General features: G+C 68.2%; 51 protein-coding genes and 1 pseudogene (2 of these 52 running past the window's edge). 40 read left to right on the top strand and 12 right to left on the bottom strand.

Annotated features, from left to right (window positions below; all coding sequences use genetic code 11):
• A protein-coding gene (locus IJ15_RS0113200; protein ID WP_031938814.1) for an MFS transporter crosses the window boundary here: on the bottom strand, nt 1–1,323 show its 5' portion. 144 nt of this gene lie to the left of the window's left edge; only the first 1,323 of its 1,467 coding nucleotides appear in the window; the start codon lies at nt 1,321–1,323; its stop codon lies beyond the left edge, outside the window.
• A complete protein-coding gene (locus IJ15_RS0113195) occupies nt 1,320–2,453 on the bottom strand; it encodes a Rieske 2Fe-2S domain-containing protein (protein ID WP_031938813.1) in 1,134 nt (377 codons plus the stop codon). The genes IJ15_RS0113200 and IJ15_RS0113195 overlap by 4 nt, the downstream gene beginning before the upstream one ends.
• Before the next feature lie 242 nt (nt 2,454–2,695).
• Here IJ15_RS0113195 and IJ15_RS0113190 point away from each other — a divergent pair, with 242 nt between their 5' ends.
• The 6 genes from IJ15_RS0113190 to IJ15_RS0113165 all read left to right on the top strand — a co-directional run bounded on the left by IJ15_RS0113190 (nt 2,696) and on the right by IJ15_RS0113165 (nt 12,151).
• Nucleotides 2,696–5,032: a sulfatase-like hydrolase/transferase gene (locus IJ15_RS0113190; RefSeq protein WP_031938812.1), complete on the top strand. Its 2,337-nt coding sequence runs from the start codon at nt 2,696–2,698 to the stop codon at nt 5,030–5,032.
• A gap of 40 nt (nt 5,033–5,072) precedes the next feature.
• Nucleotides 5,073–6,638: an ABC transporter substrate-binding protein gene (locus tag IJ15_RS0113185; RefSeq protein WP_031938811.1), complete on the top strand. Its 1,566-nt coding sequence runs from the start codon at nt 5,073–5,075 to the stop codon at nt 6,636–6,638.
• Nucleotides 6,639–6,655: 17 nt separating this feature from the next.
• A complete protein-coding gene (locus IJ15_RS0113180; protein WP_081880721.1) occupies nt 6,656–9,013 on the top strand; it encodes an arylsulfatase in 2,358 nt (785 codons plus the stop codon).
• Nucleotides 9,014–9,100: 87 nt separating this feature from the next.
• Nucleotides 9,101–9,937, top strand: a complete 837-nt coding sequence (locus IJ15_RS0113175; protein ID WP_031938809.1) for an aldo/keto reductase — start codon at nt 9,101–9,103, stop codon at nt 9,935–9,937.
• Between the two features lie 112 nt (nt 9,938–10,049).
• Nucleotides 10,050–10,658: a PadR family transcriptional regulator gene (locus IJ15_RS0113170; RefSeq protein ID WP_031938808.1), complete on the top strand. Its 609-nt coding sequence runs from the start codon at nt 10,050–10,052 to the stop codon at nt 10,656–10,658.
• On the top strand, nt 10,655–12,151 hold the full coding sequence (locus tag IJ15_RS0113165; protein ID WP_031938807.1) for a DHA2 family efflux MFS transporter permease subunit: 1,497 nt from the start codon (nt 10,655–10,657) through the stop codon (nt 12,149–12,151). Before IJ15_RS0113170 ends, IJ15_RS0113165 begins: the two co-directional genes overlap by 4 nt.
• Here IJ15_RS0113165 and zapE read toward each other — a convergent pair.
• On the bottom strand, nt 12,138–13,229 hold the full coding sequence (gene zapE / locus IJ15_RS0113160; RefSeq protein WP_081880720.1) for a cell division protein ZapE: 1,092 nt from the start codon (nt 13,227–13,229) through the stop codon (nt 12,138–12,140). The genes IJ15_RS0113165 and zapE overlap by 14 nt on opposite strands.
• A 40-nt stretch (nt 13,230–13,269) precedes the next feature.
• Between zapE and IJ15_RS0113155 the strand changes: the two genes are divergently transcribed.
• Nucleotides 13,270–13,860 (top strand): TetR/AcrR family transcriptional regulator, encoded by a 591-nt coding sequence (locus IJ15_RS0113155; RefSeq protein ID WP_031938805.1) that lies wholly within the window; start codon nt 13,270–13,272, stop codon nt 13,858–13,860.
• A gap of 61 nt (nt 13,861–13,921) precedes the next feature.
• Nucleotides 13,922–14,341: an SMI1/KNR4 family protein gene (locus IJ15_RS0113150; protein WP_031938804.1), complete on the top strand. Its 420-nt coding sequence runs from the start codon at nt 13,922–13,924 to the stop codon at nt 14,339–14,341.
• A gap of 28 nt (nt 14,342–14,369) precedes the next feature.
• Here IJ15_RS0113150 and IJ15_RS0113145 read toward each other — a convergent pair whose 3' ends face one another.
• Nucleotides 14,370–14,849 carry a cupin domain-containing protein gene (locus IJ15_RS0113145; protein ID WP_031938803.1) on the bottom strand — a complete coding sequence of 160 codons (480 nt, stop codon included), beginning with the start codon at nt 14,847–14,849 and terminating at the stop codon, nt 14,370–14,372.
• Nucleotides 14,850–14,916: 67 nt separating this feature from the next.
• Here IJ15_RS0113145 and IJ15_RS0113140 point away from each other — a divergent pair, with 67 nt between their 5' ends.
• Entirely contained in the window at nt 14,917–16,275 is a 1,359-nt protein-coding gene (locus tag IJ15_RS0113140; RefSeq protein ID WP_031938802.1) for a DUF1254 domain-containing protein, read from the top strand.
• 1 nt (nt 16,276) lies between these two features.
• On the opposite strand, the gene IJ15_RS0113135 is transcribed toward IJ15_RS0113140, so the two are convergent.
• A complete protein-coding gene (locus tag IJ15_RS0113135) occupies nt 16,277–17,347 on the bottom strand; it encodes an NAD(P)-binding domain-containing protein (RefSeq protein WP_031938801.1) in 1,071 nt (356 codons plus the stop codon).
• A gap of 147 nt (nt 17,348–17,494) precedes the next feature.
• Here IJ15_RS0113135 and IJ15_RS0113130 point away from each other — a divergent pair, with 147 nt between their 5' ends.
• The 22 genes and pseudogenes from IJ15_RS0113130 to IJ15_RS0113025 all read left to right on the top strand — a co-directional run bounded on the left by IJ15_RS0113130 (nt 17,495) and on the right by IJ15_RS0113025 (nt 40,753).
• On the top strand, nt 17,495–18,226 hold the full coding sequence (locus IJ15_RS0113130; protein ID WP_031938800.1) for an enoyl-CoA hydratase: 732 nt from the start codon (nt 17,495–17,497) through the stop codon (nt 18,224–18,226).
• Between the two features lie 32 nt (nt 18,227–18,258).
• The gene (locus tag IJ15_RS0113125; protein ID WP_031938799.1) at nt 18,259–19,356 is read left to right on the top strand and encodes an MBL fold metallo-hydrolase; all 1,098 of its coding nucleotides are present in this window, start codon (nt 18,259–18,261) and stop codon (nt 19,354–19,356) included.
• Nucleotides 19,357–19,434: 78 nt separating this feature from the next.
• On the top strand, nt 19,435–21,906 hold the full coding sequence (locus IJ15_RS0113120) for an HAD-IC family P-type ATPase (protein WP_031938798.1): 2,472 nt from the start codon (nt 19,435–19,437) through the stop codon (nt 21,904–21,906).
• A 126-nt stretch (nt 21,907–22,032) separates the two neighbouring features.
• Nucleotides 22,033–23,193, top strand: a complete 1,161-nt coding sequence (locus IJ15_RS0113115; RefSeq protein WP_051918840.1) for a globin domain-containing protein — start codon at nt 22,033–22,035, stop codon at nt 23,191–23,193.
• Nucleotides 23,194–23,314: 121 nt separating this feature from the next.
• Entirely contained in the window at nt 23,315–23,722 is a 408-nt protein-coding gene (locus tag IJ15_RS0113110; protein WP_156112094.1) for a hypothetical protein, read from the top strand.
• The gene (locus IJ15_RS0113105; protein ID WP_031938795.1) at nt 23,722–24,921 is read left to right on the top strand and encodes a globin domain-containing protein; all 1,200 of its coding nucleotides are present in this window, start codon (nt 23,722–23,724) and stop codon (nt 24,919–24,921) included. The genes IJ15_RS0113110 and IJ15_RS0113105 overlap by 1 nt, the downstream gene beginning before the upstream one ends.
• A 127-nt stretch (nt 24,922–25,048) precedes the next feature.
• A complete protein-coding gene (locus IJ15_RS0113100) occupies nt 25,049–25,735 on the top strand; it encodes a PaaI family thioesterase (RefSeq protein WP_031938794.1) in 687 nt (228 codons plus the stop codon).
• A 79-nt stretch (nt 25,736–25,814) separates the two neighbouring features.
• The gene (locus tag IJ15_RS26045; RefSeq protein ID WP_156112093.1) at nt 25,815–26,144 is read left to right on the top strand and encodes a DUF6412 domain-containing protein; all 330 of its coding nucleotides are present in this window, start codon (nt 25,815–25,817) and stop codon (nt 26,142–26,144) included.
• A 62-nt stretch (nt 26,145–26,206) separates the two neighbouring features.
• Nucleotides 26,207–26,860, top strand: a complete 654-nt coding sequence (locus tag IJ15_RS0113090) for an ABC transporter ATP-binding protein (protein ID WP_031938792.1) — start codon at nt 26,207–26,209, stop codon at nt 26,858–26,860.
• Nucleotides 26,861–26,904: 44 nt separating this feature from the next.
• Complete coding sequence (locus IJ15_RS0113085; protein WP_156112092.1) at nt 26,905–28,227, top strand: DUF6297 family protein; 1,323 nt, start codon at nt 26,905–26,907, stop codon at nt 28,225–28,227.
• A 145-nt stretch (nt 28,228–28,372) separates the two neighbouring features.
• On the top strand, nt 28,373–28,564 hold the full coding sequence (locus IJ15_RS0113080) for an antitoxin (RefSeq protein ID WP_031938790.1): 192 nt from the start codon (nt 28,373–28,375) through the stop codon (nt 28,562–28,564).
• Nucleotides 28,565–28,637: 73 nt separating this feature from the next.
• Nucleotides 28,638–30,275, top strand: coding sequence for a Na+/H+ antiporter (locus tag IJ15_RS0113075; RefSeq protein WP_031938789.1), 1,638 nt, complete (start codon nt 28,638–28,640; stop codon nt 30,273–30,275).
• A gap of 16 nt (nt 30,276–30,291) precedes the next feature.
• On the top strand, nt 30,292–31,488 hold the full coding sequence (locus tag IJ15_RS0113070) for a lipase family protein (protein WP_031938788.1): 1,197 nt from the start codon (nt 30,292–30,294) through the stop codon (nt 31,486–31,488).
• 59 nt (nt 31,489–31,547) lie between these two features.
• Complete coding sequence (locus IJ15_RS0113065; protein WP_231569525.1) at nt 31,548–32,693, top strand: sensor histidine kinase; 1,146 nt, start codon at nt 31,548–31,550, stop codon at nt 32,691–32,693.
• 63 nt (nt 32,694–32,756) lie between these two features.
• Nucleotides 32,757–33,554, top strand: a complete 798-nt coding sequence (locus IJ15_RS0113060; protein WP_031938786.1) for a LytR/AlgR family response regulator transcription factor — start codon at nt 32,757–32,759, stop codon at nt 33,552–33,554.
• Nucleotides 33,551–33,921, top strand: a pseudogene (locus tag IJ15_RS0113055) (hypothetical protein). The gene IJ15_RS0113060 and the pseudogene IJ15_RS0113055 overlap by 4 nt, the downstream one beginning before the upstream one ends.
• Before the next feature lie 12 nt (nt 33,922–33,933).
• Nucleotides 33,934–35,688 carry a sodium/solute symporter gene (locus IJ15_RS0113050; RefSeq protein WP_031938784.1) on the top strand — a complete coding sequence of 585 codons (1,755 nt, stop codon included), beginning with the start codon at nt 33,934–33,936 and terminating at the stop codon, nt 35,686–35,688.
• A 109-nt stretch (nt 35,689–35,797) separates the two neighbouring features.
• The gene (locus IJ15_RS0113045) at nt 35,798–36,160 is read left to right on the top strand and encodes a Rieske 2Fe-2S domain-containing protein (RefSeq protein ID WP_031938783.1); all 363 of its coding nucleotides are present in this window, start codon (nt 35,798–35,800) and stop codon (nt 36,158–36,160) included.
• Nucleotides 36,161–36,467: 307 nt separating this feature from the next.
• Complete coding sequence (locus tag IJ15_RS0113040; RefSeq protein ID WP_031938782.1) at nt 36,468–36,830, top strand: DUF485 domain-containing protein; 363 nt, start codon at nt 36,468–36,470, stop codon at nt 36,828–36,830.
• On the top strand, nt 36,827–38,467 hold the full coding sequence (locus tag IJ15_RS0113035; RefSeq protein ID WP_031938781.1) for a solute symporter family protein: 1,641 nt from the start codon (nt 36,827–36,829) through the stop codon (nt 38,465–38,467). Before IJ15_RS0113040 ends, IJ15_RS0113035 begins: the two co-directional genes overlap by 4 nt.
• 158 nt (nt 38,468–38,625) lie before the next feature.
• Complete coding sequence (locus tag IJ15_RS0113030) at nt 38,626–39,057, top strand: type II toxin-antitoxin system Rv0910 family toxin (RefSeq protein ID WP_031938780.1); 432 nt, start codon at nt 38,626–38,628, stop codon at nt 39,055–39,057.
• 67 nt (nt 39,058–39,124) lie between these two features.
• Nucleotides 39,125–40,753 carry a substrate-binding domain-containing protein gene (locus tag IJ15_RS0113025; RefSeq protein ID WP_031938779.1) on the top strand — a complete coding sequence of 543 codons (1,629 nt, stop codon included), beginning with the start codon at nt 39,125–39,127 and terminating at the stop codon, nt 40,751–40,753.
• A gap of 41 nt (nt 40,754–40,794) precedes the next feature.
• Here the strand turns inward: IJ15_RS0113025 and IJ15_RS0113020 are convergent, their stop codons facing one another.
• From IJ15_RS0113020 to IJ15_RS0113000, 5 genes are all read right to left on the bottom strand, one after another.
• Nucleotides 40,795–41,442 carry a CoA transferase subunit B gene (locus IJ15_RS0113020; protein WP_031938778.1) on the bottom strand — a complete coding sequence of 216 codons (648 nt, stop codon included), beginning with the start codon at nt 41,440–41,442 and terminating at the stop codon, nt 40,795–40,797.
• A complete protein-coding gene (locus IJ15_RS0113015) occupies nt 41,439–42,203 on the bottom strand; it encodes a CoA transferase subunit A (RefSeq protein ID WP_031938777.1) in 765 nt (254 codons plus the stop codon). Before IJ15_RS0113015 ends, IJ15_RS0113020 begins: the two co-directional genes overlap by 4 nt.
• A gap of 42 nt (nt 42,204–42,245) precedes the next feature.
• Nucleotides 42,246–43,604, bottom strand: a complete 1,359-nt coding sequence (locus IJ15_RS0113010) for an MFS transporter (protein ID WP_031938776.1) — start codon at nt 43,602–43,604, stop codon at nt 42,246–42,248.
• A 50-nt stretch (nt 43,605–43,654) separates the two neighbouring features.
• Nucleotides 43,655–44,044 carry a carboxymuconolactone decarboxylase family protein gene (locus IJ15_RS0113005; RefSeq protein WP_031938775.1) on the bottom strand — a complete coding sequence of 130 codons (390 nt, stop codon included), beginning with the start codon at nt 44,042–44,044 and terminating at the stop codon, nt 43,655–43,657.
• 143 nt (nt 44,045–44,187) lie between these two features.
• Entirely contained in the window at nt 44,188–45,216 is a 1,029-nt protein-coding gene (locus IJ15_RS0113000; protein ID WP_031938774.1) for an AraC family transcriptional regulator, read from the bottom strand.
• Between the two features lie 341 nt (nt 45,217–45,557).
• Between IJ15_RS0113000 and IJ15_RS0112995 the strand changes: the two genes are divergently transcribed.
• The 6 genes from IJ15_RS0112995 to IJ15_RS0112970 all read left to right on the top strand — a co-directional run bounded on the left by IJ15_RS0112995 (nt 45,558) and on the right by IJ15_RS0112970 (nt 52,474).
• Nucleotides 45,558–46,535 carry a quinone oxidoreductase family protein gene (locus IJ15_RS0112995; RefSeq protein ID WP_031938773.1) on the top strand — a complete coding sequence of 326 codons (978 nt, stop codon included), beginning with the start codon at nt 45,558–45,560 and terminating at the stop codon, nt 46,533–46,535.
• 151 nt (nt 46,536–46,686) lie between these two features.
• Nucleotides 46,687–47,535, top strand: a complete 849-nt coding sequence (locus IJ15_RS0112990; RefSeq protein ID WP_231569524.1) for a TauD/TfdA dioxygenase family protein — start codon at nt 46,687–46,689, stop codon at nt 47,533–47,535.
• Nucleotides 47,536–47,577: 42 nt separating this feature from the next.
• Nucleotides 47,578–48,633 (top strand): BKACE family enzyme, encoded by a 1,056-nt coding sequence (locus IJ15_RS0112985; RefSeq protein ID WP_031938771.1) that lies wholly within the window; start codon nt 47,578–47,580, stop codon nt 48,631–48,633.
• A 91-nt stretch (nt 48,634–48,724) separates the two neighbouring features.
• On the top strand, nt 48,725–49,318 hold the full coding sequence (locus IJ15_RS0112980) for an RBBP9/YdeN family alpha/beta hydrolase (protein WP_031938770.1): 594 nt from the start codon (nt 48,725–48,727) through the stop codon (nt 49,316–49,318).
• Between the two features lie 35 nt (nt 49,319–49,353).
• Nucleotides 49,354–50,895 (top strand): long-chain-fatty-acid--CoA ligase, encoded by a 1,542-nt coding sequence (locus IJ15_RS0112975; RefSeq protein WP_031938769.1) that lies wholly within the window; start codon nt 49,354–49,356, stop codon nt 50,893–50,895.
• A gap of 118 nt (nt 50,896–51,013) precedes the next feature.
• Entirely contained in the window at nt 51,014–52,474 is a 1,461-nt protein-coding gene (locus IJ15_RS0112970) for a glycoside hydrolase family 5 protein (RefSeq protein ID WP_031938768.1), read from the top strand.
• Nucleotides 52,475–52,528: 54 nt separating this feature from the next.
• On the opposite strand, the gene IJ15_RS0112965 is transcribed toward IJ15_RS0112970, so the two are convergent.
• Nucleotides 52,529–53,140, bottom strand: a complete 612-nt coding sequence (locus tag IJ15_RS0112965; protein ID WP_031938767.1) for a TetR/AcrR family transcriptional regulator — start codon at nt 53,138–53,140, stop codon at nt 52,529–52,531.
• Between the two features lie 126 nt (nt 53,141–53,266).
• Here IJ15_RS0112965 and IJ15_RS0112960 point away from each other — a divergent pair, with 126 nt between their 5' ends.
• Complete coding sequence (locus IJ15_RS0112960) at nt 53,267–54,412, top strand: acyl-CoA dehydrogenase family protein (RefSeq protein ID WP_031938766.1); 1,146 nt, start codon at nt 53,267–53,269, stop codon at nt 54,410–54,412.
• Here IJ15_RS0112960 and IJ15_RS0112955 read toward each other — a convergent pair.
• Entirely contained in the window at nt 54,387–55,373 is a 987-nt protein-coding gene (locus tag IJ15_RS0112955; RefSeq protein ID WP_081880719.1) for a LysR family transcriptional regulator, read from the bottom strand. The genes IJ15_RS0112960 and IJ15_RS0112955 overlap by 26 nt on opposite strands.
• Nucleotides 55,374–55,472: 99 nt before the next feature.
• Between IJ15_RS0112955 and IJ15_RS0112950 the strand changes: the two genes are divergently transcribed.
• Nucleotides 55,473–56,525, top strand: coding sequence for a YeiH family protein (locus tag IJ15_RS0112950; protein WP_031938764.1), 1,053 nt, complete (start codon nt 55,473–55,475; stop codon nt 56,523–56,525).
• A gap of 123 nt (nt 56,526–56,648) precedes the next feature.
• A protein-coding gene (locus tag IJ15_RS0112945) for an ATP-dependent DNA ligase (RefSeq protein ID WP_031938763.1) crosses the window boundary here: on the top strand, nt 56,649–57,671 show its start. It continues 1,212 nt past the right edge of the window; only the first 1,023 of its 2,235 coding nucleotides appear in the window; it begins with the start codon at nt 56,649–56,651; its stop codon lies beyond the right edge, outside the window.

The raw sequence follows: 57,671 nt of genomic DNA, 5'->3' as shown, positions 1-57,671 counted from the left end.
GATCGTGACGTTCTTCGCCTCGATCACCGTGGCGACGTGCGCGGCAAGAATGGCACCGCTGACTGCCGCCGCGAGCGCACTGAAGATCATGTCGAGCGTGTACTTCATGGAGGCGCTGATGCCCTGCTGGCTCGCCGGTACCGCCTCGATGATCATGTTCGCCGACGAGGCGATGTAGAAGCCCTGACCGACACCGAGCAGCATGCCGATCACGACGGCGTGGATCTCCGACTCCACCCAGTCCATCGCCACGATCGCCATGCCGCCCGTCCAGCCGAACGCCGAGATCAGCATTCCCAGACGAGGACCGAACCGTCGTGCGAACCACCCGGCGAGGAAGCCGCACACTGCCGCCGTCACGCCCATCGGCAGACCCATGTAGAGCGCGAACTCCCAAGCAGTGAGCCCCATTCCGTCCACCACTCCGGGAACGGTCGGGGTGCGGAGCATCTGCGGCATCAGCACGGCGTTGGCGCCGAGGATGAAGCTGATCAATGCGGAGACGAGCAGGCTCGCCGACAGCTTCGGGCTCGCCAGCAGAGACACCGAGATCAGCGGCTCCGCGGTGCGTTTCTGTGCCCACACGAACAGGGCGAGCAGCGCGATGCCGGCGATGACGGCGGGAATCCGGACACTCGCGACCGAGCTGGCGAGTACGAGCGCGCCGGCGCCGGCACCGAGCAGGGCGGCTCCCCGAATGTCGAGCGCCTGACGAGTCCGGTTCGGGCTCTCCGGCACGACGAACGCGACGAGTGCACCCATGACGATCACGTAGGCGAGCAGGAACCAGAACACGCTGCGGAAACCGTGGTTGTCGATCAGCCAGCCGCCGATCATCGGACCACTGACCGCCGAGGCGCCGAAGCCGACACCCAGGCCGCCGATCGCGATCGGGACCAGCCGTGGCGGGAAGAGGTCACGGACGAGTCCGTAGGTGACGACGGGGCCGACCAGGCCGAACGCCATCAGCACTCGTCCTGCGAGGAAGAGCGGATAGCTCGTGGCCATGGCGCTCATGACCGTGCCGACGGCGAAGACGGTCGAACCGATCAGGATGATCCGCTTCTTGCCGTACAGGTCGCCGAGCTTCGCGAGGAGCGGCACGATGACGGCTGACGCGAGAAAGACGACGGTCATCGTCAGCCCCGGATCCTTGGTGGAAAATTCCTGGGCGATCTCCGGGAGTCCGGGGCTGACCATGTTGAACTCGTAGGCGAACACCTCGGACAACAGAATCAGCGAACCGATGATCCTGATGTAGAACCACGGCGAGCGCTCGGCGGCACGCTCGTTCGTTTCATTCAGTGCGACTCCCCGTTTCATGGAGCCACCTTCCATTCTGCGGCGGCTCCGGTGACTTCCCGCTCCCAGTTGGCGCGGGCGCGGGTGGTGTCGACCTCGTTCTCGAACCGGCTGGTCATGTCGGCGGTGACGTCGGCGCGGTCGACGTAGAACTGGCTGTACCAGCGTCGGAGTTGATAGACCGGTCCGTCCTCCTCCGTGAGGAGTGGATTGTCGATCCGGGTCTTGTTCTTCCAGATCTTGACGTCTTCGAGGAAGCCACTCTCGACGCCCGACACGAACTGCGCGGCCATCGCATCGGCCTGTTCCGCCGACATCCCGTCGGGCCGTTTGACCATGACTCCGTACTGAAGAACGAAGGAGTCCGGTGTGACGGGGTAGTGGCAGTTGATCAGAATCGTCTCGACGGTGCGCATCGAGGACGAGCTGGTCAGCCTGTCGATCATGTACGAGGGGCCGAAATACGTTGCCTCCGAGTGCACCTTGGAATCGGACTGTCCGAAGTGGACTCCCGCGTTGCGATCCGGTCGGGGACGGTTCTCCATGATCTGCGTTGCCGCGTCACCCTCGAACACGTTCTTGAAGTACGTCGGATAGGAATTGTGGACGTAGAAGAAGTGCGCCATGTCGACGTTGTTGTCGATCAGTTCCCGGCAGTGCGCTCCCTCGATCAGGATCGACTCCCAGGTCCAGTCGGTCCACTCGGGGGAGTCCGTCTCGGGGATGGTCGGGATGTCCGCGTCCGGTTCCCGGCCTTCGGGATCGTGCCACACGAACAATTGGCCGTTGCGCTCGAGCGTGTGCCAGGCGCGGGTCCGTGCCACCGGGGGAACGCGGCGCGCGTAGGGGATGTCGGTGCAGCGACCGTTCCGTCCCCATCGCCAGTCGTGGAACGGGCATGCAACGGTGTCGCCCTTGATCGTTCCCAGGGCGAGGTTGCCGCCCATGTGCCGGCAGTAGGCGTCGAGGACACCGAACTCCCCGTCCTCCGCTGCGAAGACGACCAGTTGCGTGCCGAAAACGCTCACCTGGTGCGGCTTTCCGTCACGGAAGTCCCGTGACAACCCGAGGCAGTGCCATCCACGGGCGAATCGGGTCGGATTACTGCCGCCTTCGATTACTCGGTACTCGGGTGACGAATTGTCAGTCATCAGCGCCTCTCCTCATGCTCGGCTGTGCTTCGGTGAGGATCGGACGCGAGCGGCGGCCGTGCACGCGCACTGTGGCGGCCAGCGGGACAGCTCCCGGACGGGGTGCGGCGCAGGGCCACGCGCAGCGCCCCTCCCGCTGGGTGGGAAGCCGGTCTTCTCTCGTCGTCGGCGCGGTGTCACGGTCTCGGAACCACCCGATCCACGTCTCGAAAGCGAGTGTGTCCGTGTCGCGAGGAGAGAGCATGACCAGACGTACGTTGCCGGCCGCTCCTGCCACCGAGTATCCGGAGTCGGCGCGGGACTACCGCGAGCAGCAGCGCCCGTTTCCGCGTGCGGCGCAGCCGAGTCCGCCGGGGCAGGCGCCCAATGTCCTCGTCGTGCTCCTCGACGACGTCGGCTTCGGCGCCTCGTCCGCGTACGGCGGTCCGTGCCGGATGCCGACGGCGGAGAGGCTCGCGGACGGTGGGCTGAAGTACTCGCGGTTCCACACCACCGCACTGTGCGGTCCGACCCGGGCAGCGCTGCTCACCGGCCGCAATCATCACAGCGTCGGTATGGGTGCTCTGCCGGACCTGGCCACCAATGCACCGGGCTACAACTCCCTCCGGCCGCGGTCGATGGCGACGATCGCGCAGATTCTTCAGTACAACGGTTATGCCACAGGCGCATTCGGGAAAATGCATCAGACACCGCCCATCGAGCTGGCCGAGTCGGGTCCGTTCGACCGGTGGCCGACCAGGGAGGGTTTCGACCGCTTCTACGGCTTCATCGGCGCCGAGACCAACCAGTACTACCCGAACCTGATCGACGGCACCACTCGGATCGAGCCGCCCCGGACACCGGAAGAGGGATACCACCTTTCGGAGGATCTCGCGGATCAAGCCATCCGGTGGGTCCGCACCCTGGACATGGTCGACGAGGACAAGCCCTGGTTCTGTCTCCTCAGCTACGGCGCGTGCCACGACCCGCTGCAGGTCCCACCAGGCTGGCGGGAGAGGTACGCGGGCCGGTTCTCGGAGGGATGGAACGCCGAACGGCACACGATCCTCGCTCGGCAGAAGGAGCTGGGACTGGTCCCCGACGACGCCGAACTCGCCGACTGGGGGGAGGGCGTCCCACTGTGGGAGGACCTCACCCCGGTTCAGAAGGTCGTCGCCGAGCGTCTGATGGAGACCTACGCCGGAATGGCGGAACACTGTGACGCTCAGACAGGCCGGTTCATCGATGCTGTGGAGGAGCTGGGCCAACTGGACAACACCCTGATCTTCTACGTGCTGGGGGACAATGGTGCGTCCGCCGAGGGCGGGTTGTACGGGACGCTGAACCAGGTGCTGCACATCAACCACCTGACCGACGACGTCGATCGAATCCACGCCCGTCTCGACGACATCGGTGGACCCGACAGCTACGCCCACTACCCGGCCGGCTGGGCCCTGGCCACCAACACGCCCTACCGGTGGGCGAAGCAGGTGGCGTCCCATTACGGTGGCACCCGGAACGGGATGATCGTGCACTGGCCGGCCGCGGTCGCGGCGTCCGGCGAGGTGCGCCACCAGTGGCATCACTGCATCGACGTCGTGCCGACCATTCTCGAGGCGGCCGGTATCCCGGCACCCGATTCGGTCGACGGTGTGGCGCAGGATCCCATCGAGGGAGTGTCGATGCTGTACTCGTTCGGTGCCCCCGACGCCCCCGACCGGCACACGACGCAGTACTTCGAGATGTTCGGCAATCGCGGTGTCTACCATGATGGTTGGACGGCGGTCACGGTGCACAAGGTCCCGTGGAGGCGCGGCGTGACGCTGCCGGCGTTCGAGGACGACGTGTGGGAGTTGTACGACACCACCGGCGACTGGACGCAGACGCGCGACCTGGCGGCCGAGTACCCGGAGAAGCTCGCCGAACTGCAGGAGATCTTCGAGCGGGAGGCCCGCAGACATCAGGTGTTCCCCCTCGACGATCGGCTGAACGAGCGTTTCGTCGCCGCGATCGCGGGTCGGCGCACCCCGCTGGAAGGCCGGACCGAGATCGACCTGCCGCCGGACATCGGCCCGCTGCCCGAGGACGTCGCCCCCGACGTGAAGAACGTGTCGTTCACCCTGACGCTGGACGTGGACGTCCCCGAGGCCGCGGACGGCGTCCTGATCGCTCAGGGCGGTCAGTTCGGTGGCTGGTCCGTGTACGTGAAGCAGGGTGTGCTCACCTACTGCTACAACTACGCCGACGTGGAACGGACCTACGTGCGGGGAACGGAGGCGCTCACCCCCGGACGGCACACACTCGTCATCGAGTCACGCTATGCGGGAGGCGAGTTGGGTGCCGGTGCGCAGATCCGGATGCTCGTCGACGGCGTGCCCGTGGGGGCCGGCGCGCTCGCGCGGACGTTGAAGTTCAACTTCTCGATCGACGAGATGCTCACCGTCGGGGCCGAACGCGGGACCTCGGTCAGCCCGGAGTACGCCGCCGGCTCCGTCAGCACGTTCCCGGGCCGGATCCACCGGGTGCACTTCGCATTCGGGGACGATCGCGTGATCCCGGCGTTCGCGCAGAAGAAGCAGTCCTTCCTCGCGTCGCACTGACGACGCCTCACCCTTCACCTCTCGATCAGGAGTGCGACAGATGACCAGAAGGATCGGCAGAACGGCCCTGGCGGCGGCGGCCGCCGCGGGCCTGCTCCTCACCGCCGCATGCGGCGGCGGGACCACACCGGCCGCCCAGGGCGCGTCCGGGCCGACGGACCCGGACGCGGTCCTGCGCGTCGCGTCGGCGGCCCCCACCCGCAACCTCGACCCGTACCTCCAGCCGAACGTCGGTGGGTGGGCGTATCTCACCCCGATCTTCGATCGCCTCGTCGTCGTCGATGGCGACGGCAAGCTGGAGCCGGGACTGGCCGAATCGTGGGAGTTCGCACCCGACGGCTCGTATCTGGAACTGAAGTTGCGACAGGGCGTCACCTTCCACGACGGTGCCGCGTTCGACGCTGCCGCGGTCGCCGCGAACATTCAGCGCGGGAAGACGATGGAAGGAAGCACCGTCGTCGCGGCGCTGAAAGGCGTCACGACCGTCGACGCCGTCGACGAGCACACGGTGCGCCTGCACCTCGCGCCCGGTACGGGCGTGGAACTGCCGAGCGTGTTCAGCTCCAACGTCGGAATGATGGTGAGCCCCCGCGCGATCGCCTCGGGTGCGGATCTGCGGAGCAACCCCGGCCAGGCCGGATCGGGTGCCTACGTCGTGACCGCCTACGTGCCCGAGGAATCGGTCACTCTCGCCCGGGCGGAGGGCACGAACTGGGATCCCGAGGCCGGCAAGCTCGCCGGCATCGAGTTCAAGTCGATCTCGGATGCGAGCACCCGGCTGAACGGGCTGAAGACCGGTGCGCTCGACCTGGCCTGGGTGAGTTCGGCCAACGAGGTCGTCGAGGCGCAGTCGCTCTCCACCACCGGAGCCCTCGCCGTGACGGAGGTCCAGTTCCGCAACGTCCTGGGTCTCTACATGCGTTCCCGGGGTGATCTGGCCGATCCCGTAGCCAGGCAGGCCGTGGCACACGCGATCGATCCGGCGGCGATCAGCGCGCTCTTCTCCGGCACCTGCAAGCCCACCCGGCAGTTGCATCCGGCCGGCGACTGGTCCTCGGACGAGGGATACACGTACCCGTACCAGTTCGACCTGGACGCCGCGAAAAGCCTTGTGCAGCAATCCGGCGGCATCGAGGTCGAGTTGACGTTCTCGGCGGGGACCAACACGGAGAAGCCGGCCAACGTCATCCAATCGGCGCTGTCGGCGGCCGGGATCGACGCCGAACTCAATCCGGTGCCGATCGCGCAGGCCGAACCGCGCTACATGGCGGGTGACTTCCAGGCGTCGGTCGCCAACAGTTTCAGCCCGAAGGGCGATCCGGCCGAGACCGTCAACTACTTCGTGACCGGCGCGTACGACCTGGCCGACGGCAACGTGCAGATCCAGGAACTGGCTGCGAAGGCCGCGAACCCGCTTCTGACGCAGGAGGAGAGGGCGCCGCTGTACCGCCAGATCTGGGATCTGACGCTGCAGGAGGCGATGTTCGTCCCGATCTGCAACCAGACCAACGCGACCGTATCGACGTCGAGGGTGACCGGCACCGAGGGCATGCCCTGGGTGAACCTCGGCATCTTCGACCTCCGCCACGTTGGCATGGCGAAGTAGCGAAAGGGTTCTCGTTCATGACTGAGACAGAGTTCGACGAACGCGGTGTGCCACTCGATCTCCCGCCGGAGCGTCGCGCCTACAACGACTTCCGTGGCCGAGTCGGCAGGACCATCGCCGATTCCGAGTCCCACTGGCCGCCGCGGCCGTCTGCGCAGGGAGCGCCGAACATCGTCGTGATCCTGTGCGACGACCTCGGATACTCCGACGTCGGGTGCTTCGGTTCGGAGATCCCGACACCGAACATCGACCGTCTGGCCGACGAGGGTCTGCGGTACACCAACTTCCATGTCACCCCCATGTGTTCGCCCACGCGGGCCGCCCTCATGACCGGGCGGAACGCGCACGCCGCCGGCGTGGGGTATGTCGCCCATGCGGATCCGGGTTTCCCATCGCTGGCAATGGAGTTGGCGGACGACGTGCCGACGGTCGCGGAGACGTTGCGGGGTGCCGGCTACGCCACGATGGCGGTCGGGAAGTGGCACCTGTGCAAGGACAACGACGACCACGACGCGGCATCCATGGACTCGTGGCCGCTGCAGCGCGGATTCGAACGGTTCTACGGCTTCCTGGGCGGCATGACGGATCTGCACAACCCGCCGGCCGTCCTGCGTGGCAACGAACAGGTCTCGCCGGACAGCTACCCGCCCGGCTACTACTTCACCGACGACATCACCGACGAGGCTGTTCGGATGGTGAAGTCGGTGAAGGCCGCCGACCCCGCCAAGCCGGTCTTCCTCTACTTTGCGCACGGCGCCGTCCACGCACCGCTGCATGCCAAACCGGAGGACATCGACCGGCACCGTGGAGCGTACTCCGGCGGCTGGGACGATTTGCGAGAGAACCGATTCCGTCGCCAGCAGGAGTTGGGCATCGTCCGACCCGGCACCGCCCTGTCGCCGCGCAACGCCGAGGCCGGGGATTCGGTGCCGCCGTGGGACGGTCTCGACGCGGACCGGCAGGCGGTGTTCGCCCGCTACATGGAGGTCTACGCCGCGATGGTCGACAGTGTCGACCAGAGCCTGGGCCGGGTGCGTGCGGTGTTCGAGGACCTCGGCGAGTGGGACAACACCATCGTCCTGTTCACGTCGGACAACGGCGCTTCGCGTGAGGGCGAGGAGGACGGGACGATGCAGTACTTCGATGCCCTGCGCCGCTTTCACGACAAGGGCGGCCGCGCCGACGGCTTCGCGCGTGATCTCGAGACGATCGACCTCGTCGGGACGGCCAGGTCGATGCCGCACTACCCGCGGGGATGGGCGATGGCGTCGAACACGCCGTTCCGCCTCTACAAGGTGAACACGCACGCCGGAGGTCACACCGTCCCGACGGTCCTGTCGTGGCCCCGCCGGGTCTCCGAGTGCGGTGGACAGATCCGTCGGCAGTACGTCCACGCCGTGGACCTCTACCCGACCCTGCTCGAGCTGGCCGGAATCCGGGACGTCGAGCATCGGCAGGGTGTCCCGTTGAAACCGTTGGACGGCAGCAGCTTTGCCGGGACGATGGCCTCGGGTGACGCTCCGCACGATCGTGGCGGACAGCACTACGAGATGTTCGGGCACCGCGGCTACTACGAGGACGGGTGGGAGATCGTCAGTCGCCACGTCACGGGAGATCCGTTCGACGACAACGAATACGAACTGTACGACCTCCGATCCGATCCGACCGAGACGACGGATCTGGCCGACGCGCATCCGGACAGGGTCGCCGAGTTGTCGAAACGGTGGGAACGGGCTGCCTGGGAGAACCAGGTGTTCCCGCTCGACGAGGGCAGTGGTCTCAAACGCGCGCTCCGGCCGGCCCGTGAGTCGGCGATGTCGCAGCCGGTGCGCATACTCCCCGGTACGCCGACGCTCGAACGTTATCGCTCGGCCCAGTTGGTGGCGTTGCGGTCGTACCGCATCACGGTCGACGTCGATCTCGCGATCGGTGACCGCGGGACGCTGGTCGCGCACGGCGGACAGTACAGCGGGTACGGCCTGTACCTCGACGACGACGGACTGCGCTACGTCCACAACGCGTACGGAACCGTGGACGAGATCCGGCACCCGGATCTCACGCCCGGCCGTCAGGAGTTCGTGCTCGACGTCGTTGCCCACGATGCGTCCACGCTGACGGTGGGCCTCGAGGTCGGTGGGCGGCGGGTCGGGGAACTGTCGCGGGTCTCCTCGATGGCAGGGCAGGCGCTCTTCCAAGGGATCGACGTCGGGATCGACCGGCGCTCCCCGGTGTCGTGGGACAACCACCTCACCCACGGCGCCTTCCCGTTCACCGGCCGGCTCATCGCCGTCGGGTACGAACCGGGTGCTCGGCTCGCGAACGTGGGGCCGGAGGCCGTCGAGCGGCTGCGGGCCCTGGCGCTGAAGCAGGAGTAGTCGACGACGCGGCGACCACATGTTCCCGGGTGTCCACTTCCTGAGACGCCCGGGAACATGTGGAGGCGCCGCGGTGGTTGCCCGAACATGACCTCCATCAGTTCCGTACCGGCCGTCGAACTGAACGACGGCAACACGATTCCGCAACTGGGCTTCGGGGTGTTCCAGGTGCCCGACGATCAGGCGTACGACGCCGTCGGTGAGGCGCTGCGCGTCGGCTACCGCAGCATCGACACCGCCCGCATCTACGACAACGAGACCGGTACCGGGCGGGCGCTCGCCGACTCCGGTATCGCCCGTGAGGACCTGTTCGTCACCACCAAACTGTGGAACGACGACCAGGGCTACGACTCGACGCTGCGGGCGTTCGACGACAGCCTCGCGCGGCTGGGGCTCGACTACCTCGACCTGTATCTGATCCATTGGCCGGCCCCGGCGAAGGGGCGGTACGTCGACACGTACAAGGCTTTCCAGCAGCTGAAGGCCGACGGCCGGGTGCGGTCGATCGGGGTCTCCAATTTCACCGCCGAGAACCTGGAACGCCTGGTCGAGGCGCTGGGGGAGGCGCCGGTCCTCAACCAGATCGAGTTGCACCCGGGCTTCGGGCAGGCCCGACTGCGCTCGGTTCACGCCGACATGGGCATCGTCACCGAGGCGTGGAGTCCGCTCGGGCAGGGGACCACGATCGGGGATCCCACCATCGGCGCGATCGCCGACGCGCACGGACGCACGCCCGCACAGGTGATCCTGCGCTGGCACCTCCAGCTGGGCAATGTCGTGATCCCCAAGTCGGTGACGCCCGAGCGGATCGCGAGCAACTTCGATGTCTTCGGCTTCGAACTCACCGCCGAGGACATGTTCGCGATCGGTTCCCTGGACTCCCCGGACGGCCGTCTCGGCCCGGATCCGGCGACGTTCAGCTGACCCCGGTGGGTGCGGTGTTCCCGGTCACAGGCCCCCGGTGAGGATTGCCCCGCGGGTTCGCCCGGTCGTATATTCCACGCGGAATATTCGACGCGGAAGTGGGGTGACGGGAATGTTGCCGCGATCGGTCACACCTCTCGGGGTGTCCGTCCTCGCGCTCCTGTTCGAACGGCCGATGCACCCGTACGAGATGTACCAACTCCTCGTCACCCGCCGGAAGGAACGGATCGTCAAGGTCCGGCCGGGCTCGCTCTACCACGCCGTCGAACGCCTCGAACGCGACGGACTGGTGGCCGTGCTGGGCACCGGCCGCCAGGGCAACCGCCCCGAGCGGACCACCTACGAGATCACCCACGCAGGGCGCGCCGCGGTGCGACAGTGGGTCTCGGACACCGTCGCCGCTCCGGCACCCGAGTACCCGACGTTCACTCTCGGCCTCGCCGAACTGCACAATCTGGAATCCGTCGACGCGCTCGCGTTGCTCGACCGGCGCATCGAGGCACTCGTCGCCGAACTCGCCGCACTCGACGACCTGGCGGAGTTCGCTCGCGACGTCCCGGAACTGTTCACCATCCCGTTCTCCTACACCCGCGCGATGACGCAGGCCGAACTCGACTGGCTGCGAAACTTCGTGGACCGCGTCGGCCGCGGCGAGATTCCCTGGGTCACGGACGAACATCTCGAATCCGCACGGCTTGCACATCAGAAGGGCAACCAATGAAAACCGACGTCAAGCCCTGGCCGGCCCTGTGGGCCCTCTGCCTGGGCTTCTTCATGATCCTGGTCGACAGCACCATCGTCGCCGTCGCCAACCCGGTCATCACCGCGGAACTGGGCGCCGACGTCAACGCGGTGATCTGGGTGACGAGCGCCTACCTGCTCGCCTACGCGGTCCCACTGCTGGTCACCGGGCGGCTCGGCGACCGGTTCGGCCCCAAGAACATGTACCTCATCGGTCTGGTCGTGTTCACGCTCGCGTCGCTGTGGTGCGGCCTGGCCGGCGGCATCGAGATGCTGATCGTCGCCCGCGTCTTCCAGGGTCTCGGTGCGGCCATGATGACGCCGCAGACGATGGCCGTCATCACCCGGATCTTCCCGCCGGACAAGCGCGGCGCCGCGATGGGCCTGTGGGGTTCGGTGGCGGGCGTCGCGACCCTGGTCGGTCCGATCCTCGGTGGCGTCCTCGTCGACAACCTCGGCTGGGAGTGGATCTTCATCGTCAACGTCCCGGTCGGCGTCGTCGCGTTCGTCCTCGCGTGGCGACTGGTTCCGGTGCTGCCCACCAGCAACCACAAGTTCGACCTCGTCGGTGTGGCACTCAGCGCGATCGGTTTGTTCTGCATCGTCTTCGGTCTGCAGGAAGGCAACTCGTACGACTGGGACGCCCGCACCTGGGTGCTGATCGGCGTCGGCGTCGTGTTCATGATCGCGTTCGTGTGGTGGCAGAAGGTCAACCGCAACGAACCGCTCGTTCCGCTCGGACTGTTCCGCGACCGCAACTTCTCGGTCGCCAACCTCGGCATCATGGCGATGGGCTTCTCCATCACCGCGGTCATGCTCCCGTTCATGTACTACGCGCAGTCCGTCACCGGCCTGTCGCCGACCCAGTCGGCCCTGCTGATGGCGCCGATGGCGATCGTCACCGGCATCCTCGCCCCGTTCGTCGGGAAGCTCGTCGACCGGGCGCACCCGCGGTTCATCGCGGGACCGGGCTTCCTCGTCTTCGCCCTCGCCACCGCCTGGCTGGCGACGCGACTGACCCCGACCACCCCCATCTGGCAGATCCTGCTGCCGATGGCCGTCATCGGCGCCTCCAACGCGTTCATCTGGGCGCCGGTCTCCGCGACCGCGACCCGGAACCTGCCCATGGCGCACGTCGGGGCCGGCTCGGGTGTCTACAACACCACCCGTCAGGTCGGCGCCGTGCTCGGTAGCGCCGCGATGGGCGCCCTGATGACATCGCGGATCACCGCCGAGCTGTCCTCGGTCGGTGTCAGCGGCGGTGCCTCGGCAGGGGAGGGCCACTTCATGGGAGGCCAGCTGCCCGAGGCGGTCCGCGAACCCTTCGCGACCGCGATGGCGCAGTCGGCGATGCTGCCCGCGGCCGTGCTGATGCTGGGCTTCGCCGTCGTGCTGTTCTTCGTCAATCCGCGCAAGGGTGCGCCGGTGCGCGAGGTCACGGCCGACACCGAGGCGGCTGCTACTCCCAGCTGACGGATTCGGTCGTTGTTCCGGCCGCCGCAGGTGCTTTCGCACCGGCGGCGGCCGGAACTGCTTCAGAGGGCAGTGTCCGCAACTGTCCGAGCCGGCTCAGGATCCGATCGATGTCGACAGGAAGCTGTCCCGTGGTCGTGAGCGAATCGAGGGAGCGGCGGGCGAGGAAGGTGGCCTGAACGTCCCTGTCGTACAACACGTCGACGAGGTTCGCGAACCTTTGTGCCGCTTCGTGTCCCGTGTGCGCCAGGTCCGGGATCCCACTGATCACCCATCGGTCGAACAGTGCGGCGAGTGCCAGGTAGTCGGACGGTGCCGTCGTGTGCTCGCACACATCCGCGAAGTCGAGCCACAGGTAGTCCGGTTCCGCGCGCAGTGCGACGATCGGGTGCCCGCACGGTGACATCGTTCGCCGTTCGGTCGGATCGGGACGCCCGAGCCCGAGCAGTGCGAGTTGCTCCGCGTCTGCTGGGACGACCCAGTGTCCGGCCGAGAACCCGGCGGCGTGATCCGAGCCGGTGCGATAGTCGCGCGGCCCGTCGACCACGACGACCTCCAGCGACTGCTCGATCAGCTCGATCGTCGGCGTGAAGGTGTCGTGGAACAGTGGGTTCGGCAGCAGTCGGTGCGGGGGATAGTTCGACGTGACGACGAGGGTGACCTGCCTGGCCGACAATGTCGGGAGGAGTCGTTCGACGAACTTCGCGTCGGCGATGTCGTGGACGTGGAACTCGTCGAAGCACAGCACTTCGACACCGTCGAGCATGGCAGCGAGGGCTGCATCCAGATCGTTGCGGTGTCGACGGATCTCGGTGTGCAGTTCGCGGAAGAACTCGTGGAAGTGCACGCGTCGCTTGTGTTCGGTGGGCAGTGCCGCGAAATACGTGGACACGAGCCAGGTCTTGCCGCGGCCGACCGGGCCCCACAGGTACACGCCCCGTCCAGCGGTGTCGCAGATCCGCGAGACCGCCTGTCGTTGAGCGTGATCGAGCACGAACCCCGCCACTCGTGCCGCGTCGTCGAACGCTGCGGCAGATACCGGGAGGACCGGGCGGGGCGTACGTCGTAGCCATCGCATGATCGGACTCTAGCATCGTAGAGTCTGGCAGGATGGAGACATGAGTCACCGTCCGTCCCGTCGCGAAGCGATCTGCGATGCCGCCCTCGATCTTGCTGCCGAGGGGGGCAACCACGGCGTGACCCACCAGGCGATCGACCGGCGGCTGGGGCTGGCGAAGGGTTCCACGTCGTACTACTTCCGGACGCGGGATGCGCTGGTGGGCGGTGCCATTCGACGGCTGTCCGACAGGTCGCGGGCGGCGTTCGTGGAGGCGCACACCGCCGACGATCCGCCCTCGGTCGACGGCGCAGCCGACCTGATCGCCCAGCAGATCGGTCTGCTGGTGACCGATCGGCGCCGGGACGTCCTGGCGCGCTGTGCGCTCGCCGTCGATGCCGCCGGCGACGAGGAGCTGCGGTCTGCGCTCGCCGGGTGCCTCTTCTCGGTGGACAGGGCAACTGCATTGATGGACGCGCTCGGTGCGACCGACCCGCGCAGTGCGGCGCACGACCTGATCAGCTTGCTGGAGGGGTTGGTGTTCGACGCCGTCTACGGGTCTCGGTCGATGCTCGCAGACTCGGCGGCGCCGCGTGTCGATCGGCTTCGTTCCACGGTGCGGTTGTGGCTGACTGCGCTCACCGAATCCTGATCTGCACCCCGATGTGTCGGCAGTCCGGCGGTCGCGGGCTTCCCGGCGATACGATCGCGGCATGTCTCTCGGCGCCGAACTCGTCGCACGCATCGAAGTCGCGGTGGCCGCCTATGGTTCCGGCCGGCCCGTTCCATCGGCTGAACTACGGGAGGGGCTGACGGTCCTGGGTCTCGTTCCTGATCCGGACTACGAAGAGTTCGTCGGCCGTTGGGGCGGCTGTTTCGTCGGTGTGCCCGTTCACGCGTGGGACAACGCCTCGATCCTCGGAAACGAGAGCAGCGTCGAACTGACCACCCGGGCGCGTGAGGCGTACGGGATGCTCATCGACGGTGTCGTCATCGCCGACGACGGATCTGGCAACCCGATCTGGATCGCCGCCGACGGGAGAGTTCGTCTCGTCGATCACGACAACGGCGGCGAAACAGTGGAACTCGCACCCGACTTCCGAACTCTCCTCGCCGACAACGTCCACGATTGACCTGCCGGGGGTCGTCCCCGGCGCGACCTCAGAACTGCGCGGGCGAGGGCGTCGGATACTCCTGGCCCTCGAGGCGGAAGTCCGCGAAGTCGAAGCCGGGGACAACGATGCAGCTGACGAGGCCGGCGTCGTCGTCCACCGGGCGGGCCCGTTGCCAGGTGCGGGGCGGGACCACGATCTGCGGGCTGTGCCCGGCCTCGATGTCGGGCCCGACGACGTGCGTGGTCGGCTCGCCCGGGGCGTCACCGTCGCCGCCGAGTTCGAGGAGGATCGGGCTGCCGCGGTGGTACAGCCAGATCTCGCTGCCGCGCACGCAGTGCCATGCCGACTGCTGTCCGGGTTCGAGCAGGAACAGGATCGCCGTCCCGGCGGAGCGGGCGCCGCCGAACATGTTCGGCAGTGCCACACCGGGTAGCTCGATTTCGCTGCGCCACGTCTCGCGGTACCAGCCACCTTCCGGATGAGGTGTGAGGTCGAGCGAGCGTGCCCACGCGGGGAATTCGGTCACCAGACCATGATGACCCCAAACTTCGCCGATCGCGAGCGCAAGCGCGGCGACGGTGGTGGAATGAGCCATGACCAACCCGAGTAGCGATTCGGCAGTCAGCGTCGAGTCGGCAGTCCTGGCGTTCATCTACGGTTTCGCTCCGGTGTTCAACCTGTCCCAGGTGCAACGATTCGTCACGACGGGGGTCGGGGCCAACGCGGCGGCACCGTTCAATTCCTTCAGTCACGCGACGGATCTGGCCGGTCCCGAGGACACCTTCGTCTCGATCAACAACGACACCGTGTATTCGATGGCGCAACTCGACCTCGGTGTCGGTCCACTGCTGTTGGACGTGCCCGACACGGCGGACGCGTACTTCGTCCTCCAGTTCGTCGATGCATGGACCAACAACTTCGCCTACATCGGCAAGCGAGCCACGGGAACCCAGGCCGGCACCTACGTGCTGGTGCCGCCGGGTTGGCCCGGAGGACTGCCCGCGGGTGCAATGCCCGTGCACTGCTCGACGCGGATCGTGTCGGTCGTCGGTCGGTGGGCGTGTGACGGACCGGGTGACCTTCCCCGGGTTCGGAAGCTGCAGGAGCAGACCGCGCTCAGTGCGATGACCTCCACCGATCCGGAGGGGTTGCCCGAACCGGATCCTGCAGTGCCGGAGGAACTTCTGTTCTGGGAGAAGCTGCGGCTGTATCTGCAGGCATTCCCGCCGGCGCCCCGAGACCTGGCGCTGCAGCAGGCGTTCGCTCCGTTGGGACTACTCGAGGCGGGGCCGTCGCCCTACGTCGATGCCGACCCGGCTCTCGTCGAGATCCTGATCGAGGGAGCCACGCAGGGGCGCGCGAAGGTGGAGGATGCATTGAAGTCGGGTGCCGGTGACGCCGTGGTGAACGGCTGGCACCAGACCTTCCACGTGTTCGACTACAACGACGACTTCTTCGAGATCGGAACGATCGACGCGCCGGAGTGGCGAATCTCGGATCGTGCCAAAGCGATCGGGCTGCGTGCGGCGGCGGCGATGGGCGGTCTGTGGGGCAACCACGGGTACGAGGCCGCCTACAGTCCCGTCTACACCGACTCCGACGGTGACCAACTGGCCGGCGATCACACCTACACGATCACGTTCGCGCCCACCCCGCCCGTGGGTGCCTTCTGGTCGATCACCATGTACAGCATGCCGAACTACTACCTGGTCTCGAATCCGCTCGAGCGGTACTCGATCGGCGATCGTACCGAGGGGCTCGTCTACGGCGACGACGGTTCGCTCACGGTGACGCTGAGCGCGGTCGAACCCGCCGATCCGACGGCACGATCGAATTGGCTTCCCACACCGACGGGTTCGTTCCGACCGCTACTGCGCATGTACATCCCCGACAAGGCCGTCCTCGACGGCAGCTACGCGATACCGCCGATCGTGAAGGCCGACCGCGACTGAGTCAGCCCGACAGGTACTGGGTCAACTCCCGGGCCGCCGCGCGTCCTGCACGGTTGGCGCCGATCGTGGAGGCCGACGGCCCGTACCCGACCAGGTGCACCCGGGGATCGGCCGCCACCTGCGTCGCGAGACGGCCGGTCATGGTGATGCCGCCGCCGGGACCCCGCAGGCGCAGTGGTGCCAGATGGTCGAGGGACGAGCGGAAACCGGTGCACCACAGGATGACGTCGGCTCGGTGCTCGGATCCGTCGGGCCAGCGCACCCCGCTCTCGGTGATCTCGGAGAACATCGGCAGCCGGTCCAGGACGCCGCGCTCGCGGGCGGCCCGGATCGCGGGGGTGACGGGCAGTCCGGTCACCGACACCACCGACCCCGGTGGGAGCCCACGTCGTACCCGGTCCTCGACGAGTGCCACTGCATCCCGGCCGATCTCGGGCGTGAAAGGTTCCTCCCGGAACTGCGGCTCGCGACGGGTGACCCAGGTCGTGGTCGCGACGCACGAGATCTCGTCGAGCAACTGCACCGCGGAGATGCCGCCGCCGACCACGATCACGTGCTTGCCCTCGAACTCACTCGCCGACCGGTAGTCGCGCGTGTGCAGTTGGCGTCCGCCGAACCGCTCCGCGCCGGTGATCGCGGGCACGAACGGGCGCTCCCACGTGCCCGTCGCGTTGACGAGGCCGCGCGTCCGGTAGGTGCCGCCCGGCGTCTCGACGGCCAGTCGCCCGCCGCGATCGCACACGACGGTGGCGTGCGCGGGGCGGTGGACGGGCAACTCGAACCGCTTCTCGTAGAGCCCGTAGTAGTGCGGGACGGCGTCGGCCGCCCGGACCGTTTCGGCGCCGGGCGCGAGCATCTCTGCGAACGGCATCCCGGGGAGGTCGTGGATGCCGTTGACGGTCTGCAGGGTCAGTGACGGCCAGCGGAACTGCCACGCCCCGCCCGGTCCGGGCGCGTGGTCGAGCACCACGAACTCCCGTTCGGGTGCCAGCCCGAAACGGCGCAAGTGGTACGCGGTGGACAGGCCCGCCTGCCCGGCCCCGATCACCACGACCTCGACATCGGTGTCCATCGCCCTCCGATCTGGAATAGCCTGAATCTGCCGCAACGCCTCCGACGGGTCCGTTGTTCCAGCGAACTCGTTTTGTCTGTGGATGCTGCGTGACAGGTACTGTTCGGGGCGCACCACCTCCGCATCCGAGAAAGCGAGTGGATCCACATGATCGGGACCAGCCGTGACGGCCACGTAGTCACGCTCGAGCTGCAGCGTCCGGATCGACGCAACGCCCTCAACTCCGAGTTGTGCATCGCGCTCCGCGAGGGCCTGGAGAAGGCGGTCGCGGAAGAGGCCCGCGTCGTCGTGCTCACCGGCCAGGGCACCGCGTTCTGCGCGGGTGCCGACTTGTCCGGCGACGTCTACGCCGAGGGATTCACCGACACGCTGCTCGAGATGCTGCACACCATCGATTCCGTGCCGATCCCGGTGATCGCCGCGATCAACGGCCCCGCGATCGGAGCTGGCACCCAGCTCGCGCTCGCGTCGGATCTGCGCGTGGTCGCACCCGAGGCGCGGTTCGGGATCCCGGCAGCGAAGCTCGGCATCACGGTGGACAAGTGGACGGTGCGCCGGTTGGTGTCGCTCGTCGGTGGAGGGCCGGCCCGGACGATGCTGCTCGGTGCCGAGATGCTCTCGGCGGACGAGGCTTTCGCACGCGGACTGGCGAACAAGGTCGGTGACCTCGTCGCCGCACAGGAGTGGGCGCGCACCATCGCGGAGCTCGCACCGCTGTCGGTGCGTCACCTCAAGATGGTGTTCAACGACGACGGGACCCGCGAGCCGCAGACCGAGGAGCAGCTCGCCGCGTTGTTCGCGGCCTGGGGCAGCGACGACGCACAGGAGGCCCGCGCGGCCCGTGCGCAGAAGCGTGCACCGGAGTTCCGGGGCCGGTGAGTCAGCAGATCGGGTGGGGGAGAGGGACGGCGATGATCGGCAGGAGTGTCCTGGTCGCGGCAGCGGCCGCAGGCGCGGGATTGGTGGCACGGGCGGCGTGGGGGACGGTGCCGGCGCTGGGTGCGTCGCGCGCCGCGATCAAGCCGTACGCGGCGGCGTCACCGCGATACCGCGACAGTCGGTTCCACAACTCCGATCCCAGCTCGTCCCTGCCCGCGGGCTCGCAGTCGGGCCTGGCGAAGGCGTTCCTCACCCGCGGAACGACGGGACGCCCGCGCCGCGAGATTCCACTGGCGACGCCGCTCGCCCCGGCCGCCGCGGGCGAGCTCGCGGTGACCTGGTTCGGGCACTCGAGTGTGCTCGTCGAGGTCGACGGCCGCCGTGTACTGGCGGATCCTGTATGGAGCGAACGGGTTTCGCCGTCGTCCGTGGTGGGTCCGGCACGTATGCATCCAGTGCCGATGTCGTTGGCGGACCTCCCTGCGATCGATGCCGTGGTGATCTCCCACGACCACTACGACCACCTCGACCAGGCCACCGTCACCGCCCTCGCCCGCACGCAGGAGACCGTGTTCGTGGTGCCGCTCGGCGTCGGGGCGCACCTGCGACGCTGGAACGTCCCGGACGAACGGATCGTCGAACTCGACTGGGACGAACAGGCCGAGGTCGCCGGACTGACCCTCACCTGCACCGAGGCCCGGCACTTCTCGGGGCGGGGGATCGCCCGGGACACGACCTTGTGGGCGTCCTGGGTGATCGCCGGGCCGCGCCGGAAGGTGTTCTTCGGCGGCGACTCCGGCTACACGCCGCGGTTCGCGGATCTGGGCCGCGCGTACGGGCCGTTCGACGTCACGCTGCTGCCGGTCGGCGCCTACGACGAGCGCTGGCCCGACATCCACATGAACCCGGAGGAGGCGGTGCGGACCCACCTCGACCTGGGGGGCGGGCTGTTGATCCCCATCCACTGGGCCACGTTCAACCTCGCCTTCCACCCGTGGGGCGAGCCGATCGCCCGGGTCGCGGCCGCGGCCACGGCGGCCGGAGTCACGATGGCGGTGCCGATGGTGGGGCAACGCGTCGACGGCCTCCGTCCGCCCGCCCGGAACGCGTGGTGGCAGGAACTGGGGTAGCCCTCCCAGCGTGGACCGCAGCGGGCGCGCCGCGAACCGTCTGTGGCAAACGGTCCGGGTTGGAATAGCCTTCGTGTCATGGCAACGGACGACCCCACCGAAGGCGGCGCTGTCGGCACCCTCGAGACCGATCCCCGGTACATCGAGAACGGTCTCACGGCCGATGCGGTGGCGACCAGGGTTGCGAACGGGCAGACCAACGACGTTCCCGACCGAGCGAGTCGTTCGGTCAAGGACATCGTCCGCGCGAACGTGTTCACCCGGATCAACGCGATTCTCGGTGTCCTGCTGATCATCGTGCTGTCGACCGGTTCGATCGTGGACGGGATGTTCGGTCTGCTGATCGTCGCCAACAGCGGGATCGGCATCATCCAGGAACTGCGCGCCAAACGAACACTCGATCAGCTGGCGATCGTGAGCCAGGCCAAGCCGATGGTGCGCCGCGACGGCGCGACGGCGGCGGTGGCGCCGAAGGACGTGGTGCTCGACGACATCATCGAGCTCGGTCCCGGCGACCAGATCGTGGTCGACGGCAGCGTCGTCGAGGCATCGGCCCTCGAGGTGGACGAGTCCATGCTCACCGGTGAGGCCGACGCGGTGCACAAGCCCGCCGGTGCACAGGTGCTGTCGGGCAGCTTCGTCGTCGCCGGCAGCGGCGCCTACCGCGCGACCAAGGTGGGCCGGGACGCGTACGCCGCGAAGCTTGCCGAGGAAGCCAGCAAGTTCACACTGGTGCATTCCGAACTGCGCTCGGGCATCGACAAGATCCTCAAGTTCATCACCTACCTGATGATTCCGGCGGGTCTGCTCATCATCTACAACCAGCTGTTCTCGAGCGGTCAGGACATCGGTCCCGCGCTCAACGGCATGGTCGCCGCACTCGTGCCGATGGTCCCCGAGGGACTGGTCCTGATGACGTCGATCGCCTTCGCCGTCGGCGTGGTCCGGCTCGGTAAGCGGCAGTGCCTGGTCCAGGAGCTACCGGCCATCGAGGGTCTGGCCCGAGTCGACGTCGTGTGCGCCGACAAGACCGGCACGCTCACCGAGAACGGCATGCGACTGTCGGAGGTGCGCACCGCCCGACCGGACGACACCCAGTCGGCGCGCGCCCTCGCGGCGATGGCGGCGGACGATCCGCGCCCCAACGCGAGCATGCTCGCGATCAAGGAGGCACTGTCCGACGATCCGGGCTGGGAACCCACAGCGGTGGCGCCGTTCTCGTCCGCGAAGAAGTGGAGCGGCCAGTCGTACGGCAACAATGGCAACTGGCTGCTCGGCGCCCCCGACGTCCTGCTCGACCCCGACAGCGACATGGCCCGGCAGGCCGAGGAGATCGGCGCCCAGGGCCTGCGCGTGCTGCTGCTCGGCAGCAGCGATCGAGCGGTCGACGCCCCGGACGCGCCCGGAGTCGTCACCCCACGTGCCCTCGTGGTCCTCGACCAGAAGGTGCGCCCAGACGCCCGCGAGACCCTCGAGTACTTCGCGAGCCAGAAGGTGGACGTCAAGGTCATCTCGGGTGACAACGCGGTGTCCGTCGGTGCCGTGGCGGGCTCGCTGGGACTGCCCGGCGGCGACCGGGCGATCGACGCGCGCAAGCTGCCGGAGGATCCCGAGAAGCTCGCCGACACCCTCGACGAGTCCACCACGTTCGGTCGGGTGCGACCCGACCAGAAGCGGGCGATGGTGTCCGCGCTGCAGTCCCGCGGGCACACGGTCGCGATGACGGGGGACGGCGTCAACGACGTGCTCGCGCTCAAGGACGCCGACATCGGAGTCGCGATGGGCTCCGGCAGCCCCGCGACCCGTGCCGTGGCTCAGATCGTGTTGCTGGACAACAAGTTCGCGACGCTGCCGTACGTCGTTGGCGAGGGCCGTCGGGTGATCGGCAACATCGAGCGCGTGTCGAATCTGTTCCTGACCAAGACCGTGTACTCGGTCCTGCTCGCCTTCCTCATCGGGATCTCCGGTGTGCTGGCGCAGATCTTCGGCTTCGATCCGCTGCCGTACCCGTTCCTGCCGCGGCACGTGACGATCGCGGCCTGGTTCACGATCGGTATCCCGGCGTTCATCCTGTCGCTCGCGCCGAACAATGAAAGGGCCCGTAGCGGTTTCGTCGGGCGGGTCATGCGGTTGGCGATCCCGTCCGGCGTCATCATCGGTGTCGCGACGTACGTGTCGTACCTGCTCGCGTACGCGGGACCGGAGGCCACCGAACAGCAGGTGGAGCAGGCCGGCACCACTGCGCTCATCACCCTGATCATGATCGCGCTGTGGGTGCTGGCGGTGGTCGCCCGCCCCTACACGTGGTGGAAGATCGTGCTGCTCGCCGGTTCGGTGCTCGGATATGTCGTCCTGTTCGGGCTCGACTTCACCCGCGAGTTCTTCAAGCTCGATCCCTCCAACGTGGCGGCCACGACCGGCGCGCTCACGATCGGGCTCGTCGGTGTCGTGCTGGTCGAGATCGCATGGTGGGTGACCGGCCGAATTCACGGGGAGCATCGGCGTCTGTTCGCGTCGAGCGGCGACCTTCCCGGCGTCCACGGAGCCTGATCGCCGCCCGCTCGAACGTATGTTGTGCAATCCCGACAAATTCGGTGATCGCTGTCGTAGAGTCCAGCGCGCAGGAACGACAGGACCAATGGATTTTCGGTCGGGATAAAGGGGAGAGCCATTTCAGTGCAACTGTTGTCGGACAAGCATGCCGAAGTGATCCGTGCGACGCTGCCCGTGGTCGGCGAGAACATCGGCGCCATCACCGGGCTGTTCTACACCAAGCTGTTCGATGCGGCTCCGACGCTCGAACGCGACGTGTTCAACAGGAGCAACCAGGCGCGGGGCGAACAACAGAAGGCACTGGCCGGTTCCATCGCCAATTTCGCGTCGCTGCTGATCTCGGAGACAGGGGAGGATCCGCGCGCGACGATCGGTCGGATCGCGCACAAGCATGCGTCGCTCGGCGTCCGTGAAACCCAGTACGACGTGGTGCACACCTTCCTGTTCGAGGCCATCGTGGAGGTCCTCGGCGACGCGGTGACCCCTGAAGTCGCGGAGGCCTGGGACGCCGTGTACTGGCTCCTGGCCAACGCCTTGATCGATGCGGAGAAGCAGCTCTACAAGGAGGCCGACGTCGACCCCGACACGGTGCTCCGGGAGGTGCAGGTCCTCGAGGTCGTCAGGCGTACCGAGGACGTCGTGTCACTCGTCCTCGACGCCACCGGCTTCCACGAGCCCGTTCCCGGCCAGTACCTGTCGCTCGGAGTGGAACTTCCCGACGGCGCTCGTCAGCTCCGCCAGTACTCCATCGTCGACTTCGGCGCCGGCCGGATCGAGGTTGCGGTCAAGCGGGACACGAGCGATCCGCGCGGCGAGGTGTCCAATTTCGTGCACGACCACGTCGTCGCAGGATCCACGGTGATCGCGTCGTCGCCCTTCGGTGACGTCGGCCTGCCCGCGGGTGACGGCCGGGTATTCCTGCTGTCCAAGGGGATCGGCAACGCTCCGTTCGTCGGGATTCTGGGCGGCATGGTCGCCCAGGGCCGCGCCAATCCGGTCGTCGTGGTCCATGCCGACCAGGACAGCGCATCGCACGCCTTCGCGGAGACGACCGTGGATCTCGTCGAGAAGCTGGGCGGGCAGCACATCTTCTGTTACTCGGACTCCGACGACACCTTCGCGCGCGCGATCGAGGGCCTCGAGTTCGAGGACTCCGACAACGCCCTCATCTGTGGCTCGGTGGACTTCGTGGAGGCCACCCACAAGCTGCTCGACGTGGCCGGCGTCGCCGAGTCCCGCGTCCACTACGAGGTGTTCGGGCCGGATTCCTGGCTCCGATCCTGAGAACTCGATACGTCTGAACACGAAGGTGGGGCCGTTTCGACATGGCCCCACCCGTGTTCTGTCGAGCGCTTTCCCGTAGTGACGGAACCTCTTGTGTGGCAGCGAACGAAGGGCTGGAGAGATGACCCTGACCCGGTCTGGGGTGGGTGCGGATTCGGATCATCGTGAATCCCTTCGATACGAACCTTTCGCGACATCCCGTGAAATCGATTCCCTGATCCGTGAGACGGAGGCCTGGGGTTCGGGTACGAACGAACTGGCCGCGTATCTGGAGGCCTTGGAACTTCAGTACTACTTGAAGGGCGTCCTGGAGGTGTATCAGGAATCCGACGCCCTCTATCACTCCCATGCCGGCGCGGCCGACGTCTCGGGGCCGGTCGCTCGCCTGGTCCTCACCCTCGAGGACAGGTTCGGTCCGCGATTCCATGAAGGGGTGTCCGACTCGTCCGTGCAGGTCGCCTTCCACCAGGGGGTCGGTGACGGATTGTCTGCTGTTGTTCATTGGTCTCGAAAGGTCGTGACGATCTGATGTCCGAAGCTGTGGTTGCGCCGAACTCATCGCTCCTTTCGCCTGCGTCCCTGCCCGTCATCGAGGCGACCCTGCCCGTGGTGGGGGCCCATCTGGGTCGGATCAGCAGTGTCTTCTACAAGAATCTGTTCGACAGCCTCCCGACGCTGGAGAAGGACCTCTTCAACCAGACCAACCAGGAGAGCGGAGAGCAGCAGAAGGCATTGGCCGGAGCGATCGCGGCCTTCGCGACCCTGCTGGTCACCGAGGATGCCCCGCCGATCGACCACGTCATGTCGCGAATCGCCGCCAAACACGCATCGTTGGGCATCGCTCCGGTGCACTACGATCTGGTGCATCGTGCGCTGTTCAAGGCCATCGTCGAGGTTCTCGGGGACGCGGTGACAGCGGAGGTCGCAGCGGCGTGGGACGAGGTGTACTGGCTCATGGCCAACTCGCTCATCCGGCAGGAGGCCGGGATGTACGAGCGGGCCGGGGTGCGCACCGGACAGATCTGGTCCGCACTCACGGTCGTCGAGCGCCGCGAGATCGCCCCCGATGTGTGGACGTTCACCCTCGCCGGCGACGAGCACTCCCCGATGAATCGGTTCGAGGCCGGTCAGTACATCTCCGTCTCGGTGATCTACGAGGACGGCAGTCGCCAGATCCGTCAGTACACCGCGATGAAGGGGAGGGACCCGGGCACCTGGGAGTTCACCGTCGGCGCGGTGCCGGGCGGCCGGGTGTCGACCAAACTGATCGCCGAGGTCGGTGTCGGGTACCCCCTCGTGGTGTCGATCCCGGCGGGCACTACGTATCCGATTCCGGCCGACGGCCCGATCGTGCTCGGTTCGTCCGGCGTGGGTTCCGCGCTCACGGTCGCCGTCCTCCAGCGGTTGGTCGAGGAGGAGGACACCCGCCCGGTGCACGTGTTCCACATCGACAGGGACGAGGCGTCCTTCGGACACCGTGGCCAGGTCCAGGAACTGCTGAGTGCGTACTCGGGCCGGGCGTCGATCGAGACCTTCTACGCCGATGACCTCGGGCAGGGGATCGCCCAGTTGCGCCGGCACGACTGGGACCGCAACGCCGACGTGTACCTGTGCGGATCGCCCCAGTTCATGCGGCAGGTCCGCAAGATCGCGGTCGTGAAGGGGGTCCGTCCCGAGAACATCCACTACGAGGTGTTCGCCCCGGATTCCTGGCTGGGCTTCGACTGACGGGGAGCGCCCGGGGCCTCGGGCACGGCCCTCGTACGGGCCCGAGCCCCGGGGCGGTCGTTCGCGTCGCTCACATCACGTGCATGATGCATGTCGCGTGGTGGTTCCGTAGTGGGAGTGAGGCAGTGTGACCGATTCGACCGAGCAGCAGAAGCTCCTCTACGTCTACGACGGGGCGACCGACGACGAGATCGCCCGGGAGGCGGACCTCTACGGCCCCTTGACCGACAGCGTCCGTGAACTGATCGAGCTGACCCTCGCCACCGAGGTCGAGGCCGCGGACATCGCCCGCGCCCGCGAACACATCGAGGCGGCCAAGGAACTGCTGGGCAAGCAGACCCGGCCCACCTCGTACGGTGTGCGATGGGGCGCGTCGGGCGCGAAGCGGACCTGGGGTAACGCCGCGACCGGCCTGCGCAACGCCGTCGCACCGCCGTTGACCGTGAACCGCGAGCCCGACGGACTGGTCTGGGCGGACTTCCACCTCGGGATGCCGTACGAGGGCCCGGCCGGCCTGACCCACGGCGGCGTGTCGGCTCTGGTGCTGGACCAGATTCTCGGTGAGGCCGCGGAGGCTGCCGGCACACCGGGCATGACCGCGACCCTGACGCTGCGCTACCGGCGGCCGACGCCGCTGGGCAAGCTCCACGCCGAGGCACGCGTCGACCGGGTCGAGGGGGTCAAGACCTTCGTCACCGGCCACCTGGCGGGTCCCGACGGCGTGTGTATCGAGGCCGAGGGCATCTTCATCCTGCCGCGCTGGGCGCGTGGCGGCGACGGATCGGGTCCGATGCCGGCACCGGGACCAGCCTGAGCGGTCGGTGATCACCCAGGACGAAACTCGCGCACGAACCTGTGCCGACCGTCCTGACTCCTCGGATAGGCTCCGCGGCATGGGCTATGGCTGGAGACGCAGCACGGACGTGCTGGTCTTTCTGCTGTTGTGGGCCGCCATCTCACTTCTCGCGTTGGGGATCGCGTCCACCGGCGACACCACGTCCCTGTTGGCGGGCTTGGTAGTAGCCGTCGCAGCCGTCGCTGCGCTCGTCCTCGTCTGGCGCGCCGACGACCTGATCTTCGGGCTCGGCCGCACCACCCGCGGCCCGACCGGCGAGGAGAAGCGCCTGCGGGGCGCGTTCCGCCGTCATTCACATCCCGATGCTCCCGGCCGCCGTCGACCTCGAGCTCCCGGCCTCCTCGCAGGGGCCACTCCTACCGCGTAGGTCTGATCGGTCCCTGCTTCCTCGCGAACCTGCTCTTTCCTCGAGGAATACGGGAGTACCCCATGCTCGATCCTTCCAGTCCGGACGTCGATGTCCTGTCCGTCCGCAACGCCGAACGCCGCTTCGGTGACCTGCTTGTCTTCACCGGCGTCACCTTCGACGTCTCCGGGGGCCGGTGCTGCGCGATCGTCGGTGCGAACGGTGCCGGAAAGTCCACGTTGATGCGGTGTGTGATCGGCGCGGACCGGCTCGACGGTGGCACCGTCACGGTCGACGGTTCCGCCGTCGACGAATCCTCACCCAGCTTCCGGGCCGCGGTGGCGTCGGTGGTCGGCGACGGCGCCACATTCGCCCACCTGACGGCGCACGAGCATCTGCAGCTCGTCGCGACCGCCCACGGGATGCCCGACCCGTACGGGCTGGCGACCCGGACCCTCACCGACGTCGGCTTGTCCGGTGCCGCGGACCAACTTCCGGTGACCCTGTCGAGCGGGCAACGTCGACGGTTGGCGTTGGCGTCCGCGTTCGTTCGGCCCCGGCGGCTGCTCGTACTCGACGAACCCGAACAACACCTCGATGCCGACGGGCGTGCGTGGCTCGTCGCCCGCATCGACGCCGAGAAGGCCGTCGGGACCGCGGTTCTGATCGTGTCCCACGACGCGGCTCTGGTGTCGGCAGTCGCCGACGAGACAGTGGACGGTGACTCGTGGCGCTGACCGATTCCACCGCGCCGGCCCCAAGCGCCCGCACCGTGCGGGCGATGCAACGCCGATTCGCTCGCGCCCACGCTCCTGGAGGCAACCGCGCCGGCACGATCGTGACGGCGGCGCTCGGTGTCTACGTCGTCGCCGGGCTCGTCTGGTGGTTGACGACCCGACCGGCCACCGCCCTGGCGGATTCGGCTCTGCTGTCCGGCGCCGGCGAGTGGAACCAGACGTGGGCTTGGGTGGCCGGTGCTGCCGTCGTCGCGTCCGGTGCTGCGGTGGCACGCGCGGTCGGACCGCTGACGGCCAGCCGGGAGTACGGTTTCTGGCTGCTGACCACGCCGACCGACCGGGCGGCGATGCTCCGTCCGAGGGCGTTGGTGACATTCGCCGTCGCTGCGATCGTTGGTGCCGCGGGTGGGCGGCTGGCGGCGTACGCCGGAACGGTGACGCCGTGGGCACCGTTGGCGGCGGGTGGGGCCGCTTTCGGTGTGAGTGTCGCCGCGATCGCGGTGCTGACGCAGGCTCGGGTGTTTCCGGCTCGGACGATCTCGACCGTTCGGATCCTGTTCACAGTGGCGGCCGCCGGTGCGGTGGCAGCGGCGACCGCCGGCCTCGAGGTTCGGGCCGCCGTAGCCTGGACCCCGGTCGGGGTCGTCGTGGTCGTGTCCGTGGCGCTGGCGTCCGCCGCGCTGCATGCCTGCGGCCGAATCACGGCCGCCGAACTCGACGAGGGTGCCGATATCGCTGTGGCGGCACAAGTCTCAGTCATCGGCATGGACCTGGGTGTGCTGACCGGTGTGGTCGACGAACGGGCGTGGCGGCGTATCGCTCACCGGCCGACGCGAATGCTGCCGCCCGGCCGGGCCCGTGCTCTGATCCGCATCGACGCGCTGAGACATCTGCGCCGGCGGTCGTCGTTCGTCGTCACCGCAGTCACCGTTGCCGGAGCGTGGGCGATCAGCGGCGCGGTGTCGCCGATCGCCGCGGGATGGGTACAGGCGATGGCGGTGTTCGCTGCGGCCGTGGTGTTCAGCAGCGGGTTGCGGGAGCTGTCGTGCAATCCCGAGCTGGCAGGGATGCTCGGTGCTGACGATCGGTCACTACGCCGACCGCTGGTTGTCGTCCCCGCCTGTGCAGCCGTGGCGGTCGCGGTTGCGACGGCACCACTCGTGGGCTGGTCGGTGCCGGCACTGGTGATCGGCGTCGTCGGTGCGTGCGGCGCGGCGTACCGACTACGGACCCGAATGCCGACCGCCTACGACGGGCTCGTCCTCGAGATCGGCATCGGCCACCTACCGATCGACGTGATCCGACAGAAACTACGAGGCCCGGACTGGCTCATCCTGACCGCGGTCCTTCTCGCCGCGGTCGCCTGAAGCGGGCACCAAACTCGTCCGGAGCTGCCCGATGGAAGTTCGACCGCTCGACGAGACGGCACCCGGTGTGGAAAACGCCGTGTCGAAGGTGTGAAACTTGTCGGGCGGCATGGTGGCCGTGGACGAACCCGAGGAGGATGTCGGTATGGGATTCATGGATTCGGTCAAGGGACTGGTCGACAAGGGGCAGGAACTCGCTGCCGAGCACTCCGACAAGGTGCAGGACGTCATCGACAAGGCGGCCGACATCGCCGACGAGAAGACCGGCGGCAAGTACAGCGACAAGATCGACAAGGCTGCCGAGGCGGCCAAGAAGGTTGTGCCGCCGAAGGAGTGACGGCGTGAGCCGTCCAGGCACGGTGCGGCGCGGCAGCAGGTGACGGGGGTCCGGTCGACGGCACAATCGTCGTGTGAACGGAACCCTCGTACTGCTCGTCGTCATCGTGTCGATCGCGGTGACGAGCCTGGCGAAACGTCGAGATCTGCAGGTCCCCCTCATCCTCGTGGCCGTCGGCTCGGCGGCGTCGTTCATCCCGGGCATGCCCCGTCTGGAACTGGACCCCGAGATCATCCTCGGGGTGGTCCTGCCGCCACTGCTGTACTCGGCGGCGCTGGACTTCTCGATGTCGAGCCTGCGCCGCAACATCGCGCCGATCCTGCGACTCGGTGTCGGCCTGGTGCTGGTGACGGCGTTCGCCGTCGGATTCTTCTCGAACTGGCTGGTGCCCGAGTTGACGCTCGGCGCGGCGCTGGTACTCGGCGCCGTCGTGTCGCCGACCGACGCCGTCAGTGCGGTCACCGTCGGCCGCAAACTCGGACTGCCGAAACGTGTGCTCGCGATTCTCACCGGTGAGGGCCTGCTCAACGACGCGACCGCGCTGACGCTGTTCACCGTCGGCGTCGCGTCCGTCGCAGGCACCCGCGTCGTCGTCGAACAACCGATGCTGTTCTTCCTGTACGAGGTGGTCGGCGGTGTCACCATCGGCCTCGTGACCGCGACCGTCGTGCGTTTCGTGCGCGCCCGGATGTACGACTCACCGCTCGAAACCGTTCTGGGACTGGTGCTTCCCTTCGCCGCCTACCTGGCCGCCGAGGAGCTCGACACCTCCGGTGTGCTCGCCGTCGTCGTCGCCGGATTCGTCATGGGCCACCACGCGACCAACGTGTCGATCCCGACCCGGATCCAGGAACGCTCACTGTGGGCGACGCTCGACATGCTGCTCGAGATGTTCGTCTTCGCCTACATGGGCCTGCAGTTGAAGTTCGTCATCGACGACGTCGCCGCCGAGGGACTGCCCGTCCACCACGTCTTCGCCTACGGGTTCGCGGTGCTGGCCGTGGTGATCCTGGTCCGTCCGCTGTGGGTGTTCCTGAACTGGGGCGGGGCCCGGATGCGGTTCACCCCCCGACACGGCACCGCCACACAGGCCGGAATGAACTGGCGGCAGAAACTCGTCGTGTCGTGGGCGGGCATGCGCGGCGTCGTCACGCTCGCCGCCGCGGGCGGCATCCCGGTGCTGACCGCGGCGGGGGAGCCGTTCCCGGGGCGCGGCGTCATCCAGGCGATCGCGTTCGTCGTCGCGGTGGGAACCCTGCTGATCCAGGGAGCGACGATTCCGTTCGTGATCCGACGCCTCGACGTCGCCGACCCTCATGAACTCGAACGCACGCGGCAGCAGACCCTGCTCGCCCGCCGGATCGCCGCCGACGCGGCCGACCGTGCACTGGCCGAGGTCGCCGCGAGTCCGCCGTCCGGCGCCGACCCCGGCGAGTTCGTCAAAGCCCTCGACCGGGTCCGGATCTCGGTCCGCGCCCAGGCCCAGGTCGAGGAGGCCGAAGAGGACGACGGCGGCACCGCGTCCAGGCTCCGACGTGCCGGCGCGCTGTTCGACACCGTCCGGCGCCGCGTCCTCGAGGCGCAGCGCAGCGCGCTGATCGCGGCCCGCGACGACGGCACCCTCGACGACGAGGTGCTGCGCGCCGAACTCGAATCGCGAGACATCGAGGAAGCCGCCGCCGAGCAGAGAGTGCGCCGCAGGCGCGGCTGACGGGCACAATCGAGCCGTGACCCGAATCCGGACGGCCCTCGCCGCGCTCGCGTGCGCGGCGCTGCTGGCGGGATGTTCGGCGACCGTGGACTCCCCGGACCGCGTGACGCCGACGGCTGCCCCGACGACCAGTGCGCTCGCGCCACCCGACCCCGCCGACCGGGGTGTCGTGACCCGCGACGAACCGTTCGCCGGGGCCGGGATGTCCGGGCACCGGATCGTGTACCGGTCCACGTCCGGCATCGACGCGCGCGGCACCGAGGTGTCGGGCACGGTGTTCGCGCCACCCGGCCAGGCGCCGCCGGGCGGGTGGCCGGTCGTCACCCTCGGCCATCCCACGACCGGACTGCTCGACGAGTGTGCGCCGTCGCGGCACCCGGACCTGCTGGGCTCGGCGGGGCTGGTGCGGGATCTGCTCGCCCGCGGATTCGTCGTCGCCGTCACCGACTACGAGGGTCTGGGCACCGACGGCCCGCACCCGTACCTCGAGCCGGTCACGGCCGCGCACAACCTGATCGACGGGGTCCGTGCCGCGCGGAATCTGGTGCCCGACACCTCGGCCCGGTGGACGGCGATCGGGGTGTCGCAGGGCGGTCAGGCGTCGTGGGCGGCCGCGGAGCGGGCGGCGCAGTACGGCGACGGACTCGAGTTCCTGGGCGCCGCGGCCCTGTCCCCGCCCGCCGATCTCACGCCGATCGTCTCCGACGGCCCGGTCACTCTCGATGTGCCGCAACAGTTCTTCCTGCCGATGCTGATCGACGGACTGTCGGTGTCCCATCCGGACCTCGATGCGAGCGCCTACATCCGGGGCGCCCTGGCCGACAATCGCGACGTGATCAGGTCCTGCACCGGGGAACTGGCGTCGCGGAAACTGTCGGTGGCACTCTCCCTCACCCCGGCCGACACGCTGCCGCGCAGCAACAGTGATGTCGCGGCGATGCGCGAGTGGTTGGCCCGTGACGCGCTGCCGCAGCAACCGGCCGCCGGGCCGCTGCTGGTGGTGGTCGCCGGTCGGGACAACCTGATCCGGGCCGACTGGACCCTTGCCGCGGTGGGGCGCGCGTGCGGGCAGGGGGATGTGATCGAACTGCGGTACCGCGCCGACGACGTGCACGCCGACTCGAAGGCGTTGCCCGGCGCGGTCGACTGGCTCGCGGACCGGTTCGTGGGCGCGCCCGTCGTGAACACGTGTGCCGGGCAGGAGGCGCCGTGACCGCGATCGTGTGGACGGTGACCGTCGTCGCGCTCGCCGTCGCCCTCACCGTCGTCGCGATGCGGACCCGACGCGTGCTCACCACGCCGGCCGAACGCGCGGTCCACGACACGCTGCACACGGCGTCGCTGGCGGCACGGCCGCTGCGCCGCGGTCTCGACGAGACGTCCGCGCGGGAGGCGGCGCCGCACCTGCGGATGCTCACCGGCGCGCAGTCGCTCGCGGTCGCCGGCCCGGACGGCGGCCTGCTGGCGTGGAACGGCCCCCACGGCGGGCTGTCGGAGCAGTTCGTCGCCGCGGCGGCGCGCGCGATCGCCGGGGAGCGGCGGGTCCTCGTCGAACGCGCCGACCTGGACCGCAACGGCGACGACCACGACGTGCGGGCGCTGATCGCGCAGCCACTGCTGATCGAGGGCACCGGCGTCGTCGGGGTGCTCGGGGTGGCGGTCACCACCGAGCCCGGGCCGGCGATGCTCGGGGCGCTCACCGAGGTGGCCCGGTACGCGTGCAGCCAGATCGAGCTGGCCGAACTGGACGCGTCCCGCGCGCGCATCGACCGGGCCGAGGTCCGGGCCCTGCGCGCCCAGATCAGCCCGCACTTCATCTACAACGCCCTCGGAACCATCGCGTCGTTCGTCCGCACCGATCCCGACCGTGCGCGCGAGCTGGTGCTCGAGTTCGCCGACTTCACGCGCTACTCGTTCCGGTCGGCGGGCGAGTACACGGTGCTGGCCGACGAACTGCGCAACATCGACCGGTACCTCACCCTCGAGCGCGCGCGGTTCGGCGACAACCTGCAGGTGCGTCTGCAGGTGGCGCCCGAGGTCCTCAGCGTCGTGCTCCCGTTCCTCGCGCTGCAGCCGCTGGTGGAGAACGCGGTGCGGCACGGGCTGTCCGGCAAACGGGGTGGAGGGACGGTCACGATCGTCGCCTCCGACGAGGGCACCGACTGCGTGATCAGCGTCGAGGACGACGGGGTCGGCATGGACCCGGAGTTGCTGCGCTCGGGGGAATTGGACGCCGTCGAGTCCCGTCCCGGTGGTCCCAGCGCGTCCGAGTCCGCCCACGTCGGGCTCGCCAACGTCGACGACCGGCTGCGCGCGGCGTTCGGCAACGACTACGGGCTGGTCGTCGAGACCGCACCCGGCGCGGGCACCAAGGTGAGCATGCGGGTGCCGAAGTTCCGGCCGGGCATCCGGGCCTGACCGCCGACGAGTCGGCCCACCTCGGTCCGCGTCGCGGCGGCGACGTGGCACGATGGATCCGTTGTGAAAGAGACCGCTGACGGGCCCTCGGATGGCCCACTGACTGTGCTGGCCGTCGACGACGAGCGCCCCGCTCTCGACGAGCTGGCGTACTTGCTGCGCGCCCGTGAGGGCATCGGTGAGGTGCTCACCGCCGGCGACGCGACCACCGCGTTGCGGATCCTGCGTGACGGCGCCGTCGATGCGGCCTTCCTGGACATCAACATGCCGGGCCTCGACGGCCTCGAGTTGGCCGGTGTCCTCACACAGTTCGCGAATCCGCCGTCGGTGGTGTTCGTGACCGCGCACGAGGACCGGGCGGTGGCGGCCTTCGATCTCGGTGCCGTCGACTACCTCCTCAAGCCGCTGCGCGAGGAACGACTCGAGGAGGCGGTGCGCCGGATCGTCGAGCGCCGACGCAGCACCCGCGACGCGGTCGAGGACGCGTCGGCGGCCGACGAGGTGATCCCGGTCGAACTGGGCGGGGTCACGACGCTGGTGCCGCGCTCGACGGTCAAGTGGGTGGAGGCCGACGGCGACTACGCCCGCCTGCACACCGCCACCGGATCGCATCTCGTCCGGATCCCGATCTCGGCGCTCGAGAACCGCTGGACCGACGCCGGGTTCCTCCGGGTGCACCGCTCGTATCTGGTGTCGCTGCCCGAGGTGACCGGCATCCGCAGCGTCGGCTCGGGCCTCGTGGTGTGTCTGCGTCCGCAGGGCAGTGCCCCCGGCGTCGAACTGCCCGTCAGCCGCCGGCACACGCGCGAGTTGAAGGACAAGCTGATCCGCGGCCCGCGTCAGCACTGGAATACCCGGTGACCGGCGCGGGCCCCGTCCCACCCGCCCGGCAGCGAGTGGTGCTGGCGAAGCGGCGCGGGGCCCGGATCGTGCGCACCCGCGTCGAGGTGCAGGAACAGACCGAGGTCGGTGACGCGATGATCCGCGGGCTGGTCCGGGCACAGCTCAGCCTGGCATTGCGGGTCGCGGCCGCGGTCCTGCTGTCGTTCGGCGTCGTCCCGGTACTGCTGCTCGCGTTCCCGCGGGTCGCCGACGTCGCGGTGCTCGGCATCCGGGTGCCGTGGTTGCTCGCCGTCACCCCGCTCCCGATCCTGTTGGCGGCGGGGTGGTTCTACATCCGTGCCGCCGAGCGCAACGAGCAGGACTTCCCGATCTGGTCGACGACTGAGGCGCGGTACCGATGACCGGACAGCCCATCCCGCTCCTCACCGTGCTGGCGCTGGTCGCCGCAGCGGTGGCCACCGTCGGCATCGGTATCTACGGGGTTCGCCTGGCGCGCACCACCTCCGACTTCCTCGTCGCGTCCCGCAGCGTCGGCCCGCGGTGGAACGCGGCCGCGATCTCGGGTGAATATCTTTCGGCGGCATCATTTCTCGGGGTCGCCGGGCTGATCGCGAAGTACGGCGCCGACGCGTTGTGGTATCCGATCGGCTTCACCGCCGGCTACCTGGGGCTGCTGCTGTTCGTCGCGGCCCCGCTGCGCCGGTCCGGTGCCTACACCGTGCCCGATTTCGCGGAGTTCCGCCTCGGTTCGGTACGCGTGCGCCGGATCGCGATGGTGGTGGTCGCCCTGGTGTGCGGGTTGTACATGGTGCCGCAGTTGCAGGGGGCCGGACTGACCCTCAACATCCTGCTGGGCGTGCCCGGGTGGGTGGGCGTCGTCGTGGTCGGGGTGATCGTGATCGCCAACGTCGTCGGCGGCGGCATGCGGTCCATCACGTTCGTGCAGGGCTTCCAGTACTGGCTCAAACTCACGGCGGTGGCGGTCCCGGCGCTGGTGCTCTCGGTGCACTACTTCTCCGATGCGCGCCCGGTCGGCGCGCCCGCCCCGCCCACCGTCACCACGCAGACATCGGTCGACATCACCACCGATGTCGTGGTGCAGGTGGCGACCCCGACCGGCGTCACGGTGCACGGACGACTCGACGGCCGGGACACGTCCGGCGACCTCCTGCTCGGCGCCGGCAGGCACGAGTTCGGCAAGGGGACGACGCTGATCCTGCCCCCCGGATCGGCGGTCCCCGTCGTCGCCGGAGCCCCCGCCGACGGCGCCGGATGGGCCGATCCGGGCGGCGGTTTCGGGGGCCCGCACCCGCTGTTCCAGGTGTACTCGCTGATCCTCGCGACGTTCCTCGGCGCGATGGGCCTGCCACATGTGCTGGTCCGCTTCTACACCAACCCGGACGGCCGTGCGGCGCGGCTGACGTCGCTGGTGGTGATCGCGCTCGTCGGGGTGTTCTACCTGTTCCCGGTGCTGCTGGGGGTGTTCGCGCGGCTGTACGTGCCGCAACTGCTCATCACCGGGACTTCCGACGCCGCGGTGCTGCTGCTCCCCGGTTCCGTCTTCTCCGGGTGGGGCGGCCAGTTGCTCGCGGCGCTCGTCGCGGCCGGTGCGATCGCCGCGTTCCTGTCGACGTCGTCGGGGCTGCTGGTGAGCATCGCCGGCGTCCTGAGCACCGACGTGCTGCGGGGTCGGATCCGGGACTTCCGGGTGGCCGCCGTGCTGGCGGGCGCCGTGCCGCTCGTGCTTGCTCTCGGCGCGGCGTCGCTGGACCTGTCGCGGTCCGTGGGTCTGGTGTTCGCGGTCGCCGCGTCCACGCTGTGCCCACTGCTGATCCTCGGTATCTGGTGGCGGGGGCTGACCGCCGCCGGGGCCGCTGCCGGATTGATCGTCGGGCTCGTCGCGGGCGGGGGAGCGGCGGTGCTCGCGGTGCTCGGGGTGCCGTCGGACGACGTGTGGCACGGGTGGCCGTCCGTCCTGATCGGGTATCCGGCCGCGGTGAGCGTCCCGTTGTCGTTCGCGGCGATGGTGCTGGTGAGCATCGCCACCCGGCGGCAGGTCCCCGCCGACATCGGCCGGATCTTCACCCGTATGCACGCGCCGGAGCGTCTGGGGATGGGCCGGGACCGCGAGCGCGATCTGCGCTCGCCGTGACGAGAGTTTCCGGTGGGCGGGTCTGACGATTGACGCGGTTCCTCGGTATCGGCGAACGTGACGGGTCTGCGTGCGCGGCCCGTGTGCACGCCCCGAAGAAGGAGACCCCGTGTCGGATTGGCACTGCCTCGGAACGGCGGACGACCTGCGTGACGGAAAGCCGCACGCCGTCCGGGCATTCGATACCGACCTCGTGGCCTACTCGGACCGGGCGGGCGTCATCCACGTCCTCGATTCCCGCTGCCCGCACATGGGCGCCAACCTGAGCAAGGGCAGGGTCGTGGGCGACACCATCGACTGCCCCGCCCACCTGTGGCGCTGGAACGGCGAGGGCAAGTGCGTCGGAGGTTCACCCAAGCTCCTCCCGGTCCGCTCGTGGACGACAGAGGAACGGGAAGGCCTGCTGTACCTGCAGGCCAACGACGCCCCGCCGACCGGCCGGCCGGTCAGGGCTGCCAACGCCTGGTGGTGAGGGCCGCGGCGGCGGTCACTTGTGCACGACCACCGAAACGGCGCCCGAACGGGGACACCCGAACGTTGATCGACCGTGGCTCGGGTCGTGGCCGAGCGTTACCCGGAGTCGACCGCGGAGATCACCTGACTCCCGCTGCGCAGGGCGGAACGCTCCGACCATTCGTCGCGCCCGGGTGACCGTTCGGCGCACGCGCCGACAGTTCGGCGTGTGACTGCCGCCACACCCTTCTCCTGTGATCTGGCTCTCACTAGCGTCGCTTCGCATACCCCGCGACGCCCGTCGCCCGCCTCGTAGGAGCCCGCCCATGACCACCACCGACCTCGGTTCGGGTGCACCGCCGCCGCGGCCCGCTCCCGACGCGCAATCCTTCGTCGACATGCAGGCGAGCCCGGAGTTCCAGGAGTTGCGCCGCCGCCTGCGCCGCTTCGTCTTTCCGATGACCGCCTTCTTCCTCGCGTGGTACGGCATCTACGTCCTGCTCGCGACGTACGCATCGGACTTCATGGCCACCAAGGTGTTCGGCAACGTCAACCTCGGCATCGTGCTCGGGCTCGGTCAGTTCGTGACCACGTTCGTGATCACCGCCCTGTACGTGAAGTTCGCCAACCGTGAGCTCGACCCGCGCTCGTCGGCGATCCGCGACGAACTGGAAGGACCGGCACAGTGATCACCACTCTTGCGCAGGAGTCGGCGACCGACGTCGGCAATCCACTGTTCAACATCGCGATCTTCGTCGCGTTCGTCGTCGGCACCATGACGCTGGTGATCCGGGCGAGCAAGTCGACGAAGAAGGCGTCGGACTTCTACACCGGCGGCGGCCAGTTCTCCGGCCCGCAGAACGGTTTCGCGATCGCCGGCGACTACCTGTCGGCGGCGTCGTTCCTCGGGATCGCGGGTGCGATCGCCGTGTACGGCTACGACGGCTTCCTCTACTCCATCGGATTCCTCGTCGCGTGGCTCGTCGCGCTGCTCCTGGTGGCCGAACTGCTGCGCAACACAGGACGATTCACTATGGCCGACGTCCTGAGCTTCCGGCTCAAGCAGCGTCCGGTCCGCATGGCGGCGGCGCTGTCGACGTTGGTCGTCTCGCTGTTCTACCTGCTCGCGCAGATGGCCGGCGCGGGTGGCCTGGTCGCACTCCTGTTGAACATCAAGGACTTCGCGGGTCAGGCGGTCGTCGTCGCGGTCGTCGGCGTGCTGATGATCGTGTACGTGCTGATCGGCGGCATGAAGGGCACGACGTACGTGCAGATGGTCAAGGCCGTCCTGCTCATCGCCGGTGCCGGAATCATGTTCGTGCTGGTGCTGATGGCGGTGAAGGGCAACTTCTCGCAGTTGCTCGCCGACGCGCAGAACATGGTGAACAACTCGGCCAACGAGGCGGTCGCCGGCCGGGACGTGCTCGCGCCCGGTGCCAAGTACGGCGTCAGTGACATGTCGCGACTGGACTTCCTGTCGCTCGGTATCGCCCTGGTCCTCGGCACCGCGGGTCTGCCGCACGTGCTGATGCGCTTCTACACCGTGCCCACCGCGAAGGAGGCCCGCCGCTCGGTGACGTGGGCGATCGGCCTGATCGGCGCGTTCTACCTGTTCACCCTCGTCCTCGGCTACGGCGCCGCCAGGATGGTCGGCCCCGACAAGATCCTCGCCGCCCCCGGCAAGGAGAACTCGGCGGCGCCGCTGCTCGCGTTCGAACTCGGCGGCACGATCTTCCTCGGCATCATCTCCGCGGTCGCGTTCGCGACGATCCTCGCCGTCGTCGCCGGCCTGGCGATCACCGCGTCGGCGTCGTTCGCACACGACATCTACGCCAGTGTCATCAAGCGCGGCAAGGCATCCGAGGAGGAGCAGGTCCGGGTCTCGCGGATCACGGTCGTCGTCATCGGCATCGTCGCGATCGTGCTCGGCATCCTCGCGATGGGGCAGAACATCGCGTTCCTGGTCGCGCTCGCGTTCGCGGTCGCCGCGTCGGCGAACCTGCCGACCCTGCTGTACTCGCTGTTCTGGAAGAAGTTCAACACCACCGGTGCGCTGTTCAGCATCTACGGCGGTCTCATCAGCTGCCTGTTGCTGATCGTGTTCTCGCCGGCGGTCTCCGGTGCCAAGACGTCGATGTTCCCGAACGCCGACTTCGCGTGGTTCCCGCTGGCCAACCCCGGCATCGTCTCGATCCCGCTCGCGTTCGTCCTCGGCATCGTCGGAACCTGGGTGGGGCGCAACAAGCTCGAGGACCCGTTCAAGCAGGCCGAGATGGAGGTCCGTTCACTCACCGGTGTCGGTGTCGAGAAGGCCGTCTCCCACTAGCGGCGTGGGTCGATCGAGCCGGTCCGGTGCGGGTGGTGTCCACCCGCACCGGACCGGCATCGCGCAGCTGACGCGATTGCAGATCCATCGCGCGGGTGCATGTCCGAATCGGGCGCGTGAGTCGTGTACGTCACATTGCTTTTGGTTACGATCCGTCAATGGCAAAGCTGAAGGTGTCGATCGACGTCCCCATGAGTCCGGAGGACGCGTGGACCAAGGCGTCGGATCTCGACGGATTCGAGCAGTGGCTCAGCATCCACGAGGGGTGGCGCAGTGAACTGCCCGCCGAGCTGAGCGCCGGCACCACGATCAGCTCGGTCGTCACGGTCAAGGGTCTGCGCAATCGCGTCAGGTGGACGTTGAAGCAGTACCACCCGCCCCGCAGCCTGGTCCTGAAGGGTGAGGGCAAGGGCGGCGTCAGGCTGGGCCTGGTCCTGAGCGTCGATCCCGCGGCCGACGGCGCGAGGGTCGCCCTCGACATCGAACTCGGTGGTGCGCCGCTGTTCGGCCCGATCGGGTCGGGTGTGGCGAAGGCGCTGCGCGGCGACATCGAAAGCTCCCTGCAGACGTTCGTCACGCTCTACGCCTGATCGGCGGTGCCCGTCCGATCATCCCGTCCCCCCGTGCTCCCTGTCCTTTCCTGGAGGTCTCGAAGCCATGGCCGGTCGTCACAGCGCGCCACGCACGCAATCGACGTCGCCCGTCGTCACATACGGGGTGATCGGGCTCGCCGCGCTGGTCGTGGTGGGCGCCGGTGGGTACTTCGTGTTCGACAGTCTCGGCGGTGGGGGATGCGACTCGACCAGCGAGTACGTGGTGGCAGCGGATCCGTCGATCGCGCCGGTGCTCACCGCCGTCACGGCCGAGGCGTCCGCGGAGGACCTCGGGTGCCGCAGCTACCGGATCGAAGCCGCGTCCGGCATGGACCCGCTCGGGGCGCCCGGCCGGCAGGACGGACCGGACTTGTGGATTCCCGACTCGACGCAGTGGGTCGCCAAAGCCGGCAGCGGAACCGGAACCCTGTTCGACGTCGCGGCCACCTCCATCGCGGCCACCCCGGTGGTGATCGTGGCGCGGGAGTCGGAGATGCCGTTCTTCGCGACCTGGACGAGCGCGCTGCAACTGCCCGGGCTGCGGATCGGTGATCCGCTCACGAGCAGCGTGTCGGTCGCACCCATCGTCGGGGCGCTCTCCGAGTCGGACGCCGGTGCCGTTCCCGCCGACGTCGTGCCCGGCGCCCTCGTCCCGATCGCCCAGGCGCAGGCCGCCAACATGCACCAGAGTGACGCCGCGGCACGGCTCGCGGCCGTCACCGCCGACGGGGGCATTGCGATCGCCACCGAACAACAGGTGGCGGTGCACAACCAGGACGACGCGGCGACGCAGTTGGCGGTGACGGTCCCGAACTCGGGCGCGGTGTTCCTCGACTACCCCGTGGTGGCGACGGCGTCCGGCGCCGAGCACGCCGACGCTCGGGAGGCCGGCGTCGCGCTGGCCGAGGTGATGGCGACGGAAGCGGGACAGGTGGCCTTGTCGCAGAACGGGTTCCGTGGACCAGATCGGGCTCCGCTCGACGCCGGCCGCGGCGTAGGGGAGGTCGACACTCTGACGGTGACCGACCCGGCGGCCACGGCCCAGGTCCTCCGGCGCTACGCGGTGCTGGCGTTGCCATCGCGCGCGCTGGTGGTCGAGGACGTCTCGGGCTCGATGGACGAGAGGGCCGGCTCCGACACCCGGATCGCCTTGACGGTGCAGGCCAGTGAGACCGGCGCGACGCTGTTCCCGGACAACGCGCAACTGGGCCTGTGGGCGTTCTCGATCGGGCTGGGCGGCCGCGACAAGGACTACAAGGAACTGGCACCCATCCGGCGGATGGACGAGATGGTCGACGGCGTGAGTCATCGACAGCGGATGACCGACGCCGTCCGGACATTGCCCTCACTCGTCAAGGGTGGGACCGGGCTCTACGACACCACGCTCGCGGCGTTCCGCACTGTCCAGGAGGGGTACGACCCGAACGCGATCAACAGCGTCATCCTGCTCACCGACGGAGCCAACGAGGACCCGTCGAGCATCTCGCTCGACGAACTGCTGGCGACGCTGAAGCGGGAGCAGGATCCGGCGCGTCCGGTCATCATCGTCACGATCGGAATCACGGACGACGCCGATGCGGCTGTCCTGCAGAAGATCTCGACGGCGACCGGCGGAACCAGTCACATCGCGCGTACTCCGGCAGAGATCCCCGGGGTGTTCGTCGAAGCGATGCGCAGTCGCGCCACGAGCTGAACGCGTCGGGTGGGCGGCAGATCCTCGCCGCCCACCCGACGTCACACCAGCGGTGCGTCCGTCGCGGCGCGAACCTGCGCCTCGTCGACCCCCGGAGCACATTCCACGAGAACCAGCCCGGACCCGGTCACGTCGAGCACCGCGAGGTCGGTGATGATGCGGTGCACCACCGCCCGCCCGGTGAGGGGGAGCGTGCAGCGCTCGACGACCTTGGAGGCGCCGGACTTGTCGGTGTGCTCCATGAGCACGATGACCCGGCGCGCCCCGTGCACGAGATCCATGGCGCCGCCCATGCCCTTGACCATCTTGCCCGGCACCATCCAGTTCGCCAGGTCGCCGGTTGCGGAGACCTGCATGCCCCCGAGGATCGCGGTGTCGATGTGCCCGCCGCGGATCATCCCGAAACTGATCGCGGAGTCGAAGAACGACGCGCCCGCCTTCACGGTCACCGTCTCCTTGCCGGCGTTGATCAGGTCCGGGTCCACGGCGTCCTCGACCGGGTACGGACCGGTGCCCAGAATGCCGTTCTCGCTGTGCAGGGTGACCGCGACGTCGTCGGGAAGGTGGTTCGGAATCAGGGTGGGCAGGCCGATCCCGAGATTGACGTACTCGCCGGACACGAGTTCCTGTGCGGCGCGCGCCGCCATCTGGTCGCGCGTCCAGCCGGTCGTCTCGATCACTGCGGTCATCGCGTAGCCTCCTTCGCGGCCGACACCGTCCGCTTCTCGATCTTCTTGTCCTGTGGTCCGGTGTGCACGACCCGGTCGACGAAGACGCCGGGCAGGTGGACGTGAGCGGGATCCAGTTCACCGGCCGGGACGATCCGCTCGGCCTGGGCGATGCACACGCGCCCCGCCATCGCGGCGAGCGGATTGAAGTTCATCGCGGCCTTGTTGAACACGAGGTTGCCCTCGGTGTCCGCGACGAGGGCGTGCACGAGTGCGTAGTCCGCGGTGATGGACTCCTCGAGCACGTACTGCCGTCCACCGAACTCGCGAATCTCCTTGGCGGGCGAGCCGAGCGCCACCGAACCGTCGGGGTGGTAGCGCCACGGCAGGCCGCCCTCGGAGATCGGGGTGCCGACCCCGGCCGGGGTGAAGAAGGCCGGGATGCCGGCACCCCCGGCCCGCATCCTCTCGGCCAGCGTGCCCTGCGGCGTCAACTCCACTTCCAGTTCGCCCGACAGGTACTGGCGGGCGAACTCCTTGTTCTCCCCGACGTAGGAGGCCGTGACCCGGCGAATGCGCTTGTCGTCGAGTAGAAGCCCCAATCCGGCACCATCGGTGCCGCAGTTGTTCGAGAAGACTTCGAGATCGGTCGAGGTTCCGGCACCCAGCGCCTCGATCAGGGCGTCCGGGATGCCGCACAGTCCGAACCCGCCGACGGCCAGGGACGCCCCGGATGGGATGTCGGCGACCGCGCCGGCTGCCGATGTGTAGATCTTGCTCATGAATACCTTTCCATCGCTGAATATTTCAGCGGCCACTGGACCTCAGGCGGGCACGGTGCTCTGTGATGCAAGCTTGCGCAGGCCCGCCGGATAGACGCGCCGGCCCACGAGTAGCGCGGCGATGGCAGCGACGTAGAAGAGCGGCGCGAGCTGGAGGGACTCGATCAGTCCCAGTCGATCCGCGAGGATGCCGATAACGAAGGGGCCCAAGGCCAGACCGAGAATATTGTTGGCGATGGTGAGTGTACCCAGCGCCGACGCGCGGACCGACTCGTGGGTGAGTCCCGCGACCATAGCGGCCGTCGGTCCCGAGCAGCCGGCGGAGAAGAACGCGCCGATGCCGAGCAGGATCAGCTGGGGTGCGCCGGTGTCCAACTGGAAGCCGATGCCGAGCGACAGCAGGGCGATCACGCAGAACACGACTCCGGTCATCCACTTGCGGGCCGGATCGGTGCGACTCACCCGGTCGGTGACGATGCCGCACACGACCATGCCCGTGCCGACCAGCAGGACGAACAACGCGGCGGCCCCGGCTGCCTTGTCCAGCGCCATGTCGTAGTAGCGGTTGAAGAAGCTGGGCGTCCACGACAGCAGGACGGCCGCGGTGAACATCTGGAATCCGCCCGCGAGGTAGACGCACCACACGGCCGGGTTGGTGAACAGGGTGGAGACGGGGACCCGGATCACCGGGGTCGACCGGGCGACGCCGTCGGACGGGGCGACGGGGTCGTCGTGCACGGCGTACCGCGCGAGGCGGGACTCGGTGACCACGGCCCGGAACAGGGCGACGAGGATCAGTCCGAGCACGGCCATCGCGGTGAACGACCAACGCCACCCGACGTTGACGGCGATCACGCCGCCGAGCGAGACACCGACCACGGAACCGAAGGATCCGCCGGCCATGAACGCCCCGCTCAACGACGAGTGCAGGCGCGAGGAGAACACGCTCAGCACGAGGGCGATCCCGACGCTGCCGTAGGCGGCCTCGCCGACGCCCACGAAGAACCGGGCGGCCAGCATCTGTTCGTAGTTGGATGCGATCGCACAGCACAGGGTTGCGATGCTCCAGATCACCGCCATCGCGACGATGCTCCGCACTCGGCCCCACCGGTCGGCGAGCAGGGACAGCGGGAACGTCAGCAGGCCGACCATGAGGGCGACGACGCTGGTCAGCGAGGCGAGCTGCGAATCGGACAGCAGCCATTCGCTCTTCAGCATCGGGAAGACGGCGCTGAGGACCTGCCGGGACATGTAGTCCGACAGCAGCAGCGCGAAGGCCAGGGCGGCGACGACCCACGGATAGATGCGCGATCGCCGGCCCGCCGGCGTGGGGTCCGGCGTCGTCGGGCGGGGTTCGACGGTTCCGAACGCCTGTTCGGGGGAGGTCGTAGGCAGTCCCATGTGTGCTCCTGGAGGCGGATGGACTGGGGGAGGGGTGGCGCGGAGAACGGTCAGTTCTGTTGTCGGGCTTGGAACTCGGTCAGTTCCTCCTCGAGGATCGGCACCCCGAGGTTGCAGGCGTGGATCCCGAGGACGCTGACCATCTGCAGGACCGTGAGAATCTGTTCGCGGGTGACGCCGAGTTCGAGGGCGGCGCGGATGTGTCGCCGGACGCCCGGTGCGTACAGGTGGGTGGCAGCGGCATCGATTGCGATGCTGAGCAATTCGACGAATTCGGGAGGGAACACGCCGCGCCGGATCGGGACCGCGTTCATCGCCATGAACTGCTCGGTCCACTCCGGGTCCCAGCGGAAAAGGGTATCCCACAACGGATTCCAGCTACCCCCTTGCTGCATTCGATCGATGGTCGGAGTGGGGGACGGATCGGGGTGTGTGGTCATGGCAGCGCTCATTTCGCGAGTCGACTGGGTGAGGTGAGCCACTGTCCGATGTGGACGTGGCGCAGATCACGTTAGCTCGGCTCCGTTCGCAATAGTTTCCCCTCCGGGACACGATTCTGTGCATCTCGGGACATCGTCGACCGTCAGGTGTCGGCCCCTGCGGTGACGTCCGGGATCGCCCGCTTGCGCCACTCCCGCGGGCAGGTGCCGAACTGCTGATTGAACCAGCGCGAGAAGCTGCTCGGCGTCGAGAACGACAGCATCTCCGAGATCTCCGTCAAGGAGTACCGATCGCCGCTGACCATGTGGTTCGCCAGTTCGGTGCGGGTGGCATCGAGCACGGAGGTGAACGTCTGTCCGGACTTGGCGAGATGGCGATGGACCGTCCGCCGGTCGACCCCGAGACTGCGGGCAACCTGTTCGACGGAGCATCGCCCGGTCGGCAGCAGAAGCTCGACGAGCTCGCGGACGCGGTTGGCGATCGTCGGCTCCTCGGGGGCTGACAGGGTGTCGAGGAACTGCTGCGCGTAGGAGCGGAGAAGCGGGTCGGACAGGCGATTCGGTTGGTTCAGGTCGCTCGTGTAGGTGACGATCGCGTTGTAGTCGGCGTCGAACGTCAGCGGTGCTCCGAACATCTGCCGGTGGGTCGTGTCATCCCGTGGCCGGCTGTGCTCGAAGAGTGCCGCAACCGGGCGCCAGTGATCTCCCAGCAAACTCTTCAGCAGCTGGTGGACAACTGCGGCGGCGAGTTCGATGCCCTGCCGGACGGCCATCGGTTCCCCGGGTTCGAGGGTGATTCTGATCGTGGTCAGTCCCTCACGTTCGGACATGCGGATGCGCAGGGCTTCGTTGTACATGTGCTGGTACCGGATCAGCGTTCGCAGTGCGCTCCGGGCGTCGGGTTCCTCGCGGATGCTCACGCTCAGCGGCCCGAGTGCGGACAGTCGCCGGCGCTCGGCGAGCTTGAGCGCGAAGTCCGGACGACCGGATGCGGTGGCCGACACTTCGAGCAGGCGGAGCACCGCCGATGCCGGTACCCAGCGATCCTGCAGGTCGAGGCCGGACGGATCCAGTCCCGTGGATCGCAGCAGGGCGATCGGATCGATATGCAGTGCGTGGCTGAGCTCGATGTATCCGGTCAGCGAGGCGTATCGCGCAAGTGGCCTCGACACTCGTATCACCTTCCTGGGGGACTCCGGTTGCGCCGCGAGGGCGGGTGTGTGGCAAGACACAGTGCCACCCGGGTGGGGGTGGCGCAACCCGTGGGGAGAGCTCCCCTGTCCCGAAATGAACAGAAATATGTCCCGTAGGGGCATGTGTGAGCTTCGTCGCGTGGATACGGTCGAGTCAGTTGGATCACAGCCCGGGACGGGGAGCGAACCGTCGCTCCTCCCGGATGCCGGGGAACCCCCCGACGGCATCTGCGCCCGGACAGGATCGGTTGCTGTGAACGTTCGGCAACCACACACATCGAGCGGCCCGTCGGGTCCGGTCGCGAGCTGAGGAGATTTCGATGGCAAAGGCGATTCGCTTCTACGAGACCGGTGGTCCGGAGGTTCTGAAGTGGGAGGCCGTGGAGGTCGGGGAGCCCGGCCCGGGTGAGGTGCGGATCCGGCACGAGGCGGTCGGGCTGAACTTCGCCGACACCTACTTCCGTACCGGCCTGTATCCGGCGCCCCTGCCGGCGGGGATGGGTGTCGAGGCCGCGGGTGTCGTCGAGGCGGTCGGTCCCGGCGTCGACGGCTTCGCGGAGGGCGACCGCGTCACGTACACCGGCAGCCCGCTCGGTGCGTACAGCACCGAGCGCGTCATGCCCGCCGATTCCCTGATCGCGTTGCCGGACGGCATCGGGTTCGAGACCGCGGCGGCGATGACGATGCGCGGACTCACCACGTCCTACCTGCTGCGCAGGATCGCTCCGTCACTGAAGGCGGGCGACACGGTGCTGCTGCACGCCGCCGCCGGCGGCGTCGGTCTGATCTTCTGTCAGTGGGCGAAGCTGCTGGGCATCAACGTCATCGGCACCGTGTCGAGCGACGCGAAGGCCGAGGTGGCCCGCGCTCACGGCTGCGGCGAGGTGATCGTCTACAAGCGGGAGAACGTCGCCGAGCGGGTCCGCGAACTCACCGACGGTAAGGGTGTGCCGGTCGTGTACGACAGCATCGGGGAGACCACCTACCAGTCGTCGATCGATTCGCTGGCGCGTCGGGGCCTGCTCGTGGCGTTCGGGACGGCGTCCGGTCCGATCCCGCCGATCAACGCCATGGAGCTCGCGGTCAAGGGCTCGCTGTTCGTGACCCGTCCGGCGCTCGCCGACTACATCGCCGATCCCGCCGAGCGGGCCGAGCTCGCGGCCGAGTTGTTCGGTCACGTCGCCGCCGGCCGCATCGAGATCGAGATCAATCAGCACTACGCGCTCGAGGAGGCCGAGCAGGCGCACCGGGACCTGGAGTCGGGTATCAGCATCGGCTCGTCGGTGTTCTCGTTCTGATCCCGAACCATCCATCCACGCAACGTCGTTCGGTGGATCGGCGCACCACGAGGCGACGCCACGACCCACCACTTCCAGCTCGAAGGAGAGTGCCATGACCACTGTCGAACTTGCGCACGGCCGTGCGGCGACCGGCACACCCGTGTCGCCGATGGATGCCCGGCCGCTGACCTGCAGTATCGGCGCCGAACTCCACGGTGTCGACCTGGCCGACGTCTCTCACGACGACGACCTCTTCGCCGAACTGAAGGCGCTGTTGCTCGATCACAAGGTGCTGTTCTTCCGCGACCAGGATATGAGCCGGGCCGAACACATCGCGTTGGCCGAGCGTTTCGGCTCCCTCGAGGATCATCCGGTGGTCGGCAGCGATCCCGATCATCCCGGCCTCGTCCGGATCTACAAGGACCTCGACAGCCCGCGGGAGGCGTTCGAGAACGCCTACCACTGTGACGCGACGTGGCGCGCGAACCCGCCGATGGGGTGCGTGCTCCGGTGCGTCGAGGGTCCCGCCGTCGGTGGCGACACGATCTGGGTGAACATGGCGTTGGCGTACGAGCGGCTGCCGGAGCGCGTCAAAGAGCAGATCGAGGGCCTGCGCGCCCGGCACAGCATCGAGGCGTCCTTCGGTGCGCGACTGCCGATGGAGAAGCGGCTCGAACTCAAGGAGCGCTTCCCCGACGCGGAGCACCCGGTGGTCCGCACGCACCCCGAGACCGGGGAGAAGATCCTGTTCGTCAACAGCTTCACGACGCATCTCACGAACTACCACACCGAGGAGAACGTCCGGTGCGGTATCGACTACGCCCCGGGCGCCGGTGAGTTGCTGCGGTACCTGCAGAGCCAGGCCACGATCCCGGAGTACCAGGTGCGCTGGCAGTGGACGAAGAACAGCGTCGCGATCTGGGACAACCGGTCGACCCAGCACTACGCGGTCCAGGACTACTGGCCCGCCGTCCGAAAGATGGAACGCGCCGGGATCGTCGGCGACCGCCCGTTCTGATTTCCGATTTCCGAACCTCTCTATCCAGAAACGGAGTTACCCATGCATTTCCATGACGATGCATTCTTCCCGGAGAACCAGGACAAGCTGGTCATCACCGTCGCGCCGTACGGGCCGGAGTGGGCGGTCGAGGACTTCCCCGAGGACCTGCCGCTGACGATGGACGAGCACGTCCAGCAGGCCGTCGACTGCTTCGAGGCGGGCGCGACGGTGCTGCACATCCACGTCCGCGAGGAGGACGGGAAGGGCTCGAAGCGGCTGTCGAAGTTCAACGAGCTCCTGGGCCGGCTGCGGGAGGCGGTGCCGGAGATGATCCTGCAGGTCGGTGGCTCGATCTCGTTCGCGCCGGAGGGTGACGGCGCGGACGCGAAGTGGTTGCCGGACAACGTCCGTCACATGCTCGCCGAGCTGGACCCGAAGCCGGACCAGGTGACGATCGCGATCAATACCAGCCAGATGAACATCATGGAGCTGATGACCCCGGGCGACATCAAGGGCACCTCCCTGGAGAATGCGGACCTGGCGCACACCTACCGGGAGATGACGGTGCCGGCCGGTCCGGAGTGGGTCGAGGAGCACCTGCGCCGGTTGCAGGCGGCCGGGATCCAGCCGCACTTCCAGCTGTCGAGCATTCCGCAGCTCGAGACCGTCGAACGGTTGATCCGCCGCGGCGTCTACACCGGTCCGCTGAACGTCACGTGGGTGGCGATCGGTGGCGGCTTCGACGGCCCGAACCCGTACAACATGATGCAGTTCGTCAACCGGGTCCCGGACGGCGCCTGCCTGACGCTCGAGACGCTGATGCGCAGCGTGTTGCCGGTGAACACGATGGCGATCGCGATGGGCCTGCACGCGCGGTGCGGCAACGAGGACAACCTGTGGGCGCCGAGCGGCGAGGTCAAGATCACCTCCGCCGATCAGGTCCGTCAGCTGGTCCGCGTCGCCAAGGAACTCGGCCGTGAGGTCGCCACCGCGAAGGAGGCCCGCGACATCTACCGGATCGGCACCACGTACTCCGGCGCCGACGAGACCCTCGAGAAGCTCGGCTACGCGCCGAACCGTCGCCCCGGTCAGGTCGGCTTCACCCAGCACGCCTGACCGACCCCAGCATTCGGGGTGGGGACACCGACCCGTCGGTGTCCCCACCCCGAATGCCTCGCACGCCCTGATTTCTTCTGGAGGAATTGTCATGCCCAGCAGCGCATCCCCGACCGTCGTGATCGTTCCCGGCCTGCGTGACCACGCCCCGGACCACTGGCAGACGCTTTTGGCCGCCGGCCTCGACAAGGTCCGCACGGTCCCGCCGCTCGAGCACGACAAGCTCAGCCTCGACGCCCGGGTGGCCGCGCTCGACGCCGTCCTGGCCGACATCGACGGACCCGTCGTGCTCGTCGCGCACAGCGCCGGCGTGATGATCACCGTGCACTGGGCCGCCCGCCACGACCGCCCCGTCGCGGGCGCGATCCTGGCCACCCCGTCCGACCTCTCCACCCCGCTGCCCGCCGGCTATCCGTCCCTGGCGGACCTCGACGCGAACGGCTGGAACCCGGTCCCGCGCAGCCCGCTGCCGTTCCCGAGCATCGTCGCCGCCAGCACCGACGACCCGCTGGCCGAGTTCGCCGTGGTCGCCGACATGGCGCGCGACTGGGGCGCCCGGCTCGTCGACCTCGGCGAGGTCGGACACCTCAACCCGGCGTCCGGCTACGGCGAATGGCCCCGCGCCACCGAACTTCTCGACGAACTACTGACCACGGTCGGCGCCGCGGCCTCGCCGACCAACTGACCGCCGACGATCGCTGCCCGAGGGAGAACGCCCCGATGCTCAATCTGTCCATGTTCCTGGAGGACTCGGCCCGCAAGTACCCGACCCGCGACGCGCTGGTGCTGGGCGACGACCGGTTCACCTATGCCGAGACCGACGGCCTGGCGAACCAGATCGCCAACCTCCTCGTCGCGTCCGGGATCGAGCCCGGTGACCGGGTTGCGCTCTCCTGCCCCAACCTCCCGTGGTTCCCGATCGTCTACTACGGGATCCTCAAGGCGGGGGCCGTGGTCGTTCCGCTCAACGTCCTGTTGAAGGGGCGGGAGATCGCGTACCACCTGCAGGACTGCGGGGCCACGGCGTACTTCTGCTTCGAGGGCGGACCGGATCTGCCGATCGGGGAGTACGGGCGGGCGGGCTTCGGTGCGGCCGCCTCGTGCCGGTCCATGTTCGTGATCGGCGGCGACGGCGAGTACGGCGAGGGGATCGAGGCGCTGTCGGCGGTGCTCCCCGCGCAGCCGGCGACCTTCGAGACCGTGGTGCGGGAGGCGACGGACACCGCCGTGATCCTGTACACGAGCGGGACCACCGGGCAGCCGAAGGGCGCCGAGCTGAGCCAGTCGAACATGGTGCTGAACGCGTTGGCGTCCAACCGACTGTTCGACAGCACGCCGAGCCGGCCGGACACCCACCTGCTGACGCTTCCGCTGTTCCATTCGTTCGGGCAGACGATCAACATGAATGCCGGGTTCTCGATGGGCGCGACGCTGGTGCTGTTGCCGCGCTTCGAGGCCGGTGCGGCGCTGGAGATCATGGAGCGCGAGTCGATCACGATGTTCGCGGGCGTGCCGACGATGTACTGGGGCCTGCTCGGTGCGGTGGACGACTCGGTCGATGTCGGCCGGATCGCCGCCGATCTCCGCAAGGCCATCTCCGGGGGCGCGGCGCTGCCCGTCGAGATCCTCGAGCGCTTCGAGAAGCGCTTCGGAGTGCAGATTCTCGAGGGGTACGGGTTGTCGGAGACCTCGCCGGTCGCGCTGTTCAGCGATCCGGAGCAGGACCCCCGCGCCGGCTCGATCGGAATTCCGCTGTGGGGCGTGGAGGTCCGGCTCGTCGACAAGGACTGGAACATCGTCGAGGGCGCGGACGTGGTGGGGGAGATCGCCATTCGCGGACACAACGTGATGAAGGGGTACTACGGCCGTCCCGACGCCACCGCGGAGGTGATGCGCGACGGCTGGTTCCGCACCGGCGATCTGGCCCGCCGCGACGCCGACGGCTTCTACTACATCGTCGACCGGGCCAAGGACATGATCGTGCGCGGTGGCTTCAACGTCTATCCGCGCGAGATCGAGGAGGTCCTCATGACGCACGAGGCGGTGTCGTTGGCCGCGGTGATCGGGGTGCCGCACGAGAGTCACGGCGAGGAGGTGCGCGCCTACGTCATCCCGCAGCCGGGTGCCGAGGTCTCCGACGCCGACCTGATCGCGTGGTCGAAGGACCGGATGGCGAGCTACAAGTATCCCCGCGAGGTCCGGATCGTCGAGCAGTTGCCGATGACCGCGACGGGGAAGATCCTCAAACGCGAGCTGGTCTGAGATCCGGCAGCCTTCCGAAGCCCCTTGACCGCGTACGAGATTTCCGAATCGGACTCTTGCGCGGGGGATCCGAGTCTAGGCTCGCGGGCACTTGGACGGTTGTACAGGAAGGCTCACCGTGCGCGCGTTGCTGTTGATCGCCCTGACGGCTCTGACCCTGCAGGCTGCACCGGCTGCGGAAGCGGCTCCCCTCGAGGACGGGTGGACACTTCCGCAGCTGACGGTCGAGGACCGCACGATCAAGGACGTCGACGGTCGGACGGTACTGCTGCGCGGCACGAACGTGAATCAGCTCAACGAGTACGCGCAGAACGGGACCGACCTACCGACGGTGGCTCCGCTGGACCGCACGGACTTCGCGCGAATGGCCGCGCTCGGGTTCGACGTGGTGCGGCTGAACGTGTCGTGGTCGGCGTTGGAGCCCACCCGAGGAGCGTTCGACCAGGCCTACGTTCAGCGGATCCGCTCCGCGGTCCAGGACGCGAAGGACCACGGCATCTACACCGTGCTCGACATGCATCAGGACGCGTGGGGTCCGTTCATCGGGACCCCGGCCGGGCAGGACTGCCCACCGCTCCTCGAACCGGGTGTCGGCTGGGACGGGGCACCGGAATGGGCCACGCTGACCGGTGGGTGGACGACGTGCACCATCGGTGGACTCCGGGAGGCGTCACCGGCGGTTGCCCGTGCGTTCCAGGCGTTCTACGACGACGAGCAGGGCATCCAGGGGCGACTGGTCGCGACGTGGGCCCGCCTGGCCGCCGAGTTCAAGGACGAACCCGCCGTCGCCGGCTACGACCTGCTCAACGAGCCGAACCCGGGACTGCGGGGCCCGATCCTGGCCGCCGACCAGATCGGCCGCTTCTACCAGCGTGCGATCACGGCCATTCGGCAGGCCGAATCCGGTGGCTTCCCGCACCTGATCTTCTTCGAGCCGAGCGCGATCTGGTCGGCGTTCGGGATCGACGCACTTCCTCCCCGCCACTACCTCACCGATCCGCTCGTGGTGTTCTCGCCGCACCTCTACAACCAGTCGATCACCGTCAGCAGCGAATTCCCTTCCCTCGAGTCCGGATTCCGGATCGCTGCGGCGGCAGCCGACTGGTACGACGCGCCGTTGTGGACGGGAGAGTGGGGTTGGTTCGGTGACGCCGACGAGCAGTCCGCGGTCGTGGACCGGTTCGTCGACGCCACGAACGCACATCGGATGGGCGGCGCGTGGTGGTCGTGGACGCAGGCGTGCGGCGATCCGCATGCCGTGCGGGACGGCAACACCGGCAAGCCGCAGGGCAACCTCAACGTCATCGACTGCCCGTCGGGTGAGCCGCTGGGAACGGCCGAGGGATTCGCCACCCCGCTGTCGCGTGCCTACCCGCGCGCGACGCCGGGGGACATCACCGATCTCACGTCGGACGGCTTCAGTGGGACGGGGCGCGGACGGCTGGAAGCCTGGTACCCCGGCGCCGCGAGGCCGCAACTGGACACCACGGATCTCGCGGACGTGGAACTCGTGCAGGTGGACGGCGGCTGGCGTCTGACCGCGCACGCCGACGGTGACTACTCGGTGAGCGGTCGGTGAGCCACCGAGCCGGGGTCTGAGCGATCGCTTAGATGCGCGGACGGGTGCGTGGCGTCATGCACCCGCGTCCACCATCCGTTCGGCGAGTGCCGCGAGCGATGCGCCCACGGCCTCGGGCGTGTGCAGTTCGCGGGACGGGTACCACCGCGCCGTATCGATGCACAGGGACAGGACCGCGAGGGTGGTGACGTCGATGTTGTCGACCGCGAACTCGCCGTCCCGGGTCCCGTCCGAGATGATCGAACGGACCGTCGCGACGATGTCCCGGCGCAGCTGCACCACCCGCGCGTGGATCTCGTCGTCGAGTGCGGCGAGTTCGTACTGCACGACCCGGGCCGTCTTGTGATTCTCGGCGTGCCAGTACGCGAACGCGTAAACCACGGCGCGTAGGCGTTTCGTCGAGGAACCCGCGGCCTCGGCGCCAGCACGCAGGACCGCCAGTGCCGCGGTGTGCCCCTCGAGGCTCAGCCGGGCCAGGACGTCCTGCTTGGACCGGAAATGGATGTACATCGCGGCGGGGCTCATGTTCGCCCCGGCGGCGATCTCGCGCGTGCTGGTCCCGTGGTAGCCCTTGGCCGCGAACGCGTCGCGAGCGGAGTCCAGGAGTCGCTGCTCGGCCTCCCCGATGGGGCGGTCCGTGCGGGGCGCGGCTGACTGCGATGACATTTCGACTCCGACCTCCGGCGCATCCACCGACCCGATGTCGGCGTTCCACGTTGACTTTCTTACACTCCCATCACAAACTAAGCGAACGCTTAGCCGGTGGGGGTTGAGTTGGAAAGGGTTGCGAAGTTGAAGAGAGCAGTTTTCACCGCCGATCACGAACAGTTCCGCGCATCGGTCCATGACTTCCTGGCTCGGGACGTGGTCCCGAACGTCGAGTCCTACAGCGAGAACAAGCTGATCCCCCGCGAGGTGTGGCGTGAGGCCGGCAAGCAGGGGATCCTCGGTCTCGAGATTCCCGAGATCTACGGGGGCAGCGAGGCCGGCGACTACCGGTTCAATGCCGTCGCGACCGAGGAACTGGCCGCCGTCAACATGGCTCTGGCGTCGAGTTTCGGGATCCACTTCGACATCGTGACCCCGTACGTGGTCGACCTCGCGTCGGAGGAACAGAAGCAGCAGTGGTTGCCGCGAATGGCCTCGGGTGACGCGGTGGCGGCGATCGGCATGACCGAGCCGTCCGCGGGGTCCGACCTGGCGAGCCTGAAGTCGACGGCCGTCCGTGACGGTTCGGACTGGGTCCTCAACGGTTCCAAGACCTTCATCACGAACGGCTACACCGCCGACGTGGTCGTCGTGGCTGCGCGCACCGATCCGGAGCAGCGGTCCAAGGGCATCAGCCTCTTCCTCGTCGACGCGTCGCTCCCCGGCTTCGAACGCGGACGCAAACTCGACAAGGTCGGCCAGCCCGAGGCCGACACCGCGGAACTGTTCTTCGACGACGTCCGACTGCCCGCCGACGCGCTGCTCGGCGAGGCCGGCAGTGGATTCGTGGCGATGATGGAACGGCTCCCGCAGGAGCGCATCGGTGCTGCCGTGACCAACATCGGGCACGCCAAGCAGATCCTGCTGGAGACGATCGAGTACGCCAAGGAGCGCAAGGCGTTCGGGAACTCGATCGGTTCGTTCCAGCACAACAAGTTCCTGCTGGCCGAGCTGGTCACCAAGATCGAGGTCGCGCAGGCGTACGTCGATGCGGCGGTGGCGGAGCACGCCGATTCCGGGCTGAGCGCCGTCGACGCGGCCAAGGCCAAGTGGTGGTCCGCGCAGGTGCAGAACGACGTGCTCGATCATTGCGTGCAGTTGCACGGAGGCTACGGCTACATGCAGGAGTACCGAGTCGCCCGAGCCTGGATGGACGCCCGCGTCACGAAGATCTGGGCCGGATCCAACGAGATCATGAAGGAGATCATCGGGCGCGATCTCGCGCTGTGACCTGATCGGCTCGAGGGCTCGGTGGACGAGACGGTCCGCCGGGCCCTTCGCCGTCGAACGGCTCCCGGGGTCGAGTGCGCGCAAGCCGCACCAGCTCCTCGGCGGCGCTGTGGAGGGGACCCTGCGCGCTCCACACCGCGTGGAGGGTTCGCGTGAGATCGAGTCCCTCGACGTCGACGACCAGGAGATCGCCCGACGTCACGTGCTCGGCGACGGCCAACGTGCTCAGCACGGCGGGTCCGACGCCGGCGAGCACGCTACTGCGAATTGCTCCCGAACTTCCCAGCTCCAGCATCGGGGGTGCACCGGGATGTCCCTCGAGTGCAACGTCGAGCGTGGTGCGAGTACCGGAGCCGGGCTCGCGCACGATCAGCGGTGTGAGGGCGAGTTCGGCTGCCGTGACAGGTCTTCTGCGTCGGGCCCAGGGGTGGCCGGGGTGTACGACGACGACCAGCCGGTCCCGTGCGACCGGTGTGCTCTCGAGATGTCGCGGAATCGACGGCGACTCGACGAATCCGAGTTCGCACGAACCGTCGTCGATCTGCTCGAACACTCGATGCGAGTTCTGCACCTGCAGGTGAATTGCGAGATCGGGATGTGACTCCCGAAAGTTGCCCAGCCATACGGGAATCAGATGCTCGGCGATGGTCATGCTGGCGCTGACCGTGAGGCCTCTCGAGCGTTCCTCCTTGAGGCTGTCGACGACTTCGAGCAGCTTGTGGGTGTCGGCCATGATCTTCCGTGCCCAGTGGGCGACGACCACTCCGCCGGATGTCAGTACCGATCCGGTGGGTCTCCGGTGGATCAGCGCGACGCCAAACTGTCGTTCGAGCCGGCGAATGCCACGACTTGCGTTCGGCTGCGCCATTCCGACGAATTTACTTGCTGCACTGAGGCTTCCGAGATCATCGACACCCACCAGCAATTCCAGCGCTGTGTAGTCGAGTGGGTGAAGTGGCATGCAGTGAGTGTAGAGGGGCTCGGGGGGATATCAGATTTGCATGGGGTGTTGCCCAATCGGGCACTACCGCACCGGTCCCCGACGGCGGATCCTCGTACTATGAGTTCCCAACCAGGACAATCGCAATCCGTCGGAGTGGTGGAACCGCCTCGGCCTCGGGATCCGCTGACGACCAAACTCTCCACGTACGTCCCGGGCGTTGCCCTGTCCGCCTCGGCGGCGTTGATCGCACTGGGCGTGAAGTATCTGCTCCCCGCGGTCAGCCCGCTGTTGATCGCGATCATCATGGGAGCGCTGCTGGCGAACCTCGTGATCCTGCCGTCGTCGTTCGGTCCCGGTCTCACCTTCTCCTCCAAGAAGCTCCTCCGCATCGGGATCGCCCTGTTGGGACTGCAACTCGTCCTGGGCGACATCCTCGACCTCGGTTGGGGTGTCATCGTGATGGTCGTCGCGATCGTGGTCCTGGGCATCGTCGGCACCATGTTCGTGGGCGGCCTGCTCGGCATCTCCTGGACGCAGCGGGTGCTCATCGCCTGCGGCTTCTCGATCTGCGGTGCCGCGGCCGTTGCGGCGGCGGACGGCGTCGTGGAGGCGGAGGAAGAAGAGGTCCTCACCGCTGTCGCGCTGGTGGTGATCTTCGGCACCGTGATGATTCCGACGATCCCGTTGGTGGCGAGTGCCTTCGGACTCGGCGATTTCGATGCAGGATTGCTGGCCGGTGGATCCATCCACGAGGTCGCACAGGTGGTTGCGGCGGGTGGCATCATCGGCGGCGCGGCGTTGACGGTCGCGACGATCGTCAAGCTGGCGCGAGTGGTCATGCTGGCGCCCGTCATCGTTGTTCTGAGCGTGCTGCAGCGTCGACGTTCCGCCGGTGAGGCCGTATCGACGAAGCGGCCTCCGGTGCTGCCGCTGTTCGTCGTCGCCTTCCTCGTGTTCGTGGCGGTTCGGTCGACGGGAGTCGTTCCGGAAGGGGTTCTCTCGGTTGCATCGTCCGTCCAGACGGGGTTGCTCACCGCCGCGATGTTCGCACTCGGTGCCGGAGTGCGGGTGGCGACGATCAAGAAGGTGGGAGGCCGGCCCTTCGTTCTGGCGGCGGCGTCCACCGTGTGGGTGTTCCTGATCGCCCTGACGGGCGTGCTGGTGTTGTGACCGGTATCGACGAAACGACATCGCACAGCGGACCCGCCCCCGGTCCCCACAGGCGCGAAATACGGACGGGAGGCGAACGCGCGGGCGCACAATGTGGGTAGTCCGTGACGGGAGGTGCCCCGGATGCCCACGCGCACGATCGACGGCCGACGGCTGACTGTGAGCCGTCTCGACAAGGTGCTGTATCCGGCGACCGGTACGACCAAGGGCGAGGTGATCGACTACTACGTCGCGATCGCGTCCGCCCTGCTCCCGCACGTGGTCGATCGTCCGGTCACCCGGAAGCGCTGGCCCAACGGAGTGGACGAGCCCTCGTTCTTCGAGAAGAACCTGGCCGAGTCCGCTCCGGACTGGCTCAGCCGACGGGCGGTGCACCACAAGGATCGGACCGTCCGTTACCCGCTGATCGATTCGGCCGCGGCGCTCGCGTGGATCGGACAGCAGGCCGCTCTGGAAGTGCACGTGCCGCAGTGGCGTTTCGTCGACGACGAGCCGGGGCCCACGACGCGGCTGGTGTTCGACCTGGACCCGGGCGACGGCGTCGGGCTGACCGAGTGCGCGCGGGTGGCCTTCGCGGTCCGCGACCTGGTCGCGACGCTCGGGTGGACGGCGTTCCCGGTCACCAGTGGCAGCAAGGGAATTCACGTGTACGTGCCGCTGGACCGGGCGCTGGCGCCGGGTGGGGCGTCGACGGTGGCGAAGAAGGTGGCGACGAGTCTGGAACAGATGCACCCCGATCTGGTGACGGCGACGATGGCGAAGTCGGTCCGCGGCGGGCGCGTGTTCCTGGACTGGAGTCAGAACAACGTCGCGAAGACCACCGTTGCGCCGTACTCGCTGCGCGGTCGTTCCGCGCCGACGGTGGCCGCACCGCGCGCGTGGGAGGAACTCGAGGACCCTGATCTGCGGCACCTACGGTTCGACGAGGTCCTCGACCGGTTCCGTCGGGACGGTGACCTGCTCGCCGGACTGGACCCGCCGCTCGATCCGCTCGCCGAGTACCGCCGCAAGCGTGATCCCACTCGCACTCCGGAGCCGATCCCTCGCACGGAATCGGAAGGCGGCGAGGGAAACTCGTTCGTCATCCAGGAGCACCACGCCCGGCGACTGCACTACGATTTCCGGCTCGAGCGCGACGGTGTGATG

The organism is Prescottella defluvii (assembly GCF_000738775.1).
Classification (GTDB): Bacteria; Actinomycetota; Actinomycetes; order Mycobacteriales; family Mycobacteriaceae; genus Prescottella; species Prescottella defluvii.
This window is presented reverse-complemented; position numbering and strand designations above follow the sequence as displayed.

Bases quoted from the DNA above. Each gene is read 5' to 3' on its own strand.
- IJ15_RS0113195 (WP_031938813.1), bottom strand. From the start codon at position 2,453: ATGACTGACAATTCGTCACCCGAGTACCGAGTAATCGAAGGCGGCAGT.
- IJ15_RS0113190 (WP_031938812.1), top strand. From the start codon at position 2,696: ATGACCAGACGTACGTTGCCGGCCGCTCCTGCCACCGAGTATCCGGAG.
- IJ15_RS0113185 (WP_031938811.1), top strand. From the start codon at position 5,073: ATGACCAGAAGGATCGGCAGAACGGCCCTGGCGGCGGCGGCCGCCGCG.
- IJ15_RS0113180 (WP_081880721.1), top strand. From the start codon at position 6,656: ATGACTGAGACAGAGTTCGACGAACGCGGTGTGCCACTCGATCTCCCG.
- IJ15_RS0113175 (WP_031938809.1), top strand. From the start codon at position 9,101: ATGACCTCCATCAGTTCCGTACCGGCCGTCGAACTGAACGACGGCAAC.
- IJ15_RS0113170 (WP_031938808.1), top strand. From the start codon at position 10,050: ATGTTGCCGCGATCGGTCACACCTCTCGGGGTGTCCGTCCTCGCGCTC.
- IJ15_RS0113165 (WP_031938807.1), top strand. From the start codon at position 10,655: ATGAAAACCGACGTCAAGCCCTGGCCGGCCCTGTGGGCCCTCTGCCTG.
- zapE (WP_081880720.1), bottom strand. From the start codon at position 13,229: ATGCGATGGCTACGACGTACGCCCCGCCCGGTCCTCCCGGTATCTGCC.
- IJ15_RS0113155 (WP_031938805.1), top strand. From the start codon at position 13,270: ATGAGTCACCGTCCGTCCCGTCGCGAAGCGATCTGCGATGCCGCCCTC.
- IJ15_RS0113150 (WP_031938804.1), top strand. From the start codon at position 13,922: ATGTCTCTCGGCGCCGAACTCGTCGCACGCATCGAAGTCGCGGTGGCC.
- IJ15_RS0113140 (WP_031938802.1), top strand. From the start codon at position 14,917: ATGACCAACCCGAGTAGCGATTCGGCAGTCAGCGTCGAGTCGGCAGTC.
- IJ15_RS0113135 (WP_031938801.1), bottom strand. From the start codon at position 17,347: ATGGACACCGATGTCGAGGTCGTGGTGATCGGGGCCGGGCAGGCGGGC.
- IJ15_RS0113130 (WP_031938800.1), top strand. From the start codon at position 17,495: ATGATCGGGACCAGCCGTGACGGCCACGTAGTCACGCTCGAGCTGCAG.
- IJ15_RS0113125 (WP_031938799.1), top strand. From the start codon at position 18,259: ATGATCGGCAGGAGTGTCCTGGTCGCGGCAGCGGCCGCAGGCGCGGGA.
- IJ15_RS0113120 (WP_031938798.1), top strand. From the start codon at position 19,435: ATGGCAACGGACGACCCCACCGAAGGCGGCGCTGTCGGCACCCTCGAG.
- IJ15_RS0113110 (WP_156112094.1), top strand. From the start codon at position 23,315: ATGACCCTGACCCGGTCTGGGGTGGGTGCGGATTCGGATCATCGTGAA.
- IJ15_RS0113105 (WP_031938795.1), top strand. From the start codon at position 23,722: ATGTCCGAAGCTGTGGTTGCGCCGAACTCATCGCTCCTTTCGCCTGCG.
- IJ15_RS26045 (WP_156112093.1), top strand. From the start codon at position 25,815: ATGGGCTATGGCTGGAGACGCAGCACGGACGTGCTGGTCTTTCTGCTG.
- IJ15_RS0113090 (WP_031938792.1), top strand. From the start codon at position 26,207: ATGCTCGATCCTTCCAGTCCGGACGTCGATGTCCTGTCCGTCCGCAAC.
- IJ15_RS0113085 (WP_156112092.1), top strand. From the start codon at position 26,905: ATGCAACGCCGATTCGCTCGCGCCCACGCTCCTGGAGGCAACCGCGCC.
- IJ15_RS0113080 (WP_031938790.1), top strand. From the start codon at position 28,373: ATGGGATTCATGGATTCGGTCAAGGGACTGGTCGACAAGGGGCAGGAA.
- IJ15_RS0113065 (WP_231569525.1), top strand. From the start codon at position 31,548: ATGCGGACCCGACGCGTGCTCACCACGCCGGCCGAACGCGCGGTCCAC.
- IJ15_RS0113050 (WP_031938784.1), top strand. From the start codon at position 33,934: ATGACCGGACAGCCCATCCCGCTCCTCACCGTGCTGGCGCTGGTCGCC.
- IJ15_RS0113040 (WP_031938782.1), top strand. From the start codon at position 36,468: ATGACCACCACCGACCTCGGTTCGGGTGCACCGCCGCCGCGGCCCGCT.
- IJ15_RS0113030 (WP_031938780.1), top strand. From the start codon at position 38,626: ATGGCAAAGCTGAAGGTGTCGATCGACGTCCCCATGAGTCCGGAGGAC.
- IJ15_RS0113025 (WP_031938779.1), top strand. From the start codon at position 39,125: ATGGCCGGTCGTCACAGCGCGCCACGCACGCAATCGACGTCGCCCGTC.
- IJ15_RS0113020 (WP_031938778.1), bottom strand. From the start codon at position 41,442: ATGACCGCAGTGATCGAGACGACCGGCTGGACGCGCGACCAGATGGCG.
- IJ15_RS0113015 (WP_031938777.1), bottom strand. From the start codon at position 42,203: ATGAGCAAGATCTACACATCGGCAGCCGGCGCGGTCGCCGACATCCCA.
- IJ15_RS0113010 (WP_031938776.1), bottom strand. From the start codon at position 43,604: ATGGGACTGCCTACGACCTCCCCCGAACAGGCGTTCGGAACCGTCGAA.
- IJ15_RS0113005 (WP_031938775.1), bottom strand. From the start codon at position 44,044: ATGACCACACACCCCGATCCGTCCCCCACTCCGACCATCGATCGAATG.
- IJ15_RS0112995 (WP_031938773.1), top strand. From the start codon at position 45,558: ATGGCAAAGGCGATTCGCTTCTACGAGACCGGTGGTCCGGAGGTTCTG.
- IJ15_RS0112990 (WP_231569524.1), top strand. From the start codon at position 46,687: ATGGATGCCCGGCCGCTGACCTGCAGTATCGGCGCCGAACTCCACGGT.
- IJ15_RS0112985 (WP_031938771.1), top strand. From the start codon at position 47,578: ATGCATTTCCATGACGATGCATTCTTCCCGGAGAACCAGGACAAGCTG.
- IJ15_RS0112980 (WP_031938770.1), top strand. From the start codon at position 48,725: ATGCCCAGCAGCGCATCCCCGACCGTCGTGATCGTTCCCGGCCTGCGT.
- IJ15_RS0112975 (WP_031938769.1), top strand. From the start codon at position 49,354: ATGCTCAATCTGTCCATGTTCCTGGAGGACTCGGCCCGCAAGTACCCG.
- IJ15_RS0112965 (WP_031938767.1), bottom strand. From the start codon at position 53,140: ATGTCATCGCAGTCAGCCGCGCCCCGCACGGACCGCCCCATCGGGGAG.
- IJ15_RS0112955 (WP_081880719.1), bottom strand. From the start codon at position 55,373: ATGCCACTTCACCCACTCGACTACACAGCGCTGGAATTGCTGGTGGGT.
- IJ15_RS0112950 (WP_031938764.1), top strand. From the start codon at position 55,473: ATGAGTTCCCAACCAGGACAATCGCAATCCGTCGGAGTGGTGGAACCG.